Annotated in this window: 54 protein-coding genes and 1 pseudogene (1 of these 55 only partly in view); 36 read left to right on the forward strand and 19 right to left on the reverse strand. The window is 63.4% G+C overall.

What is annotated here, in order from left to right; all coding sequences use genetic code 11:
• Both RAD15_RS21580 and RAD15_RS21585 read right to left on the reverse strand, forming a co-directional pair.
• Positions 1-817, reverse strand: an 817-nt coding sequence (locus tag RAD15_RS21580; RefSeq protein ID WP_458180186.1) for a thiolase domain-containing protein, incomplete at its 3' end; no start/stop codon positions are given.
• Positions 818-891: 74 nt separating this feature from the next.
• Entirely contained in the window at positions 892-2,082 is a 1,191-nt protein-coding gene (locus RAD15_RS21585) for an ABC transporter substrate-binding protein (protein WP_458180187.1), read from the reverse strand.
• Between the two features lie 277 nt (positions 2,083-2,359).
• Between RAD15_RS21585 and RAD15_RS21590 the strand changes: the two genes are divergently transcribed.
• Positions 2,360-3,532, forward strand: coding sequence for an aminoglycoside phosphotransferase family protein (locus RAD15_RS21590; RefSeq protein ID WP_458180188.1), 1,173 nt, complete (start codon positions 2,360-2,362; stop codon positions 3,530-3,532).
• Between the two features lie 298 nt (positions 3,533-3,830).
• Here RAD15_RS21590 and RAD15_RS21595 read toward each other — a convergent pair whose 3' ends face one another.
• Together RAD15_RS21595 and RAD15_RS21600 are read right to left on the reverse strand one after the other, a co-directional pair.
• Positions 3,831-4,718: an SMP-30/gluconolactonase/LRE family protein gene (locus tag RAD15_RS21595; RefSeq protein WP_458180189.1), complete on the reverse strand. Its 888-nt coding sequence runs from the start codon at positions 4,716-4,718 to the stop codon at positions 3,831-3,833.
• A 12-nt stretch (positions 4,719-4,730) separates the two neighbouring features.
• Positions 4,731-5,399 carry a GntR family transcriptional regulator gene (locus RAD15_RS21600; protein WP_458180190.1) on the reverse strand — a complete coding sequence of 223 codons (669 nt, stop codon included), beginning with the start codon at positions 5,397-5,399 and terminating at the stop codon, positions 4,731-4,733.
• 177 nt (positions 5,400-5,576) lie between these two features.
• Between RAD15_RS21600 and RAD15_RS21605 the strand changes: the two genes are divergently transcribed.
• The 14 genes from RAD15_RS21605 to RAD15_RS21670 all read left to right on the forward strand — a co-directional run bounded on the left by RAD15_RS21605 (position 5,577) and on the right by RAD15_RS21670 (position 20,369).
• On the forward strand, positions 5,577-6,593 hold the full coding sequence (locus RAD15_RS21605; RefSeq protein WP_458180191.1) for a TRAP transporter substrate-binding protein: 1,017 nt from the start codon (positions 5,577-5,579) through the stop codon (positions 6,591-6,593).
• Positions 6,594-6,612: 19 nt separating this feature from the next.
• Positions 6,613-7,128: a TRAP transporter small permease gene (locus RAD15_RS21610; protein ID WP_458180192.1), complete on the forward strand. Its 516-nt coding sequence runs from the start codon at positions 6,613-6,615 to the stop codon at positions 7,126-7,128.
• Between the two features lie 21 nt (positions 7,129-7,149).
• Positions 7,150-8,430: a TRAP transporter large permease subunit gene (locus RAD15_RS21615; RefSeq protein WP_458180193.1), complete on the forward strand. Its 1,281-nt coding sequence runs from the start codon at positions 7,150-7,152 to the stop codon at positions 8,428-8,430.
• Between the two features lie 25 nt (positions 8,431-8,455).
• Positions 8,456-8,938: a type II 3-dehydroquinate dehydratase gene (locus RAD15_RS21620; protein ID WP_458180194.1), complete on the forward strand. Its 483-nt coding sequence runs from the start codon at positions 8,456-8,458 to the stop codon at positions 8,936-8,938.
• 17 nt (positions 8,939-8,955) lie between these two features.
• Complete coding sequence (locus RAD15_RS21625; protein ID WP_458180195.1) at positions 8,956-9,612, forward strand: hypothetical protein; 657 nt, start codon at positions 8,956-8,958, stop codon at positions 9,610-9,612.
• Positions 9,613-9,671: 59 nt separating this feature from the next.
• The gene (locus tag RAD15_RS21630) at positions 9,672-11,417 is read left to right on the forward strand and encodes an FAD-dependent oxidoreductase (RefSeq protein WP_458180196.1); all 1,746 of its coding nucleotides are present in this window, start codon (positions 9,672-9,674) and stop codon (positions 11,415-11,417) included.
• Between the two features lie 80 nt (positions 11,418-11,497).
• On the forward strand, positions 11,498-13,327 hold the full coding sequence (locus RAD15_RS21635) for a tannase/feruloyl esterase family alpha/beta hydrolase (protein WP_458180197.1): 1,830 nt from the start codon (positions 11,498-11,500) through the stop codon (positions 13,325-13,327).
• A gap of 380 nt (positions 13,328-13,707) precedes the next feature.
• The gene (locus tag RAD15_RS21640; RefSeq protein ID WP_458180198.1) at positions 13,708-14,967 is read left to right on the forward strand and encodes an aromatic ring-hydroxylating oxygenase subunit alpha; all 1,260 of its coding nucleotides are present in this window, start codon (positions 13,708-13,710) and stop codon (positions 14,965-14,967) included.
• A complete protein-coding gene (locus tag RAD15_RS21645; protein ID WP_458180200.1) occupies positions 14,967-15,461 on the forward strand; it encodes an aromatic-ring-hydroxylating dioxygenase subunit beta in 495 nt (164 codons plus the stop codon). Before RAD15_RS21640 ends, RAD15_RS21645 begins: the two co-directional genes overlap by 1 nt.
• A gap of 15 nt (positions 15,462-15,476) precedes the next feature.
• On the forward strand, positions 15,477-16,271 hold the full coding sequence (locus RAD15_RS21650; RefSeq protein ID WP_458180201.1) for an enoyl-CoA hydratase/isomerase family protein: 795 nt from the start codon (positions 15,477-15,479) through the stop codon (positions 16,269-16,271).
• Positions 16,272-16,274: 3 nt separating this feature from the next.
• Positions 16,275-17,027, forward strand: coding sequence for an SDR family NAD(P)-dependent oxidoreductase (locus RAD15_RS21655; protein WP_458180202.1), 753 nt, complete (start codon positions 16,275-16,277; stop codon positions 17,025-17,027).
• A 1-nt stretch (position 17,028) separates the two neighbouring features.
• Positions 17,029-17,964 (forward strand): alpha/beta hydrolase, encoded by a 936-nt coding sequence (locus RAD15_RS21660; RefSeq protein WP_458180203.1) that lies wholly within the window; start codon positions 17,029-17,031, stop codon positions 17,962-17,964.
• Positions 17,961-19,154 (forward strand): acyl-CoA dehydrogenase family protein, encoded by a 1,194-nt coding sequence (locus tag RAD15_RS21665; RefSeq protein ID WP_458180204.1) that lies wholly within the window; start codon positions 17,961-17,963, stop codon positions 19,152-19,154. The genes RAD15_RS21660 and RAD15_RS21665 overlap by 4 nt, the downstream gene beginning before the upstream one ends.
• 30 nt (positions 19,155-19,184) lie before the next feature.
• Positions 19,185-20,369 (forward strand): enoyl-CoA hydratase-related protein, encoded by a 1,185-nt coding sequence (locus RAD15_RS21670; protein ID WP_458180205.1) that lies wholly within the window; start codon positions 19,185-19,187, stop codon positions 20,367-20,369.
• A gap of 33 nt (positions 20,370-20,402) precedes the next feature.
• Here the strand turns inward: RAD15_RS21670 and RAD15_RS21675 are convergent, their stop codons facing one another.
• From RAD15_RS21675 to RAD15_RS21705, 7 genes are read right to left on the reverse strand one after another with little or no spacing between them, the layout of a single operon-like run.
• On the reverse strand, positions 20,403-21,563 hold the full coding sequence (locus tag RAD15_RS21675) for an ABC transporter substrate-binding protein (protein WP_458180206.1): 1,161 nt from the start codon (positions 21,561-21,563) through the stop codon (positions 20,403-20,405).
• 34 nt (positions 21,564-21,597) lie between these two features.
• Positions 21,598-22,644, reverse strand: coding sequence for a branched-chain amino acid ABC transporter permease (locus tag RAD15_RS21680; RefSeq protein ID WP_458180207.1), 1,047 nt, complete (start codon positions 22,642-22,644; stop codon positions 21,598-21,600).
• A gap of 4 nt (positions 22,645-22,648) precedes the next feature.
• Positions 22,649-23,521: a branched-chain amino acid ABC transporter permease gene (locus RAD15_RS21685; protein WP_458180208.1), complete on the reverse strand. Its 873-nt coding sequence runs from the start codon at positions 23,519-23,521 to the stop codon at positions 22,649-22,651.
• A complete protein-coding gene (locus RAD15_RS21690) occupies positions 23,522-25,456 on the reverse strand; it encodes an AMP-dependent synthetase/ligase (protein WP_458180210.1) in 1,935 nt (644 codons plus the stop codon).
• The gene (locus RAD15_RS21695) at positions 25,456-26,250 is read right to left on the reverse strand and encodes an ABC transporter ATP-binding protein (RefSeq protein WP_458180211.1); all 795 of its coding nucleotides are present in this window, start codon (positions 26,248-26,250) and stop codon (positions 25,456-25,458) included. Before RAD15_RS21695 ends, RAD15_RS21690 begins: the two co-directional genes overlap by 1 nt.
• Complete coding sequence (locus RAD15_RS21700; protein WP_458180212.1) at positions 26,247-27,101, reverse strand: ABC transporter ATP-binding protein; 855 nt, start codon at positions 27,099-27,101, stop codon at positions 26,247-26,249. Before RAD15_RS21700 ends, RAD15_RS21695 begins: the two co-directional genes overlap by 4 nt.
• A gap of 3 nt (positions 27,102-27,104) precedes the next feature.
• On the reverse strand, positions 27,105-28,418 hold the full coding sequence (locus RAD15_RS21705) for a phytoene desaturase family protein (protein ID WP_458180213.1): 1,314 nt from the start codon (positions 28,416-28,418) through the stop codon (positions 27,105-27,107).
• 154 nt (positions 28,419-28,572) lie between these two features.
• Between RAD15_RS21705 and RAD15_RS21710 the strand changes: the two genes are divergently transcribed.
• From RAD15_RS21710 to RAD15_RS21730, 5 genes are all read left to right on the forward strand, one after another.
• Entirely contained in the window at positions 28,573-29,301 is a 729-nt protein-coding gene (locus RAD15_RS21710; RefSeq protein ID WP_458180214.1) for a TetR/AcrR family transcriptional regulator, read from the forward strand.
• 172 nt (positions 29,302-29,473) lie between these two features.
• Positions 29,474-30,682 carry an acetyl-CoA C-acetyltransferase gene (locus tag RAD15_RS21715; protein WP_458180423.1) on the forward strand — a complete coding sequence of 403 codons (1,209 nt, stop codon included), beginning with the start codon at positions 29,474-29,476 and terminating at the stop codon, positions 30,680-30,682.
• 13 nt (positions 30,683-30,695) lie between these two features.
• The gene (locus RAD15_RS21720) at positions 30,696-32,819 is read left to right on the forward strand and encodes a 3-hydroxyacyl-CoA dehydrogenase NAD-binding domain-containing protein (protein WP_458180215.1); all 2,124 of its coding nucleotides are present in this window, start codon (positions 30,696-30,698) and stop codon (positions 32,817-32,819) included.
• Between the two features lie 84 nt (positions 32,820-32,903).
• Positions 32,904-34,574 carry an AMP-binding protein gene (locus RAD15_RS21725; protein WP_458180216.1) on the forward strand — a complete coding sequence of 557 codons (1,671 nt, stop codon included), beginning with the start codon at positions 32,904-32,906 and terminating at the stop codon, positions 34,572-34,574.
• 14 nt (positions 34,575-34,588) lie between these two features.
• Positions 34,589-35,806: an acyl-CoA dehydrogenase family protein gene (locus tag RAD15_RS21730; RefSeq protein WP_458180217.1), complete on the forward strand. Its 1,218-nt coding sequence runs from the start codon at positions 34,589-34,591 to the stop codon at positions 35,804-35,806.
• Between the two features lie 318 nt (positions 35,807-36,124).
• Here the strand turns inward: RAD15_RS21730 and RAD15_RS21735 are convergent, their stop codons facing one another.
• The 3 genes from RAD15_RS21735 to RAD15_RS21745 all read right to left on the reverse strand — a co-directional run bounded on the left by RAD15_RS21735 (position 36,125) and on the right by RAD15_RS21745 (position 37,387).
• The gene (locus RAD15_RS21735; RefSeq protein ID WP_458180218.1) at positions 36,125-36,643 is read right to left on the reverse strand and encodes a hypothetical protein; all 519 of its coding nucleotides are present in this window, start codon (positions 36,641-36,643) and stop codon (positions 36,125-36,127) included.
• Positions 36,644-36,719: 76 nt separating this feature from the next.
• Positions 36,720-37,136: a PIN domain-containing protein gene (locus RAD15_RS21740; protein WP_458180219.1), complete on the reverse strand. Its 417-nt coding sequence runs from the start codon at positions 37,134-37,136 to the stop codon at positions 36,720-36,722.
• Complete coding sequence (locus RAD15_RS21745; RefSeq protein WP_458180220.1) at positions 37,133-37,387, reverse strand: FitA-like ribbon-helix-helix domain-containing protein; 255 nt, start codon at positions 37,385-37,387, stop codon at positions 37,133-37,135. Before RAD15_RS21745 ends, RAD15_RS21740 begins: the two co-directional genes overlap by 4 nt.
• A 639-nt stretch (positions 37,388-38,026) precedes the next feature.
• Between RAD15_RS21745 and RAD15_RS21750 the strand changes: the two genes are divergently transcribed.
• Positions 38,027-38,203: a helix-turn-helix transcriptional regulator gene (locus RAD15_RS21750; RefSeq protein ID WP_458180221.1), complete on the forward strand. Its 177-nt coding sequence runs from the start codon at positions 38,027-38,029 to the stop codon at positions 38,201-38,203.
• Positions 38,204-38,479: 276 nt separating this feature from the next.
• On the opposite strand, the gene RAD15_RS21755 is transcribed toward RAD15_RS21750, so the two are convergent.
• Positions 38,480-39,457 (reverse strand): LysR family transcriptional regulator, encoded by a 978-nt coding sequence (locus RAD15_RS21755; protein ID WP_458180222.1) that lies wholly within the window; start codon positions 39,455-39,457, stop codon positions 38,480-38,482.
• Between the two features lie 102 nt (positions 39,458-39,559).
• Between RAD15_RS21755 and RAD15_RS21760 the strand changes: the two genes are divergently transcribed.
• The 12 genes and pseudogenes from RAD15_RS21760 (at position 39,560) to RAD15_RS21815 (ending at position 48,872) form a co-directional block, all read left to right on the forward strand.
• Positions 39,560-40,504: a ketopantoate reductase family protein gene (locus RAD15_RS21760; RefSeq protein WP_458180223.1), complete on the forward strand. Its 945-nt coding sequence runs from the start codon at positions 39,560-39,562 to the stop codon at positions 40,502-40,504.
• 4 nt (positions 40,505-40,508) lie between these two features.
• A complete protein-coding gene (locus RAD15_RS21765) occupies positions 40,509-40,895 on the forward strand; it encodes a VOC family protein (RefSeq protein ID WP_458180224.1) in 387 nt (128 codons plus the stop codon).
• Positions 40,896-40,907: 12 nt separating this feature from the next.
• A complete protein-coding gene (locus RAD15_RS21770; protein ID WP_458180225.1) occupies positions 40,908-41,378 on the forward strand; it encodes a MaoC family dehydratase in 471 nt (156 codons plus the stop codon).
• Positions 41,375-42,601, forward strand: a complete 1,227-nt coding sequence (locus tag RAD15_RS21775; RefSeq protein ID WP_458180227.1) for a CaiB/BaiF CoA transferase family protein — start codon at positions 41,375-41,377, stop codon at positions 42,599-42,601. The genes RAD15_RS21770 and RAD15_RS21775 overlap by 4 nt, the downstream gene beginning before the upstream one ends.
• Positions 42,602-42,604: 3 nt before the next feature.
• Positions 42,605-43,432 carry a shikimate dehydrogenase gene (gene aroE, locus RAD15_RS21780; protein ID WP_458180228.1) on the forward strand — a complete coding sequence of 276 codons (828 nt, stop codon included), beginning with the start codon at positions 42,605-42,607 and terminating at the stop codon, positions 43,430-43,432.
• A 15-nt stretch (positions 43,433-43,447) separates the two neighbouring features.
• Complete coding sequence (locus RAD15_RS21785) at positions 43,448-44,302, forward strand: shikimate dehydrogenase (RefSeq protein ID WP_458180229.1); 855 nt, start codon at positions 43,448-43,450, stop codon at positions 44,300-44,302.
• Between the two features lie 51 nt (positions 44,303-44,353).
• The gene (locus tag RAD15_RS21790; RefSeq protein WP_458180230.1) at positions 44,354-45,022 is read left to right on the forward strand and encodes an amino acid ABC transporter permease; all 669 of its coding nucleotides are present in this window, start codon (positions 44,354-44,356) and stop codon (positions 45,020-45,022) included.
• A 10-nt stretch (positions 45,023-45,032) separates the two neighbouring features.
• Positions 45,033-45,689 carry an amino acid ABC transporter permease gene (locus RAD15_RS21795; protein ID WP_458180232.1) on the forward strand — a complete coding sequence of 219 codons (657 nt, stop codon included), beginning with the start codon at positions 45,033-45,035 and terminating at the stop codon, positions 45,687-45,689.
• A 51-nt stretch (positions 45,690-45,740) separates the two neighbouring features.
• The gene (locus RAD15_RS21800) at positions 45,741-46,568 is read left to right on the forward strand and encodes a transporter substrate-binding domain-containing protein (RefSeq protein WP_458180233.1); all 828 of its coding nucleotides are present in this window, start codon (positions 45,741-45,743) and stop codon (positions 46,566-46,568) included.
• Between the two features lie 57 nt (positions 46,569-46,625).
• On the forward strand, positions 46,626-47,372 hold the full coding sequence (locus RAD15_RS21805) for an amino acid ABC transporter ATP-binding protein (RefSeq protein WP_458180234.1): 747 nt from the start codon (positions 46,626-46,628) through the stop codon (positions 47,370-47,372).
• Between the two features lie 16 nt (positions 47,373-47,388).
• Positions 47,389-47,838 carry a type II 3-dehydroquinate dehydratase gene (gene aroQ / locus RAD15_RS21810; RefSeq protein ID WP_458180235.1) on the forward strand — a complete coding sequence of 150 codons (450 nt, stop codon included), beginning with the start codon at positions 47,389-47,391 and terminating at the stop codon, positions 47,836-47,838.
• 6 nt (positions 47,839-47,844) lie between these two features.
• Positions 47,845-48,872, forward strand: a pseudogene (locus tag RAD15_RS21815) (Gfo/Idh/MocA family protein).
• Between the two features lie 343 nt (positions 48,873-49,215).
• On the opposite strand, the gene RAD15_RS21820 reads toward RAD15_RS21815, so the two are convergent.
• Complete coding sequence (locus RAD15_RS21820; protein ID WP_458180236.1) at positions 49,216-50,076, reverse strand: alpha/beta fold hydrolase; 861 nt, start codon at positions 50,074-50,076, stop codon at positions 49,216-49,218.
• 31 nt (positions 50,077-50,107) lie between these two features.
• Positions 50,108-50,686 (reverse strand): TetR/AcrR family transcriptional regulator, encoded by a 579-nt coding sequence (locus RAD15_RS21825; protein WP_458180237.1) that lies wholly within the window; start codon positions 50,684-50,686, stop codon positions 50,108-50,110.
• Positions 50,687-50,904: 218 nt separating this feature from the next.
• Here RAD15_RS21825 and RAD15_RS21830 point away from each other — a divergent pair, with 218 nt between their 5' ends.
• The 3 genes from RAD15_RS21830 to RAD15_RS21840 all read left to right on the forward strand — a co-directional run bounded on the left by RAD15_RS21830 (position 50,905) and on the right by RAD15_RS21840 (position 55,887).
• A complete protein-coding gene (locus RAD15_RS21830; RefSeq protein WP_458180238.1) occupies positions 50,905-52,011 on the forward strand; it encodes an efflux RND transporter periplasmic adaptor subunit in 1,107 nt (368 codons plus the stop codon).
• The gene (locus RAD15_RS21835) at positions 52,011-55,121 is read left to right on the forward strand and encodes an efflux RND transporter permease subunit (RefSeq protein WP_458180239.1); all 3,111 of its coding nucleotides are present in this window, start codon (positions 52,011-52,013) and stop codon (positions 55,119-55,121) included. The genes RAD15_RS21830 and RAD15_RS21835 overlap by 1 nt, the downstream gene beginning before the upstream one ends.
• Positions 55,122-55,479: 358 nt before the next feature.
• A complete protein-coding gene (locus tag RAD15_RS21840) occupies positions 55,480-55,887 on the forward strand; it encodes a cupin domain-containing protein (RefSeq protein WP_458180240.1) in 408 nt (135 codons plus the stop codon).
• 51 nt (positions 55,888-55,938) lie between these two features.
• On the opposite strand, the gene RAD15_RS21845 is transcribed toward RAD15_RS21840, so the two are convergent.
• A complete protein-coding gene (locus RAD15_RS21845) occupies positions 55,939-56,166 on the reverse strand; it encodes a hypothetical protein (protein WP_458180241.1) in 228 nt (75 codons plus the stop codon).
• 138 nt (positions 56,167-56,304) lie between these two features.
• Positions 56,305-56,310 carry the 3' end of a DsrE family protein gene (locus tag RAD15_RS21850; protein WP_458180243.1) on the reverse strand. The gene runs 594 nt beyond the window's last position, so the window shows 6 of its 600 coding nt (coding positions 595-600); its start codon lies beyond the right edge, outside the window — the gene reads right to left on this strand; it ends in the stop codon at positions 56,305-56,307.

Consider the following 56,310-nt stretch of genomic DNA (forward strand, 5'->3'; position numbering starts at 1 on the left):
AGGCGTATTTGATGTCCTTCGGCGTGATGCCGGCCTCCTCGAACGCGCGCGGGCCCGACCAGACGCCGGCCGAGTACGTGAGGTCGAGATCCTTGCCGCCGCGCGGCCCCTTCATCGCCTCGCCATGGCCGATCAGCTTGACCAGCAGCTTCTTCAGGCTCTTGGCGATCTCCGGCGTCGTCACGATCAGCGCGCCGCCACCGTCTGTTACGACACAGCAGTCGAGCCTGTGCAGCGGATCGGAAATCATCGGCGAGTTCAGGACGTCCTCGACGGTGACGACGTCCTTGAGCATCGCATGTGGATTGTATTGCGCATGATGGGAGGCCGCGACCTTGATCCAGGCGAGCTGCTCGCTGGTGGTGCCATAGTCGTGCATATGACGCATGGCGCACATGCCATAGGCGTTGTGGGTGGTCGCGCCATAGGCGGACTCGAAATCGGCCTCGGCGCCCGGCGCTCGTGGCGGCGTCGGGCCGGTGCGCGGCTTGCCGGCGAGCGTGATCAAGGCGATCGAGCACTTGCCTGCCGCGATCGCCTCCGCGGCATGGCCGAGATGGATGATGTAGGAGCAGCCGCCGGTATCGGTGCTGTCGACATGCCGCACCTTCAGGCCGAGATAGTCGACCATCGGCCAAGCCCCGCCCGGCGCGTCGCCCGAAAGGAAATAGCCGTCAATGTCTGCCATCGTGAGCCCGGCATCCTCGATGGCGCCCTTGGCCACCTCGGCATGGAGCTGTGCGGTGGATTTGTCCGGTGCATGCCGGGTCGGGTGCTCGAAGATCCCGGCAATGTAGGCCTTGCCCTTGATGGTCAACTCAAGTCTCCGCTGGCACGCTTTGGGGAAGGCCTGCCGTAGTTATCCACGGCAGGCTCGAAACGAAATCCGCATCATTCGTCGAGGAGCTTCCAGGACGTTTTCTCGAACACCGCCATGCGCAAGCTGTGGTAGGGGGCGTAGTCGGCCTTGGAGTTGGTGAGCTCGATTCCCGGGAGCAGCATGCCGACGCGCTCCTTGCTGAAACTCGTCGCCTGGGCAAGCAGGTTCTCGCGCGTCAGGTTGTCGCCACATCGCTGCAGGCCCTTCGCTATGGCTTGCGCATTGATGTAGCCGGACAGCGCGATGAAGTCGTTCGCGCTGTCGTTCGGCGCCCACTTCTTCATGAAAGCGACGTAGTCTTTCACTTCCGCGTCTTCGACCCAGGCGGGATCGCTGGCCTGCTTGGCGAACTGGGTCGTGTAGGCGCCCTGGACGTTGTCGAGCCCGGCCGGCGTCAGCACGCCCTGGATCGAATTGACTGGGCTTGCCAGAATTTGTACCGGCTTCCAGTTGAGCTCGTTGGCCTTCTTGATCCCCTGGGCGGCAAATTTGGGGGTGGCGAAATAGACCAGCGTATCGGCGCCCGATGCCTTCAACTTGAGGATCTCGGAATCGATCGTCGGGTAGCTGAGCTCGTAGGGCGCCTCCGCGACGATCTTGGCTGTAGCCTCTGCCCCCAAGCCTGCCTTGAGGCCGGTCAGGTAATCCTTGCCGTAGTCGTCGTTCTGGTAGAGCACGGCGATCTTGGCCTTCGGCATCTTCCGGAGAATGAACTTGCCGAAGGTGGCGCCCTCCATCTCGAACGGTGGGTAGAAGGGGACGGTCCAGGGGAAGTTCTGCGGGTCGTTGAAGCGGCGGCCGCCGGCCGAGATGAAGACCTGGGGCACCTTGTTCTGGTTGAGATATTTTTGAACGGCGACATTGGGTACGGTGCCGACTGTCCCGACCTCGGCAAGAACGCCGTCATCGTCGACCAGCTTGCGGGTCTGTTCGATCGCTTTGGGCGGGCTGAACGCGTTGTCGAGGGAGATCAGGTTCACCTTCCTGCCATTGATGCCGCCTTTCTCGTTCAACATCTGGAAATAGCCGGTCATGACCCGGCCGTAGCTCGAGAAAGCGGACGCCGGCCCGCTGTAAGGGACGGTCTGGCCGATCTTGATTTCAGTGTCGGTCACGCCCGGGCCGTACTGCTTTTCGGCGGCGCTCGCAGCATGACTTCCCAACAACAGGGTCGAAGCCGCGATCAATGTCCTGACCTTCATAGTTTCCCCTCCGCTTGTTGTTTGTTTCCGTCCGTAAGCGGAGCCGTACCGGCGCCGCTCAAATTAATACGCAAGTGTATGATATACTATAAATCGAGATTGCGTCATGCTTTATTTGCCGCGTGGGCTACGGAGCAAAGCTCCTGCCCTTCGGGCGTTTTCGGCAAATTTCGAGAGCGAACGCTTCCGATCATGTTGCATACCGTAATAAAGCGTACTAAATTCTGGGCTTGGGAAGCCGCGACGGCCTTCCGATCCTAACCAGCCCGGAGCAGAGATGGGTGCCTCAAGCGCGACGGCCCTGGCCGCATTGAAGATCGGGGGGCGCGTCGCCTACGAGCGGCTCGTCCGTCCGAAAGCATGGCAGCTCGATGATGTGCCGTGTTCGCCCGATGCGATTACGACGCAGTGGTTGACGGCAGTGTTGTGCGACAAGATCCCGGGGGCGATGGTGACCGCGGTCGAGGTCAAGCCCGCCAGCGCCGGGACGCATGAACGGCATCGTTTGGTGGTCGCCTACAACGAACAAGGCAATCGCGCCGGCTTGCCGGGCTCGATGTTCACAAAGTCGCTGCCGAGCGTCGTCACGAGGATGATCGGCGGGTTCAACGGGACCGCCCGCGCCGAGGGGCGCTTCTACACGCGTCTGCAGCCGCAACTTCCCATCGAGGCGCCGGTTGGCTATCACGCCGCATTCGATCCGCGCAGCCTTGCCTCGATCCTTCTTCTCGAGGATTTGGTTGCGACCAAGTCAGCGACCTTCTGCAACCACAAGACATATGTCACGCGGGCCATGGCCGATGACATGATCAATCTGCTCGCCGCGCTGCATGCCCGCTTCTATGGCGATGCCGAGCTTGCGACTCGCTACCGCTGGGTTGCGCCTTATCCCCGCTGGTTCACCATCGGCGCCGAAAAAATGGATTTGGAGTATTACACGCGGAAGGCATTCGAAGCCGCCGCGCACGTCATTCCGCAGAGCGTGCTGGCGCGGCGCGACGCGGTGTGGCCGGCGGCGATGCAGGCACTCGCGCTGCACGACAGCGAGCCGCAAGGCCTGCTTCATTCCGACGTACATATTGGCAATTGGTACCGGACCGGCGCCGGGAAAATGGGCCTGTGTGACTGGCAATGTCTGGCGCGCGGCCATTGGTCGCGCGATTTCGCCTATGCCGTGACGGCGGCGTTGACGCCGGCCGATCGCCGTAAATGGGAGCGGGATCTGCTCGCGAGATATCTGGAGCGTTTTGCCGCGCTGACCGGCGTCAAGCCGGACTTTGACGCGAGTTTCCGCAATTATCGGCAACAGATCGTGCATGCACTCCTGATGTGGACGATCACGCTCTGTCACTCGCCGTTGCTGCCGAACATGCAGCCGGAGGAAACGACGTTGATGATGATCGAGAGAATCTCGACCGCCATGGCCGATCTGGAGTCCTTGGCAGGCTGAGCGCGCATTCGCAAATCGCGGCAGCTTGAAGCGGCGGCGGTGCTACTCGCCCGCAATGGGATCGCCGGACAAGGTCCAGCTCGACGTAGCTCAAATGGTAGGTTTCTGCTCCGGAATGATCTCGAGGGAGAGCGGCCCCCTCAAGGCACCAAAATAACCCGACGCCGCAGCAGTGACGCCTATCTGACGGCTGTCGAAAATTGCGCGGCAGATCGCGAAAGAACGCGCATCTGCGGAATCATCATCCGCAGCGAATCTTGCCTGAAGACGCCTCGAGCTTGCCGGACATGAAGGCGGGTTACATAAACCGGTGTTCCGGAAGCCCTTGCGCGAGGCCCTGGATCGCGAGCACGTGACCCGCTTCGGGCTCACTGCTCAACTGCCTAGCGTCGAGGAACTTTCGCGCGCTCGTGATGAACATGGTCTTGTAGTCGCTGCCGCCAAAACAGACGCAGGTCGGATTGGTCACAGGCAGTGGAATGATCGTGTCGATCCGGCCGTCCGGCCGATAGCGGACCACGCGCCTTCCCGAGAAGAACGCCGTCCAGAGCCCGCCATCGACATCGACGCAGGCGCCATCCGGGCGTTCTCCGGATGCCGCGTAATCCGCGAACACCTTTCTGTTGCCTATCGTGCCGTCGTCGAGATCGAAATCGAAGCACCAGGTGCGATAGCGCCGGGTGTCCGTGAAATAGAGCGTGCGGTTGTCGGGCGAAAACGCAATGCCGTTGGTGACGATGACATCGCCGAACATACGCGTGACCGCACCGCCTTCGACGCGGTAGAGCGCGCCGTTCGGCCGATGCAGCTCGTTGTCCATCGTTCCGATCCAGAGACGTCCCCGCGCATCGACCCGTCCGTCGTTGAGACGGTTGTCCAGGCCCGTTTCGACCTCGCAGAAGCGGCTCGCCATTCCACTCGCGGCATCGCGACGAAACAGGCTCAGATCCCGCGCAAGGATATGCGAGCCGTCCGAGGCCAGCGCCTGGCTGCCGAGAAACCGGCAGTCGTAGCGCACCGTCTCGTGGATGCCCGTCGCGGGATCGAAGGATTGATGCAACTGTCGGTCGATATCGACCCACCATAGCTTGCCCGAGCGGCCGCACCACAACGGAGTCTCGCCCAGCAGGTCGCCGGCCGGCACCGCGATGTCGATCCTGTCGGCCGCGATGATGCTCGCCGTCACCGCAGCGCTCTCTCAGCGCAGTGAGCTGTTGGCAAGCGCATCTGCGACGCAGTTGTTGACATGGGCCGACAGCACCTTGTTCGCCGTCTCGGCGTCGCGCTTCAGCGCACAATCGAGCAGCGCTCTGTGCTGCTGGGCCGGCTCGGCGCCGCGGTAATGGAAGGCCACCATCTGGTAGCGGAAGTATTTGTCGAAGGCGAGGTTGTGCGTCTCCATCAGCAGGTGCGATCCGCAATTCGAGATCAGCGCCTGGTGGAATTCGCCGTCATAGCGCTTCCATTGCTCCGGCTCGCCGATGCCGGAATCCATCAGCCGCTCGGTCGAGGCCAGCTTGTGATGGGCAGAGACGACACGGCCCTCCCACTCGACGTCGGCATTGGCAAAGGAGATTGCCATCGCGTGTTGCTCGAGCAGCAGCCGCAGGCCGGCGAGCTCGCGCAGATTGTCGGCGGAGACTGCGGCGACCTCGAAACCTCGCTTGCCTTCGGCCGTCACGAAACCTTCGGCTGCGAGTCGGGTCAGGATTTCGCGCAGCGTGCTGACGCTCACGCCATAGCTCTCGCGCAGCGCTTCGAGCCTCAGCCGCTGGGCCGGCGGCAGCCGGCCGAAAATGATGTCGGTCCGGATCCGGCGATAGCAGTCCGCGCTGACTGCGGATTCTTCCTTGTCAATCAAAGGCATGGTCTGGACCTTGGGCAGCTCCCGGGCCTTGCAGCCCGCAAATCGATATCTCAGACGATAGTAGAATCATCAGATGAAATCTATTTCGTATTTTGACTTGGCTATTCTCATGTGTCTATCTTTGCGAACCAAAGCCGCGGCGCCAGATCGCGGCCAAGCATTGCAGGGGAGGTCGGTATGCGGACGAAGATGCTGGGCTTGGCGGTCGTTGTGGCGAGTGCGGTGCTCACCGGATGGCCTGCCGCAGCCGAGGTGCAGGAGCGGACGATCCGCTGGGGGCATCTCAACAATACCGATCATCCCGTCAGTCTCGGCGTGCAGAAATTCGCCGAAGTGCTGGGCGCCAAGAGCGGCGGCAAGCTCAAGATCCGCGAGTTTCCCGCGTCGCAACTCGGCAATGAGCTGCAGCAGCAATCGGCCGTCCGCGGCGGTACCCAGGAGGTCTTCTCGGCGTCGACGACGTCGCTCGCCGGTGTCGTCAAGGACCTCGGCCTGTTCGATTTCCCCTTCATCGTCGCGACGTTCGATCAGGCGACGGCGCTTGCAGACGGCCCGTTCGGCAAGGCGATGATGGATCTCCTGCCTGAAAAGGACCTCATCCCGCTCGGCTATTGGGGGCTCGGATTCCGCAACGTCACCAACAGCAGGGGGCCGGTGGCGAAGGTCGAGGATCTCGCGGGCCTGAAGCTGCGGGTGATCCCGAACCCGGTCTATCTGGAGACGTTCAAGGCGTTCAAGGCCAATCCGGTGCCGATGGCATTCGGCGAGCTCTATACCGCGCTCGAGAACAAGACAGTCGACGGCCAGGAGAACCCCTACAGCGTCATCCTGTCGAACAAGTTTTACGAGGTACAGAAATACGTCTCGGCGACCAACCACACCTTCACCCAGAACATCATCATCGTGAGCAAGAAATTCTGGGACAAGCTCTCGCCCGAGGAGCAGAAGATGTTCCGCGACACCTATGCGGAGACGGTCCAGTACCAGCGCGAGCAGACCAAACGCGCCGCTGATCAGGCACTCGGCGAGCTGAAGGCCAAGGGCATGCAGTTCAACGAGATCGCGCCGGCGGAATATGCGCGGATGCAGGACGCGGTGAAGCCCGTGATCGAAAAGTTTTCCGCCGAGTACGATCCGGACAAGGTCAAGCTCTTCAACGCCGAACTCGCGCGCATTCGCAGCACGGTCAAGTGAGCGGAGGGCAGGGCCGATCATGGCAAGGGTCCTCGACGCATACTGCGAGATCCTCAAGGCGGCGATAGCACTGTGTCTCGCCGCCATGGTGGTACTGGTCTTCAGCAACGTCGTGTTGCGCTATGCCTTCAACTCGGGCATCGCGGTGTCGGAGGAGCTGTCGCGCTGGTTGCTGGTGTGGTTGACCTTCCTCGGCGCGATCGTCGCATTGCGCCAGCACGCCCATCTCGGCGTCGACACGCTGGTGCGCGCGCTGCCGCCCCGCGGCCGGTTCCTTTGTTTCGTCATCAGCTATCTCCTGATGCTGTACGCCGACGGGCTCTTGACGCTCGGGAGCTGGAAGCAGGCGGTTCTGACCTTCGGCGACACCGCGCCCGCCTCTGGAATCTCGGTCGGCCTGTTCTTCTATTCCTCGGGCCTGGTGTTCGGCGTCTCGGCGGCAATCATCCTCATCTACGATCTCTACCGCGTCATGACCGGCGCTGCGAGCGGAGATGATCTTATCGCGGTCAAGGAAAGCGACGAGCGGACCTGAACTCCGCAGGCGGACAGGATCATGACGATTGCGGTCTTCACATTCTCGCTGCTCGCCGCCATGGCGCTGGGCATGCCGATTGCCTTTGCGCTGATCGTCTGCGGCGTCGCTTTGATGCACTATCTCGACATCTTCGATTCGCAGATCGTCGCGCAGAACATCATCAACGGCGCGGATAGCTTTCCGCTGATGGCGGTGCCGTTCTTCATGCTCGCCGGCGAGATCATGAACAAGGGCGGGCTCGCCAAGCGCATTGTGGACATCGCGCTCGCGGTGGTCGGACACGTGAAGGGTGGGCTTGGCTATGTCGCGATCCTGGCCTCGTGCGCGCTCGCGTCGCTGTCGGGCTCGGCCGCTGCGGATGCCGCGGCGCTCGCCGCGCTGATCGTGCCGATGATGGTCGCCGCCGGCCACAGAAAGATGTACGCGGCCGGGCTCGTCGCGGCCGGCGGCATCATTGCCCCCATCATCCCTCCGAGCATCGGTTTCGTGCTATTCGGCGTCGCCGCCGGCGTCTCGATCTCAAAACTGTTTCTCGCCGGCATCGTGCCCGGACTGCTGCTCGGCGTCGGCCTCTGCTTCGCCTGGTGGTGGGTTGCCCGCAACGAAGACATCGAAAGTCCGCCGCGCAAGTCCCTGCGCGAGGTTGCCGCGGCGGTGATCGACGGCTTCTGGGCCTTGATGCTCCCGGTCATCATCGTGGTCGGCTTGCGCTTCGGCATCTTCACGCCGACCGAGGCCGCGGTGGTGGTGGCGGTCTATGCGCTGTTCGTGGCGACCTGCATCTATCGCGAGCTGAAGCTCTCGCAGCTCTACGAGGTCATGGTCTCGGCGGCGCTCAGCACCAGCGTTGTGATGTTCCTGGTGGCCGCGGCGCTGGTGTCGTCCTGGCTCATCACGGTGGCCGAGATCGCAACCCAGGTCGTGGACCTCGTGCACCCATTCATGGGCAGCCCGACGCTCCTGATGCTCGCGATCATGGTCCTTGTCGTCATCGTCGGCACTGCGCTCGATATGGCGCCGACCATTCTGATCCTGACGCCGATCCTGATGCCGGTCGTGAAGCAGGCCGGCATCGATCCCGTCTATTTCGGCGTCCTGTTCATCATCAACAACGCCATTGGCTTGATCACGCCGCCGGTCGGCGTCGTCCTGAACGTGGTATGCGGCGTCTCGCGGATCAGCATGGAGGAGATCATCAAGGGCGTCTGGCCGTTCATGATCGCGCAGCTCGTCGTGCTGCTTCTGATGGTCCTGTTCCCGCAATTGGTCACGGGACCGGCTAAATGGTTTACCGGCTAGTCACGTCTTGCGAAGGAGCGGCCCGATGGCGACGAGGATCATGATCCTGAACGGCCCCAATCTGAATTTTCTCGGCATCCGGGAGCCGCACATCTACGGCAAGACGACGCTCTCCGAGATCGAGGCGAGCTGTCAGCAGACCGCAAAACTCCTGGATGCCTCGCTGTCGTTCCATCAGACCAACATCGAGGGCGAGCTCGTCGGCCTGATCCAGCAGGCTCACGGCAGCGCGGATGCGATCATCATGAATCCAGCGGCGTTGTCCTTCACCTCGGTTGCCCTGATCGATGCCTTGAAGATCTTCGACGGTCCCAAGTTCGAGGTCCACATCTCCAACATTCACGCCCGCGACGAGTTGCATCGGCATTCGATCACCTCGACCGCGTCGACGGCCGTGATCTGCGGGCTTGGCCCCTACGGCTACATCGCCGCGATGCTCGCGGCCGTGCAACGGCTCGGACGCACGCCCGCCGCCATCCCTGCCGCGCTGCACGGACTTGAGGCGTGACAAAACGGGAGGGGCGAATGCGTGGCTCGGGATTTCTGGCGATCTGGAGTGATATCGAGCCGGCCGATCTCGTCGACTACCGGCACTGGCTGACGCGCGAGCACACGACGGAACGGGTGACGACAAAAGGCTTCCTGGCCTGCCGGGTCTTTCGCGCGGTGCGAGCTGACATCGAGCGCTTCTTCATTCTCTATGAGCTGGAAACGCCGGAAGTCCTCGATGGCGAAGCCTATCTCGCCCGCCTCAACGCGCCGACCCCGTGGTCGCAGCGCATCATGCCGAAGCTCGGCAATTTCATCCGGGGCGGGGGCAGCATGGTCGCGCGTGCGGGGCGAGGCGAGGGAGCCACGGTCATGGCGCTCCGGATCGAGGCATTGCCGACAGATCCGCAAGAGCTGGCTCAGGCGCTCGTTGCGTGCGACGGGATCGCCGCCGTGCAGATCGGCGCGACCGACGAGGCGCGCACGTCGGTGCGGACGGCCGAAAAAGGCATGAGGAAGAACGAGGGCTTCTTTGGAGCTCTTTTGCTGATCGAGGCGCTCGATGTCGCGCCATTGCAGGCGGTCTTGAGTCAGGTACGCCAGCTTGCGCCCCACGTGCTCGCCCAGGCAAGCGAGCCCGAGGTCTATCAGAGCATGTTTGCGCTGGATGCCCGCATCGCGGATTTCGGCTGATCGCAACGCGCTCGCACGCCGTGTTCACCGTGCGTCGAGGGCCGGAAGGGTAGCTCGGGATGTCGCAGGCCGATCGCTCCTGGGACGTTGAGACCGACCTCCTCGTCGTCGGGGCGGGCGCCGGCGGCATGACGGCCGCGCTCGTGGCTGCGCTAGAAGGCCTCGACGTGATCCTGTGCGAGAAATCAGACACCGTTGGCGGCACCACCGCGACCTCCGCCGGCACGGTCTGGATTCCCGGCAACAAACAAGGACAGTGTACAGGGACACCGGACCCGATCGGCGCGGCGCAGGTCTATCTTCGCGCATTGATTGGCGAACACGCAGCAGACGCGCGTGTGGACGCATTCCTCCAGGCAGGCCCCATGATGCTCGATTATCTCGCGCGCAGGACGAGCGTATTGTTTGCGGCGCCGCCGGTGCATCCCGACTACAAGGATATTCCCGGCGCAGCGATCGGCGGTCGCGCGCTCGGCGCCCTGCCGTTCGACGGCCGCACGCTCGGCAAGGACTTCGATCGCATCCGGCCGCCGCGGCGAGAGTTCATGGTTCTTGGCGGCATGATGGTGGCCAAGGCCGATATCGCGCCGCTTCTGGCGCCGTTCCGCAGCTGGAGCAATTTCAGGGATGTCATCGCCCTCCTCGGCCGGTACCTGCTCGACCGGCTTTCCCACAGGCGCGGAACGCGCCTGGTCATGGGCAATGCTCTCGTCGCACGACTGCTCGACAGCCTCCTGCGCGCCGGCGTCCATCTGCGATACGAGACGGGACTGAGTGAGCTCGTCCGCGACGGCGATGCGGTGGTGGGCGCCGTCTTCTCGTCATCCGCCGGAGCGTTGGCGGTACGAGCGCACAAAGGCGTCGTGCTGGCGACGGGAGGCATTGGCTGGAGCCGCGAGCTTCGCGAGAGATTCTTTCCGGAGGCCGCGCGTCAGTTTTCGCTCACGCCGTCGTCCTGTACCGGGGACGGCTTGCTTGCGGCCGAACGCGTCGATGCCGTCATCGAGCGCGACCTCGATAGCCCGGCCTTGTGGATGCCGAGCTCGGTCATGACACAGGCCGATGGTCACGTTTCCGTTTTCCCGCACATCATGCTGGATCGTGCCAAGCCGGGACTGCTTGCGGTGAACAAGTCGGGGCGCCGTTTCGTGAATGAAGCCGATTCGTATCACGATTTCGCAGCGGCGATGCTGCGGTCGAACGCATCTTCCGCCCCGACTGTGCCCGCTTTCCTGATCTGCGATCACGCCTTTATCCGCACCTACGGCATCGGTCTGGTTCGTCCTGGAACGAAGAACTTGAAGGAATTTCTGGGGGCCAGGTATCTGACGGCTGCCGCGACCATTGAGGCTCTGGCCGAGAAAATCGGCGCCGATAGCGGCGCTCTCGCTCAAACGGTCGAGCGGTATAATCGCTTTGCCGAAGGCGGTGTGGACCAGGATTTCGGTCGCGGTTCGAGCGAGTTGAACCGGTTCAATGGTGATCCGCTGATCAAGCCGAACCCGTGCCTGCGGCGGATCGGTCCCGGGCCATACTATGCCGTCGCAGTGTGGCCGACGGATCTCGCCAGCAGCGCAGGCCTATGCACGGATTCGACGGCTCGGGTGTTGTCTCGCCGAGGAACGGCGATCCCCGGACTCTACGCCGTCGGCGCCGATTCCGCGTCGATCTTTCGAGGTACCTATCCCGGACCGGGGACCATGATCGGACCCGCAATGACATTCGGATGGTGCGCGGCGATGCATGCATCGAGAGCTTCACCGGCTCCGCGTCCGGCGGCCGGCGACGAGATAACATCATGTTAGGTTCGCGTAACAAACCGATGATTGTCTGCGGCCGGTGACGCGCTATCGTTGCATGCCCGCAAATTCAGAGGGATAGGTCGATGTCGGCGACGCCACGGAAAATCATCTGGTCCCTTCTCCCGCTGGCCGTCTCGAGCCAGCTCACCGCTGCACTGGCCGAGCCGCTGGCGTGCGACGACGGTGTCAAGCAGGCTTTTCGCCCTGATGAGAGCACCAGGGTCGTTGCCGTTCGCCTGGTGAAGAAGGGCGAGGAATTGCTGGCGCCGGACGCGCCGACGCCGATCACGGCGGCCGCCGACCTCTGCCTGGTCAAATTGCTGGTCGGCCCCGGCGTCACTGCGGAGAAGGACAAGTCAGCGCGGTCGTATTCCGAAGGCATCGGCATCGAAGTCTGGCTGCCCACCCCCGCCAATTGGAATGAGCGCATTCGGAACTATGGCGGCGGCGGCTGGGTCGGTGGCGGACATCGTTACGCCGACAAGATTGGAAGCAAGGTGCCCGCCATCGTCAATGCCAACGTCGGCTATGCGTCCGGCACCACCGATGCCGGCCAGCCCTGGTACCAGGACGGCTCCTTCACGTTCCTGTCGGACGGCAAGGTGAATACCGAGGCGCTCCGCAGCTTTTCAGTCGGTGCGATGGTCGAGCAGGCGGTCAAGACCAGGGCGCTGGTCAATCTGTATTACGGCAAGTCCCCCAAGTTCGCCTATTACGACGGCCATTCCCAAGGCGGCCGTCAGGGCATGAAGATCGCTCAGGACTTTCCGGAGCTCTATGACGGCTATCTGATCGCCCAGCCCGCGCTCAACATTGCCAGATTCGGCACAGCCTCGATCTATCCGCAGATCGTGATGAAGACCGAGCTCGGCATCACCGCGCTCAACAAGGATCAAGCGGCTGCGTTCGCGTCCAAGGTGGATGCGGTCAACAAGCGCGCGGTGGCGACTTGCGACAAGGCGGGGCTCGGCTTCCTGCTCGATCCCTTTGCCTGCGACTACGATCCGGCACGCGACGCGGCAGCACTTTGCACGGGGGAGGTGGGGACCGGCGTCGCCGGCAGCAGCAATGATGCCGCGACCTGCATGAGCGCCAGCGAGGCGAGAGCGCTTGGCAAGATCTGGTATGGCGCGACGCGTGACGGCAGCGTCGATACAGCGCAGACCCGCGCCGCTCGGAGCGGCAAGTCGCTCGGCAATGCTCAGCTCTGGTGGACATTCACGCGCGGCACCGCGATCACCAGCCTGATCAAGAGCGCATCCACGGACAGTCTGGCGCTGGCCTTGCAGGACGTGCGCTATGCTGCCGATGCCGGTGCGACGTCGTCGATCCCGATCGCGAACGGCTCCACGAGCGTCCGGAACAAATGGCTCGAGCTCGACTATGCCGGAGTTGCCGATGCGGTCGACAAGAACGTCGCGCTGCAGCCGACGCTGTTCGCGGGTCTGTCCACCGACAAGGTCGATCTTGCCAAGCTGCGCGACCTCGGCCGCAAGGTGATCGTCTGGAGCGGGCTCGCCGACGACGCCATTCCGCCGGCCGGCAACGTCAATTATCACGAGCGCGTGGTCGCGGCGATGGGCGGCGATGCCGAGGTGCAGAAATTCATGCGCATGTACCTGTTGCCCGGCGTCGCGCATTCCTCTCAGGGGCGCGCTTATGCGGCGGGGGGCCGCAACGATGCGGTTCCGTTGCCGAAACTGCCCGGCAATGCAAACCAGAAACCCGCGCGCGAGCAGGACCAGTTCTTCTCCGCGCTGACGGACTGGGTCGAGAGAGGCGTAGTCCCTGAGGAGATCGTGCTGGTGTCGCGCGACAACAGCGTGAGCTATCCGGCCTGTGTCTATCCGCTGATGACGACATGGAACGGCAGCGGGCCGGCAACGCAGCCTTCAAGCTTCGGCTGCCGCTAGTCCTGGCAGGGCGCTGACACGGCAACAACGGCGCTGATCCAGCGCCGGGCAGCCTGCCGCCGCCGTTGCCCCCGCGCGGAATGGCTGCCGATCGGCATCCCGAGATTGCCGTCACTTCAAGTGACGCACCGCAATGGTCGATCAGGGCCCTCCAGCTAACTGCTGTTCAGTCTTCCATGTCATCGGCTCTCCGCGGGCGGCTTCTGCTCCGGCTGGCCGGCCGCGGCCCTTGATCAGCCGGCTGGGGTCGATCGGCCCCGGGAACCGGAGACCGCAGCCGGGGCAACGGCGCCAGAACACGCATTCGGGCTTGCCGCGCGACGGCAGCTTTGCTAATAGTTAAACGGTCAGTCGGATTATTATTCGAACGAGGCCAGACGATGAACGTCATGCGACGGATGGCGCAATGGAACGAGCTGATCCACCCCGATCGTGTCCATGGCTCGCTCTACACCGACCGTTCCATCTTCGAGGCGGAGCTGCAGAACATCTGGTACCGGACCTGGGTCTATGTCGGCCACGAGAGCGAGGTCCCGAACGCAAACGACTACGTCGTCAAGTCGATCGGTCCGCAATCCGTGATCATGACGCGCGACGAGCACGGCAAGGTGAACCTGCTGCTCAACCGCTGTTCCCATCGCGGCAATCAGGTCTGCTCCTATGAGCGCGGCAATGCGCGGTCCTTCACCTGTCCGTTCCACTCATGGACGTTTGCCAATGACGGCCGCCTGGTCGGCTATGCCTTCCCCGACGGCTACGAGGGACGGGATAGGGCGGAGCTCGCGCTCGGCCGGGTGACGCGCGTCGAATCCTACCGCGGGTTCGTGTTCGGCTCCTTCGCCGCCGATGGGCCAACCCTGAACGAGCATCTCGGAGGCGCCGCCGAGACCATCGACCGGCTGGTGCGCACCTCGCCGGAGGGCGAGGTCGAGATCACGGCGGGCTTCCTCAAGCATCGCGTGAAGGCGAACTGGAAGTTCATCCTGGAGAACGAGTGCGACGGCTACCATCCGGCCTTCGTTCACACCTCGATCTTCGGTGTCGCCGACAGCATGATCGGCAAACTCTATGGCGGTGCCTCGACTGCACTGACCCGCGACTACGGCAATGGCCACACGGAGATCGACCTGCGGGCCGAATTCCGCAAGCGCGACCTGCCCATGAGCTGGTTCGGCACCAGTGAAGAGCGCTTGCCCGACTACGCGGCGCGCATGAAGGCGGCTTATGGCGATACGGCCGCGCGCGAGATCATGATCGACGGCACGCCGCATGTGATGATCTTCCCGAACCTGTTCATTGCCGAAATCCAGATGTTCGTGATTCAGCCGCTCGGCGTCGATGACAGCGTGCAGCACGTCACTGCGCTCCAGTTCAAGGGGGCGCCCGACCTCAACCGCCGCCTGCGCCAGCAGACCATGGGCTCCGTCGGCCCGGCCGGCTTCCTGCTCGCCGACGATTCCGAGATGTACGAGCGCTGCCATCGCGGTGTGCTGGCGCGCAATCCGGAATGGATCTTTCTCGGCCGTGGCGAAAAGCGCGAGCGCCGGGACGAGCTCGGCTTCAGGATCGGACACGTCACGGACGAGGTGCCGTCGCGCGGTATCTGGGCCCACTATCGCAAGCTGATGGAGACCGCCTGATGCTGTCGCGCGAGAGCAGCGCCACGCTGATGAGCGCGGTGACCGCCTTCCTGAATCGCGAGGCGCGCTTGCAGGACGAGCATCAGTACGCAGCCTGGGAAAGGCTCTGGACCGATGACGGCGTCTACTGGGTGCCGGCCAACGGCGCCAATATCGATCCGGAGCGTGAGATGTCCATCATCTACGACAACCGCTCGCGGATAGCCCTGCGCGTGCGCCAGCTCATGACAGGCAAGCATTTCACACAGACGCCGCAATCGAATTTGCGCCGGCTCGTCTCCAACATCGAGCTGATGGACGAGCAGCCGGGCGGCGACATTGCCGTGGCCAGCAACAGCCTGATCTTCGAATCGAGCTTGCGCGACGACACACTGTGGGCCGCTCGCAACGAGTACCGGCTGCGCCATGTCGATGGCGATCTGCGCATGGCTTACAAGAAGGTGGTGCTCGTCAACAACGACAAGGCGATCTACACGCTGTCATTCCTGGTCTAGGAAAGGTCTCGCGCCATGATCGACAAGGGACCCGTTCTGCTCGACATCGACGACGGCATCGCGCGCCTGCGTCTCAACCGGCCCGATGCCGCGAACGGAATGAGCGTCGAGCTTCTCGGCGCGCTCTGCGATGCCATCATGGCGTGTCACGGCCACCCCGATCTGCGCGTGGTGCTGCTGAGCGGCGAGGGCGCGAACTTCTGCGCCGGTGGCGACGTGCGCGCCTTCGCATCCAGGGGCGAGAAGTTGCCGGACTATATCCGCCAGGCGACGGCCTATCTGCAGAACGCGGTGACCGGCTTGCTGCGGCTCGAAGCGCCCGTTATCGCCTCGGTGCACGGCTTTGCAGCGGGCGGCGGCGGGTTCGGCCTCGTCTGCGCCTCCGACATCGTCATCGCGGCCGAGTCGGCCAAGTTTCTTGCGGGCGCGACGCGGGTGGCGATGGCGCCGGATGCGGGCGTCTCCGTCACGCTGTCCCGCTTGGTGGGCCTGCGGCGCGCGATGTCGATCCTTCTCACCAATCCGGTGATCCCCGCGGCCGAGGCGCTACACATGGGAATCGTCACCAAGGTCGTTCCTGACGGCGAACTCACTGAGGCCTCGCTGGCGCTGGCGCGCGAGCTCGCAGCCGGCGCGCCGAAGGCGCTTGCCGCGACCAAGCGCCTGGTCTGGGCCGGAACCGGGACGAGTATCGAGCAATGCCTGTCCGAAGAGGCGCGCACGGTCTCGGAGCTGTCGGGCATGGCCGACGCGCGCGAGGGCCTTGCCGCCGTCATCGAGCGGCGCAAGCCCGTCTTCACGGGACGCTGAGGCGTGGCCGATACGCTTCCATTCGGACGTCTGGACGGCCGGCGCGCCTTCGTGTCGGGCGGCGCGCGCGGCATTGGCGCTGCGATTGCAAAGAGCTTCGTCGGGGCGGGCGCCAATGTCGTGATTGCCGATCTCGACATGGCTCAGGCTTCCGAAACAGCGCGCCAGATCGGCGCCGTGGCGGTTCGTCTCGACGTCAGCGATGCGGGCGCGGTGCAGGCGGCGATGGCCCAGCACGGGCCGTTCGACATTCTCGTCAACAATGCCGGGATCGACCAGCACGCCTTCTTCACCGAGACCACGCCGCAGGACTGGGCGAAGCTGATCGCGGTCAATCTCACGTCCGTTCTGGCCTGCACCCAGGCGGTCCTCCCGGCGATGCAGGCCGCAGGGTACGGCCGCATCATCAACATCACGTCCGAAGCCGCCCGGCTCGGCTCCAGGGGTGGGGCCGTTTACTCAGCCGCCAAGGGCGGGGTCATCGCCTTCACCAGGAGCATGGCGCGGGAGAACGCGCGTTATGCTATCACGGCGAACGCGATCGCGCCCGGCCCGATCCGCACGCCAATGCTGGAGCAGGCGGTCGCCCGCGGTGGCGACAAGATCCTTCGCGCGATGACCGATGCAACCTTGCTGGGCCGGCTCGGCGAGCCGGATGAGGTTGCAGCAGCCGCGCTGTTCCTCGCCTCCGACCAGGCCGCTTACATCACGGGTGAGACGCTCGGCGTGTCCGGCGGCATGGGGATCGGCGGCTGAGATGAAGGATGCGGCCAGCGATATTGCGGTGACCCCCGTGGATCGTGCGGTCGAGCGGTTGCAGTCGATCTACCGCAAATGGACGCGCGATACGGGCGTCGAGCAGATGCGCCACCATTGGGATGAAGCGTTCGCGGGTTGCTCCGTGCCGGTGACCTGGCGTCAGGTCTCCGCCGGCGGTGTCGAGGGCGAGTGGATCCTGCCTCCCGCCGCGCCGCAGGAGAAAGCCATTCTCTATCTCCATGGCGGCGGCTTCCGTATCGGCTCGATTGCCTCGTACCGCGATCTGATCGCGCGCATCGGTCATGCCTGTGGCTGCCGCGTCCTGGCGATCAACTACCGCCTGGCGCCCGAGCATCGCTTTCCAGCCGCGCTGGACGATGCGCTGGCCGCCTATCGATACCTGCTCGACCAGGGGTTGCAGCCGGCTGACATCGCGCTCGCGGGAGACTCGGCCGGCGGCAATCTCGTGCTGGGCGCCATGCTGGCGTTGCGAGATCGCGGCGAGACCCTGCCGGCTGCCGCCCTGCTGATGTCGCCCTGGACCGACCTCGCCGCGACAGGTGCGAGCTACGAAAGCCGCGCGAAGGCCGACCCGATCCATCAGCGTGCGATGATCCTCGCGCTTGCGAAGAACTATCTGGGCCGGGATGGCGATCCGCGTCATCCGTTGGCCTCGCCGCTCTACGCCGATCTGTCCGGCTTGCCGCCGCTTCTGATCCAGGTCGGCGACCGCGAGACGGTGCGCGACGATTCGACCGAGCTCGCCGCCAGGGCCATGGCCGCCGCCGTCAACGTCGAGTTGCAGGTCTTCGATGGCATGATCCACGTATTCCAGATGTTCCCGGAAATCCCGCAGGCCGGCGAAGCGATCGCAGCGCTCGCAAAATTCCTGCGCGGACATCTTCACATCGACGATGGGAGGGCGGCACAATGAACGTCATGACTTCAGGTTCCCGCCAGCCTGTCGAAGCCGAATTCCAATTCTCGGAGCAGCCCAATCTGCCCGAGGAGCTTCGCATGCTGCGCGAGCAGGTGCGCCGCTTCGTCGAGAGGGAGGTGGTGCCGCATGGCGAAGTCTGGGAGCGCGACGGCAAGATCCCGCGCGAGATCTTTCGCCGCATGGGCGCGCTCGGATTCCTCGGCATGCGCCATGCGCCGGAGTATGGCGGCACCGACATGGGACCGCTGGCCTCGATGGTGTTCGCCGAGGAGCTGGGGCGCTCGAGTTTCGGCGGGTTTACGTCGTCGACCTTGGTGCACACCGACATGTCGGCGGTGCACATCTCGCTGCGCGGCACGCCGGAGCAGAAGCAGAAATATTTGCCGGCGATCATCCGCGGCGAGACCATCTGCTCGATTGCAGTGACCGAGCCGGATGCCGGCTCCGACGTCGCGGGCCTGAAGACCCGGGCAACCCGCGATGGCGACGGCTGGGTGATCAACGGCTCGAAGATGTTCATCACCAACGCGGTCTACGGCGACATCCTGATCGTCGCGGCCCGTACTGATCCGAACGCCAAGGGCAGCCGGGGTCTTTCGCTGTTCATCGTCGAGCGCAATTTGCCCGGCATCGCCGTGACCAAGCTCGACAAGCACGGCTGGCTCTGCTCGGACACCGCCGAAATCGCCTTCCATGACGTCCGTGTGCCGGCCAATGCCCTGCTCGGAGAGGAGAACAAGGGCTTCTACGGCATCATGGAGACGTTCCAGAACGAGCGCATCTGCATCGGCGGCATCTGCGCCGGGGAATCCGCCAAGGCGATCGAGCTGACCGCAAACTACGTGAAGACACGGCAGGCGTTCGGCGGACCGCTCTGGAACCAGCAGGCCGTGCGGCTGAAGCTCGCCCAGCTCGCGGCCAAGGCCGCCGCCGCGCGCCAGCTTGCCTATCACGCCGCCGAGCTCGCCGCGGCCGGGCAGCCCTGTTTGCGCGAGGTCTCGATGGTCAAGGCGCTGTCGCCCGAAGTGCTGCACGAAGTCGTGCACGGCTGTCTGCAGTTGCACGGCGGCAGCGGCTTCATGCGCGGCACGCCGATCGAGCGCATGGTTCGGGACGCGCGGGTCCTGACCATCGGTGGCGGCGCCACCGAGGTGATGCTGGAAGAAGTCGCGAAGCGGATGTAGCCGGACCCTTGCCGGATGGGGAGCACGAGAATGCAGAACACGCGTTCGGACACCGCGCGGGCGCTCTACGCCGCACTGGCGGCCGGAAACAGGGAGCGGCTCGAGATGCTGCTCCATCCGGATTTCGTCGGCGAGATCGCCGAGGGAATGCCCTTCGGCATTGGCGGCCGGCACGAGGGCTCCTCCGCGATGCGCCGCAACGGATGGGGCGCGATCGCCCGGCATTTTGCCGCACGTGCGGAGCCGGAGCGCTTTCTCGAGATCGGAGAGGCGTGCCTGCTCGTGACGGGCCGGTATCGTGGCGAGGGCAAAGATGGAGGAGCCTCTCTCGACGCCTCCTTCGCGCACCTCATCACGTTCGAGGGTGAGCGCATCGCGCGCCTCGAGCAATATACCGATACGGCCCGCTGGCATGATGCCGCGAGCCCCTTCAAGACCGTCCTCCTCGATATCGCAGATGGCGTCGCGACGCTTCGGCTAAATCGCCCCGACAAGGGCAATGCCATCAACGAGGAGATGGCCGCGGATCTCGAAGAAGCTTCGGTGCGAATTGCCGAAGCCCCGGCCTTGCGCGCCGTCCTGGTTGCAGGGAACGGGCCGAACTTTACCATGGGAGGGGACGTCAATTTCTTCGCCGGCACGCCGTCGGCCGAACTGCCGGGCAAGCTTCGTCGCATGATCGAGGGTTATCATCGCGCCATCGATCGCTTGACCAGCATCGATGCGCCGGTCGTTGCGGCGGTGCGCGGCGCGGCGGCCGGAGGCGGATTGGGCTTCCTTTACATCGCGGACATCGTGGTCGCATCCGCCGACGCGCGCTTTGCTCTCGGATATGGTGCGCTAGGCCTGACGTCCGACGGCGGCAACACCTGGTTCCTGCCGCGCATGGTCGGAATGCGGCGGGCGCAGGAACTGTTCCTGCTCAATCGCCGCCTGTCGGCGCAAGAAGCCCTGGAATTCGGCCTGGTCTCCCGCCTCGTGCCGGACGATGCGGTGGAAGCGGAAGCGATTGCCGTCGTCCGCGAACTGGCGGCGGGGCCGACGCGGGCCTTCGGAGCCATGCGGCGCATGCTTCGGCAGTCCTTTGAAGCGAGCCTCGGCACTCAACTCGAAGCCGAAATGCGATCCATCGTCGGCGCGAGCCAGTCCGACGATGCGCGCGAGGGCATCGCCGCCTTCGCGGCCAGGCGTCGGCCCGTCTTTAAAGGCGGATGACCGGACGCGGCCCTGGCCATCCGCCTGACGTCGTCACTTCACGGGCTTGAAGCTGACCGTCGCCGTGTTGGCCTGCATGATCTGCAGCTTCTGGTTCGAGAAGTGGACGCCGGGTCCGAAGCTGATCGGAGCCATCACGCCGGTCTCGACATTCTTGGTCTTCTCCAGCTCGCTGATCGTACAGGCCCAGGTCGGCTGCTTGCCGCAACGCTCGATCGCCGCGATCAGGACCTTGGCCGCGGCATAGCCGCTCATCGTGTAGCGATTGATCCCCTTGAACTCGGCTTCCGACACGAGCGGCTTTGCCTTCTCGAGGAACGCCTTGCCGGCTTCGCCGGCAAAAGGCTCGACATAATCCACCGCGAAGATGCCATCGCCGGCCGGCCCCATCAGCTTGAGCACCGGCTCGACGCGGCCGGGCCAGAAGATGCCGGTCACCGGCTTGACGTTGAGCTTCTCGAGCTCCTTCATCATCGCGATATTCTCCGCGATGATGCCGCCGGCCAAGAATACTTCGGCGCCGGAATCCTTCAGTTGGAGCATGTCGGACGAAAAATCCTGCTGGCCCTTCTTGTAATTGCCGCTGTAGACGACGTTCAGCTTCTTCGACTTGACCACGGAATCGAAGCCATCGCGCACCGTGATGCCGTAGTCGTCGTCCTGCGTGATGAGGCCCCATTTCTTGCCGGGGTTCTTCTCCGCGAGGTAGTTGACGAGATGGATGATTCCTTCCTCGTAGGACTGACCGACCACGAACACGTTCTTGCGCGGCGGCTCCCACAGCAGCTTGACCGGCGCGACGTCGATCACCGTCGGGATGCCTGCCTTCTCCAGCACGGGCATCACGGCGATCGACTGGCCGGAACCGGACATGCCGAGCATGGCAAAGACCTTGTCGACCTCGATCACCTTCTTGGCGCCCTGGATGGTGCGCGCTGTGACGTAGCCGTCATCCTCCAGCACGTACTTGATCTTGCGGCCGTTGATGCCACCGGCATTGTTGGCTTCCGCGATCGCGATCTTGTGGCCGATCGAGGCGGCGACGCCGAGGAGCGCCGGTGGACCGGTGAGCGGTTCGACGTCGCCGATCAGGATCTCCGTGTCGGTGATGCCGGGATCGGCGGCCAGCGCGCTGCCGCCGGCGAGCAGCGTTGCCGCGAGCAACAGGGATCCAGTCCTTGGATGATTTCTCATGTCTCTGTCCTCCCTCCAATATTGGTCTTTATGTTCAGTACCGCAGCGGCCAGTTCACCCAGGCGCGGCGGATGTCGTGCCAGGCACCGACCAGGCCGCGCGGCTGAAACCGAAGGAACAGGATGATGACGAGGCCATAGAGCATGCTCTTCAGCTCCTGCGCACCGGTCGTAAACACCGCGTCGAGCTGCGCGCTGAAGACGCTGAAGACGAGGCGCGTCGCCTCGGGAAGCAGCACGATCAGAACGGTCCCGAGCACGGCGCCGAGCGCCGAGCCGAGGCCGCCGACGATCAGGATCGCGAGCGCCTCGATCGATAGCAGGAACGGAAAGCCTTCGACGCTGACGAAGGAGAGATAGATGCCGTAAAGGGCGCCGGCGAGGCCGGTGATGAATGCCGACGTGACGAAGGCGAGCAGCTTGTAGGCATGCAGGTTGATGCCCATGACGCGGGCCGCGGTGTCGTTGTCGCGGATCGCGACAAAAGCCCGGCCGACCCGGGTACGGCGAATGTTGAGGGTGGCAAACAGGGTCAGCGTGGCGACCCCAAGGCAAAGGTAGGTGAAGGCCGCGTCGCTGTCGAAGCTGATGCCGAGAATCTCCGGCCGCTGCACGGAGATGCCGCGGGCGCCGTTGGTGAGCCAGCGCATCTCCAGGATCACCGTGTTGATGATGAACGAAAAGGCGAGCGTCGTGATCGCGAGGTAGAGGCCCTTCAGGCGCAGCGACGGCGCACCGACGATCAGGCTCGCCAGCGCCGGCACGAGCCCCGCGCCGAGGAAGCCGACCAGCGGCGGCAGGTGATATTTCGCCACCAGGATGGCATAGGCATAGGCGCCGGTGACGAGGAAGCCGACGTGGCCAAGCGAGATCAGGCCGGTGTAGCCGGTCAGGATGTTGAGGCCGAGCGCGCCGGTTACGGTGATCAGGATGATCATCAGGAACGACAGCGCGTAGGCGTTCAGCACGTGGGGCGCAGCGATCAGCGCCAGCATCAGCACCGCCGACCACAGCCAGACCGGGGGTGAATCGATCAGGGCGACGAGTTCGCCATAGGTCTGCTTGTAGTCGCCGGTGCGCATCGTCCTAGACCCTCTCGATGTCGCGTTCGCCGAACATGCCGAACGGGCGGATCATCAGTACGACGATGATCATCGCGAAGCCCGCAATCTCCTTCATGCCGGAGCCGATGTAGCCGCCGGCGAGATTTTCGGTGATGCCGATGAGAAGGCCGCCGAGGCCGGAGCCGAGCACGGCATCGAGCCCGCCCAGGATGGTGGCTGGAAACGCCTTGAGCCCGAGCTGGAACATCGCCGGCGACAGATCGTAGGAAAGTGCGAAGAACACCCCGCCGATTCCGGCGATGACCGAAGAGGCCGCCCAGGCCTGCGCATGGACGCGGGTGGCGCTGATGCCCATCAGCAACGCGGTCCGGTCATCGGCCGCAACCGCGCGCATCGCGACCCCCATCTTGCTGTAGCGGAAGAACGCCCAGATCGCCGCGAGCAGCGACAGCAGCGTCGCGATGACGGCAATCTGGCCGGTGCGGACGCCAATTCCACCCAGGCGGACGATGTCGCGACCCATTCCGACGTCGAGGCCGTGCGGATAGGCGTCCCAGACGAAGTTGATCGCCGAGCGCAGGATCACCGCCAGCCCGATGGTCACCATCACGGTCGCGAACACCGGCTCGCCCAGCATCGGCCGCATCACGACGCGCTCGATGATCAGGCCGAGCAGGATCGCGGCGACAATGGCGCCGAACGCGACCACGACGACGTTTCCGCTGACGGTGGTCGAGATGGTCCAGGCGATATAGGCCGTGATCATGGTCATCTCGCCCTGCGCGAAATTGACCAGCCCGGTCGATTTGTAGATGACCGCAAAGCCCATCGCGATCAGGCCGTAGATTGCGCCGATCGCAAGGCCGGAGATCAGGAGCTGCAGGAGATACTGCATTCAGTCCTCCGCCGGATAGATGATGGCGAGCTCGCGCGCGAACTTCTTCTCGATCATGGCGCGTCGCACCTTCTGCGTGGCGGTCAGCTCGCCGTCGTCGTGGTCGAGCTCCTTTTCCAGGATGGCAAACCGTCTGACGTTCTCGACCCGGGCAAAGCGCTTGTTGGTCTCGTTGACGATGCGCTCGACCAGCTCGTGCACTTCGGTAAGCTGCGACAGCGACTTGTAGTTGGTGTAGGCCAGCGCCCGGTCGCGTGCCCAGCGGCCGACATTGTCGTAGTCGACCTGGATGATGGCGCCGAGATACTTCCTGGCCTCGCCGACCACGATCGCTTCCTTGACGAATTCGGAATCCTTCAGCGCGTTCTCGATCTCGGAGGGCGCGATGTTCTTGCCGCCGGCGGTGATGATGATGGCCTTCTTGCGGTCGACCACCGTGATCTCGCCATCGTCGAGCACCTCGACGATGTCGCCGGTGCGCAGCCAGCCGCCGGCCTCGAGCGAGGCCGTCGAGGCCTTTTCGTCGAGGAAGTAGCCCTTGAAGACACCGGGACTGCGCAGCAGGATCTCGCCGTCGTCGCCGAGCTTCCATTCGGTCCTGGGAAGCGGCAGGCCGCAGCCGCCGATCCGGTGGTGGCTTGCCGACTGGACGAAGGCGACGCCGCCGCTTTCGGTGAGCCCGTAGCCCTGCGAGACCGGGCGGCCGATGATGTCGAAGAAGCGCAGGGTCTCGGGCGAGATCGACGCGCCCGCGCAGAGCCGATGGCGGCTATGGGCGAAGCCGAGGTGACGCTGCAGATTGCGGAACATCAGGACATAGAGCAGGCCGTAAGCCGCCCGGTCGGCGAGGCTTTCCTTGCCAGCCTGCCGACGGTCGGAAAGCGTGCGGCCCCAGGCGAGGCAAGCCCTGGTCAGGCGCTGCCGCAGCCTGCCGCTTTCGCCGAGCCGGAACAGAAAGCCCTGTTGCAGTTTCTCATAGATGCGCGGTACGCCGACGAAGAAGGTCGGCGCGATCTCGCGGATATTGGTGGCGACGGTGTCGATCGATTCGGCAAAGCTCACCGTGCCGCCGAGCACCAGATGCGTCACCATGCCGTAGCAGCGCTCCGCGACGTGGCACAGCGGCAGGTAGCTGACGGCCTCGAACGACTTGTCCGCGATGCCGACGGCTTCTGCGTAGGTGAAGGCGGCGTAGACGAGATTGCGATGCGTCAGCATCGCGCCCTTGGGCGGGCCGGTCGTGCCGGAGGTGTATACCAGGATGCAGACGTCGTCGGGCGCGCCTTGCGAGATCAGGCGGTCGAGTGTTGCGTTCGCGTCCGGAGTCTCGCGCCCATGGGCAAGGCCGCGCTGGCACAGCGCGTCGAACGACATCAGCCCGGACTGGCGGTAGTGCCGCAGGCCCTTCATGTCGATGCAGATGATGGCCTCGACACTGGGCAGTCCGCCATTGTTGGCCATGGCGTCCAGCACCTTGTCGGTCTGCTCCTGGTCGCCGGTGACGACGACACGGGCGCCGGAATGCTTGACGATGTATTGCAGCTCGACCCAGGGATTGGTTGGGTAGATGCCGACGGTCACCGCCCCGATCATCTGCGCGCCGAGATCGGCGTAGAACCATTCCGGCGTATTCTCGCCGGCGATGGCGATGCGGTCTCCCGCCTTGATGCCGAGCGACAGCAGGCCGAACGCCACCGCGCGCGCCCTCTCGTGATAGTGGCGCCAGGAGTAAGGGTTCCAGATGCCGTAATCCTTTTCGCGCAAGGCCCGCGCCTCGCCATGCATGGCGGCACGCTGTCGCAGGATTTGCGGAATGGTGATGGCGCCGTCCCGGAGCGAGGCACGGAAGGTCGCTGCGTCGCTTGCGGGCGCACAGCGGGGGGCGGCGGCCTGGAGCGGCGGAAGCGTGGCACGGAGGCTGTCGAGCGTCGACATCACGATCCCGCCTTTGCAATGGCGCCGGAGCGTTTGCCGCCGAGATAGGCTTCGGCAACGGCCGGGTGGTGCCTGATCTCGTCGGGCGTGCCTTCGGCAATCTTGCGGCCAAAATTGAGCACATGGACGCGATCGGAGATGTCCATGACGATCCGCATCTCATGCTCGATCATCAAGACGGTGATGCCGAGCTCGTCCCTGATGTCGAGGACGAAACGGGCGATGTCCTCTGTCTCCTCCTGGTTCATGCCCGAGACCATCTCGTCGAGCAGCAGGATCTTGGGCTCCGAGGCGAGCGCGCGCGCAAGCTCGACGCGTTTCTGCTGGCCATAGGGCAGCGTCCCGACGACCGCGTCCCTGACATGCTCGATCTCGAGGAACTCGATGATGTGCTCGACCCGTTGCCGCGCCGCGATCTCCTCGCGGCGGGTGCGGCCGAAGAAGACGACGGCATCGATCACGTTGGAACGCAGATGGGTGTGGCGGCCGGTCAGGATGTTCTCGACCACCGTGCCGTGCTTGAACAGAGCGAGGTTCTGGAAGGTGCGGCCGATCCCGGCGGCGGCAAACCGCCAGGGCGAGATGGTCGAAACATCGATGCCGTCGAATGCGATCCGGCCGCCGCTCGGCCGCAGCACGCCGGAGATCATGTTGAACAGGGTGGTCTTGCCGGCACCGTTCGGGCCGATCACGCTGCAGATCTCGCCGGGTGCGACCGTGAGGCTGACGTCGGCAATGGCCTGAAGGCCGCCGAAACGCTTGCTGAGGTTTTCGACGGTGAGGAGCGCGGTCACGACAGCCACCGCTTGCGCCGCTTGTAGTGCTTGACCTCGCGCAGGCTCTTGTGGCCGGCCGAGGAGACGCCGAGGTAGAATTCCTGGACGTCCTCGTTGGCCGTGAGCTCTCTGGCGGTCCCGTCGAGCACGACGCGCCCGGTTTCGAGGATGTAACCGTAATCGGCGATGTCGAGCGCGCGCTGCGCGTTCTGCTCGACCAGCAGCACCGTCATCTTCAATTCGTCGCGCAGGCGGGCGATCACCTCGTAGATGCGGTCGATGATCAGAGGCGCGAGCCCCAGCGACGGCTCGTCGAGCGCGAGCAGAACCGGATCGGTCATGAGGGCGCGGCCGATCGCCAGCATCTGCTGTTCCCCACCGGACATGTAGCCGGCGATCTGGTCGCGCCGTTCGTGGAGTCGTGGGAACAGCGAGAATACCTTGTCGCGACGCTCGCGCGCCTCCGCGGCGGTCCTCGTGTAGCCTCCCATCTGGAGATTTTCGTCGATCGTCAGCGCAGCGAAGACGCGACGGCCCTCGGGTACCTGCACGATTCCGAGGCGTACGAGCCCGTCGGGGGCGAGCTGATGCACGTCCTCGCCACGGAAGCGGATGCTGCCGTTCTCGATCACGCCTTCCTCGGTGTAGAGGATGCCGGACATCGCTTTCAGCAGCGTCGATTTGCCGGCGCCGTTGGAGCCGAGCAGGGCGACGATGCCGCCTTCGGGCACCGCAATCGAGACGTCGCGAATGGCCTCGATCGCGTTGTCGTAGACGATGCGAATGTTGCGGAATTCGAGCAGGCAATCCGGCGCTGGCGTGGCCTGCGGTGCGGTGGAAGATGTCGGGATCGGTAGAGTGGTCGGCATCGCTTAGACCCGGCTCGCTTGGGTGACGGGCGACCGCGTGGCCAGGATGGCGTCGGTCACGATCTTCGCCGTCTCGGCACAGGCCTGGGTGCCGCCATTGCCATATTGCTTGACCGCGTCGCCGACGCACCAAAGGCCCTCGATGCCGGTCTCGCGCGGCAGGTCGTAGCCGGCGCAGCTCCGTTGCGCCGGCCAGTCGTCGCGCATCACGCGGATCGAGAGGATCTTGGCCTGATCGAAATTGCCGAACTGCTCGCGCAGGTCGGAGAGCGCAAGCGCAATCTCGGATTCAGAGTCGAAATCGCCGAGCGCGGGGACCGGCACGGCATAGGCGACGTAGAGATGCCAGCCGGGCGGCGCGAGTTCGGGGCAGGTGGCGGAGAGGTTGGCCATGTTGCAGAGCCGCCGCGTCCTGCCGAAGGTGACAATGCCGGGATGATCCACCAGGGGCTCGCGGCTGGCGATGTTGATGACGATATTGGCCGCCGGGCGAAGGCCGTTCCTGACTTGCGTTACGTAGTCGGCGGGGAATGCGGCTTCACCGGTGAGCGCGACCGTTGCTTTTGGTCCGGCATTGCTGATGACGAGGTCGGTATCGATCCGCACGAGCGCACCGTCCCGGCGGACCGTGACGCCGGTGATGCGGCCATTGGCGGCGTGGATTTCGGTGGCTGGGGTGCCGAGCCATACGTCGCCGTTGCGTCTCACCGCCGTCGCAAGGCTGTTCCAGACGCCGATCGTTCCTTCCGGGCAGAAGCCGAACTTCTTGAAGGCGCCCTTGCTGGTGAAATAGGTCAGGAACGCGCGGGCCGGCAGCTCGGCTGCATTGCAGGCAAAGATCGCCGCACACAGATTGCGGAAGAGGGCATGCACGGTTGCGTTGCTGGTGTAGCCCTTCAGCCAGTCTTCGGTGGATTGTCGGCCGTCGGGCAGGTTGCCCGAGCGTGCGTCTGCGAATTTTTCAAGGATGCGCGAAGCCTGTTTGGTCAACTGTCCGAGCAGGAGCGACCAGCCGCCGCGGCCGACGTCGATCAGCCGTCCGTCGATGAAGAAGGAACTCGCGGGCTCCGGCGCACGGATGTTGAGGGGGACGCCGACAGTTCGGAATGTCTCTTCGAAGACGCCGCCGAACTCGATCGCGATCGCGCCGATATTGACCTTGAATCCCTCGATCTCCTCGGTCGAGGCTCGGCCGCCGAGGCGATCGTGGTCGTCGACAAGCACTGTATAGAGCCCGGCGTGAGCCAACCGCGCCGCAGCGCACAACCCGCCGGCGCCGGCTCCAATCACGACAGCATCGATCTTTCGACTGCTCACGAACAACCTCCCTCGATGCCGCTGGGTTGCTCCCGCGTGCGTGAACTGCTTGCCCGTGAGGACAGAGGATATTATAATCCGACCGGCCGTTCAAATTATTTTTTGATCTAGATCAAATTTGGGCGGTCAAGTCGAAGAGTTCTGGTGAAATGGCGTGGGGCGAGCCCAGCGCGTTGCGCGCACCAGTAGTATAGAGGGACGCGAGTCGTCGGATCCGGCGGCGCCGATACTTGACGAGAGAGACGATATGGCGCGGACACGCTCGGAGAATTACGACGATATCCAGCGGGGAATTCTTGTCGCGGCGCGCGGCCTCTTCGCAAATCAAGGCTACATGCGCGCCTCGATTGCCGACCTGGCCGAGGCGTGCAAGCTCTCGCGCGGCGCGCTGTACCACTACTTCGACTCCAAGGAAGCGATATTGTTCGCGATCCTGGACGAGCACGTGCATCAGATGATCGTGGATGTGGAGACCGCAATTGCGAACCACTCCTCGACTCCCGATCAATTCCGCGCCGCTATTCGCGCCATTGTCGATCTCAATGCGCGCTCGCCGCAGGAGCAGCGCCTGATCCTCAACGACCTGACGTTCCTCGGCGAGGATGACCAGCAAACGATCAAGTCGCTCGAACGGCAGATCGTCGATCTGATAACCGGTCTTATTGTCCAACTCGACAACAAGGGCAAAATCGTCAAGCGGACCAAGAAGATCTACGCGATGATGCTGTTTGGCACTCTCAACTTCAGCCACACCTGGTACGATCCCAAGGGTGGGATCGGTCCTGCCGAGTTTGCCGACATGGTCGTTGACCAGTTTCTGCACGGCATCGCAAGCTCTGGATCTCTCAAGGCCCTTCGCGCAGCGGATGCGCAGCGTTCGTGAGCGGCCGCCGCGTGCCAGCCCGGAGCGCGCCCGTCATTTGGCCGCACTGATCAAGTGTCGCCTCTCCTGGATTGATCACATGGCGCGGGGCGTCGTGTCGCTGCAATTAATTGACCGGCTATCCGGATTATATTATAGCGGATCCGGGAGCGAACTTTGCCAGGGTGAGAATATGGGTCACGCGTACGTCTTCGACGCCGTCCGAACGCCTCGTGGCCGGGGACGCGCATCCGGCTCGCTCAACGAAGTGTCGCCACTTCGCCTCGCGGCCGGCGTTCTGAGAAGCCTTCGCGATCGGTCCGAGCTGGATACGGCCCGGGTCGACGATGTGATCCTCGGCGTCGCTGACCCCGTCAACGAGCAGGGTGCCGACATTGCCCGCACGGCTGTCCTCGTCGCGGGCTACGATCAGCTTACGCCGGGCGTTCAGATCAACCGCTTCTGCGCTTCGGGCCTCGAAGCCTGCAACATGGCGGCGGCACAAGTCATGGCCGGACAATCCGACATCGCGATCGGTGGCGGCGTGGAAAGCATGTCGCGGATCGAGATGTTTTCATCCGGCGGCGCACTGGTGTCTGATCCGCACTTCACAATCCCGAACTACTTCGTCCCACAGGGGATTTCCGCTGACTTGATCGCGACCATCCACGGCTACTCGCGCAACGACGTGGATAGTTACGCCGTCGAGAGCCAGAAGCGGGCCGCCAGGGCATGGTCCGCAGGTTACTTTGCGAACTCGGTGGTGCCGGTTCGTGACGACAACGGCATTGTCATCCTCGACCGAGACGAGCACCCGCGTCCCGAGACCACGATGCAGACGCTCGGCGCGCTGGAGCCGTCCTTCGCGATCCAGGGAGAGAAGTTCGGCTTCGATGCCGTCGCTCTTCAGCGTTATGCGGAGGTCGAACGCATCGACCATGTGCATCACGCCGGAAACTCCTCCGGCATCGTCGACGGCGCCGCAGCGGTCCTGATCGGAGGTGAGGAGGCGATTTCGATCCTCGGCCGGAAACCGCGCGCCCGCATCCGCGCATTTGCCTCCATCGGCTCGGAGCCGACCATCATGCTGACCGGCCCGTCATACTCGACCGACAAGGCGTTGAAGCGCGCGGGCATGAAGGCGAGCGACATCGATCTTTTCGAGTGCAATGAGGCGTTCGCCGCGGTGGTGCTGCGCTTCATGGAGGCGCTCGACATCGGACACGACAAGGTCAACGTCAATGGCGGCGCTATTGCGCTCGGTCATCCCTTGGGCGCATCCGGTGCGATGCTCCTGGGCACGTTGATCGACGAATTGGAAAGGCGCGACCTCTCGACCGGCGCAGTGACGCTGTGCGTGGGCGCCGGAATGGGGACGAGCATGATCGTCGAGCGCGTGTGATCAGGAGGCTGAATTGATTGATCTTCGTTTCGACGACAGCATTGCCACGCTGACCTTCGACGTCGCCGACCGTCCCATGAACGTGCTCAACGACAGTTCGATTGCGGCCTTCGAGACGGCGGCCCGCAAGGTTATCGCCGACCCCGCGATCGCGGGGGCCATTGTCACCTCATCCCGGCCCGAATTCGTCGTTGGCGCGGATCTCGATACGTTGCGCGGCATGACCGATGCAGCCAAGGCCATGGCGGTGCCGTGGCGGCTGTCGCGCCTGTTCCGGGAGATCGAAACCAGCGGCAAGCCGTTTGTCGCGGCGATCAATGGCTCCGCGCTCGGCGGCGGCTATGAGCTCTGTCTCGCCTGCCATTACCGGATCGCCGCCGACAATCCCAGGACGCAGATCGGATTGCCCGAGGTGACGCTCGGTTTGCTGCCGGGCGCGGGAGGAACGCAGCGGCTGCCGCGGATGATCGGCCTGAAGAACGCGCTGCCGATGCTGATGGAAGGTCGCAAGGTCGCCGTCGCCAAGGCGAAGGAGCTGGGATTGGTCGACGAGGTCGTGCCCAAGGACCAGATGATGTCACGCGCCCTGCAATGGCTCCGCACGGAAGGTGCCGCCAATGTGACGAAGCCCTGGGACAGGAAGGGCTTTCGTCTTCCCGGCGGCAACGTCCAGAGCCAGCCGTCCTGGCATTTGTTCATGGGAGCGGCGGCGGCGTTGCGCGGCAAGACGGCGGGTCTCTATCCGGCGCCGGCCGCGATCATGGAAAGCGTCTATGACGGCTGCCATGTCGGTATCGATACCGGCTTGAGGATCGAGAACCGGCAATTTGCGCGGCTGGCGATCTCGCCTGAAGCGCAGAACATGATCCGCACCCTGTTCTTCGCGATCGGCGATGCCAACAAGCTGGTTGGTCGGCCCATTGGCGTGCCGGCGCAAACCTACCGCAAGGTCGGCGTGCTTGGCGCCGGCATGATGGGCGCGGGCATCGCTCATGTCGCCGCCGAGGCCGGGCTCGAGGTCGTGCTGATCGACCAGACGACGGCCGCCGCCGAGAAGGGCAAGAGCTATTCGGCGAAGCTTCTGGACAAGCAGGTCCAGCAGGGACGCCTGCCGTCCGACAAACGCGATGCCATCCTCGCGAGGATCAAGCCGACGCAGAGCTATGATCTGCTCGCCGATGCCGACATCGTCATCGAGGCCGTATTCGAGGACCGCCACGTCAAGGAACAGGTGACGCGCGCGGCGGAACAGGTGCTTTCGGCGACCGCGCTATTCGCCAGCAACACCTCGACATTGCCGATTACGGGCCTGGCCGAGGCCTCGCAAAGGCCGGCCAATTTTGTCGGGCTCCACTTCTTCTCGCCCGTCGACCGGATGCCGCTCGTCGAGGTCATTCGCGGCCGCGGGACGTCGGAAGACACCATCGCTCGCGCGATGGACTTCGTGAAGGCGATCCGCAAGACGCCCATCGTGGTCAATGACGGCCGCGCGTTCTACACCAGCCGCGTCTTCGGCACCTACGTTTACGAAGGCATGGCTTTGCTGAACGATGGCGTCAATCCATCGCTGATCGAGCGCGCCGGAACCAATGGCGGCATGCCCGTCGGCCCGCTCGCGCTGATGGACGAAGTGTCGTTGGAGCTCATGCACAAGGTGATGCGGCAGACCGAGGCAGATCTCGGTTCGGCCTACCGGTCGCAGCCGCAGGACCCGGTCTTGATCAGGATGGTGGAGGGGCTCGGCCGTCTCGGCCGCAAGAGCGGCTGCGGCTTCTACGACTACGCGGCCGACGGCAGCAAGCGGCTCTGGCCGGACCTGGCCGCGCATTTCCCGCGTCTGCGCGAGCAGCCGACGCTCGACGAGGTGAAGAAGCGGCTGATGTACATCCAGTCGATCGAGGCGTCGCGCTGCCTCGAGGAGAAGATCGTGACCGCGCGCGACGCCGACGTCGGCTCGATCCTCGGCTGGGGTTTTCCGGCAGCGCTTGGCGGTGTCGTGAGTCAGGTCGACACTGTCGGCATCGCGCGTTTCGTTGCCGAGTGCGATCGGCTTGCGCAGCTCTACGGCCCCCGCTTCATGCCGCCGCAGACCCTGCGTGATCGCGCCGCCCGCGGCGAGACGTTGCGCGCGGCCTGACGTTTTCGGCCTTCGAAGCCGGCGACGCGAAAAGAGTGCCGTCAGGGCACCTGCGTTGCAGACATGATCGGAGAGGATCGTCCTATGCTCGACAAATCCGTTGCAGGCGCGCGCTTTCCGTGGATCGCGCAGTATCCCGAGGGGGTGCCGCCCGCCCTCGAACCCGGCGGGCCGGTCTCCATGCCCGACCTTCTGACACGGGCCGCTGCGAAATTCCCCGATAGTACCGCACTCTCGCTCGGCGATAAAGCGTGGACCTATGCTGAGATGCGGGCACTGGTGGCGCGGACCGCGCGCGGGCTGCAGGACGCCGGCGTCCGCAGCGGCGATCGCGTCGCGGTGATGATGCCCAACCATCCGGCTGTACCGATCTGGTTCTTCGCGGCGCTGTCGATCGGTGCAACGCTCGTCAGCATCAACGCGCTGTTCGCACCAGGCACGGTCCAGCACATGCTGGACGACAGCGGCGCGAAGATCCTGCTCACGCTCGACAGTCCCGACATGGTCGGCCGGTTGATGCCGCTTCTGGAGTCGGGAACGCTTGATCGGGTCGTGACGGCATCGGCCGACGCAGGCGAACTTGCGCCGGCCGGCCCGGATGCGTCCCGGCCCGCGCATGCCGCGAAGCTCATTCCGCTGCAGGCTCTGCTTGCCAATGATGGTCGCTTCGCGGCGCCGCCCCTCGATCCGCGCGAAGCGCTCGCGGTCCTGCAATATACCGGCGGCACCACGGGTACGCCGAAAGGCGCCATGCTCACCCACGCCAACCTGACCATCAATGCCGGCCAGATACGGGCGTGGTTTCCGTCTCTTCAGGATGGCAAGGAGCGTCTTCTGATTCCGCTGCCGTTCTCGCACATCACCGGAATCTCGGTCTGCATGACCCTCGCGGTTCTGCTTGGCGCCGAACTGATGGTGGTTCCGCGGTTTGCGCCGGATGAGGCGCTCGCGATGCTGCGTCAGCGGCGGCCGACGTTCTTCGGCGGCGTGCCGACCATTTTCATCGCTCTCCTGATGACCGGCGCGATGCGATCCGACGACTGGACGTCGGTGAAGGCAATCCTGTGCGGTGGTGCGCCGCTGCCGCCGGATGTCTTGAAGCAGTTCGAAGGCGTCAGCGGCCTGAAAGTGCGGCAGATCTACGGCTCGACCGAGCTGTCGCCGGCCGCGACCATCATGCCGGCCAATCCGGACGAGCCGCGTACCTCTGTAGGCTTGCCGATCCCGGGTACGGTCGTCGAAATTCGCGACACGGCAGATCCCGGCAAGCGGATGGAAGCAGGGCAATCCGGCGAGATCGTCGTTTCCGGCCCCCAGGTGATGAAGGGTTACTGGAAGCGGGAGGAAGAGACCGTGCGGGCCATGATTGACGGCTTCTTTCGGACCGGCGACATCGGGCAGTTCGACGAGCGTGGCTACCTCTTCATCGTCGATCGCCTCAAGGACATGATTATTGCCGGTGGCTTCAATGTCTATCCCGCTAATGTGGAGGCTGCCGTCTACTCGCACCCCGCGGTGGCCGAGACGATCGTGATTGGCGTGCCCGACGCCTATCGCGGCGAGACGGTCAAGGCGTTTGTCGTGCTGCGCGGCGGCGCCTCGCTCACGCTGGAGCAACTGCAGGCGCATCTGAAGGACCGGCTGTCGCCGATCGAGATGCCGCGCCAGCTTGAAATCCGCAAGGAATTGCCCAAGACCGCGGTGGGCAAGCTGTCCCGTCTCGAGCTGCGCCGAGAGACCGGCGGCGTAACCTGACATCGGATGCTGCAATGATCCCTCGGACGCTCTTCTCGGAAGAACACGAAATCTTCCGCGCGCAATGCCGCTCGTTGTTCGAGCGCGAATTCGTCCCCAATCATGCCCAATGGGAGCGGGACGGCATCGTGCCGCGCGACGTCTGGAAGCTGATGGGCGACGAGGGATTGCTCTGTACGTCGGTGCCGGAGCATCTCGGCGGCATCGGCGCTGACCGGCTGATGGCCGTGATCATGCTGGAGGAGCTCAGCGATCTTGGCCTTACCGGCATGGCCTTGAGTTTTGCGATGCATTCCGAGATCGTCACCTCGTATATCGAAAAGTACGGATCGGCAGGACAGAAGGAGCGCTGGCTGCCCGCCCTGATCGCGGGCGAGCGGATCGGGGCCCTTGCCATGACGGAGCCGAGCGGCGGATCCGACCTGCAGCGCATCAGAACGCTGGCATCCTCCGATGGTGGCGGCTACCGCCTCAACGGGCAGAAGACCTTCATCAGCAACGGGCAGCACACCAACCTCACCATCGTCGCGGCCAAGACCGACCAGGCGGAAGGATCCCGCGGCATCTCGCTGTTCCTTGTGGAGGGTGAACGCGCCGGATTCAGCAAGGGACGCAATCTCGAGAAAATCGGCCTGCATTCGGCCGATACGTCGGAGCTCTTCTTCGACGACGTTTGGATACCAGCCGAAAACCGGATTGGGGAGGATGGGAAAGGTTTCCGCTACATGATGCAGGAACTCCCATGGGAGCGGCTGCAACTCGCCGTGGTCGCCGTGGCTGCTTGCGAGGCGGCGCTGAGATGGACGGCCGAGTATTGTCGCGGGCGTCAAGCCTTCGGACGTCCGGTCGCGGAGTTCCAGAATACGCAATTCAGCCTGGCCGAGCTGCGGACCGAAACGCAGATCGCCCGCGTATTTGTCGATCGCTGCATCGGCCTGTCGCTCGAGGGCAAGCTGGATGTCGAAGCGGCTGCGATGGCAAAATACTGGACCACGGATCTTCAATGCAAAGTCGTGGACCGGTGCCTGCAGATGCACGGCGGATACGGTTATATGCGTGACTACGCGATTGCCCGCGCCTTTGTCGACTCAAGAGCACAACGCATCTATGGTGGGACTAACGAAATAATGAAGGAGATCATCAGCCGCACCAATCTGGTGAGCTGCGATGATCCGCACGGTTCTTCGCCGCGAGCAGAACCTCTCTCATCTGCCGGATCACCTCCGGCTTGAGCGCCTCGATCGTCGCTGCGGTTGCGGATCAAGGATGCCTCTGCGGCCATAACATCCACGAACGTCGCTGGCGTGTCTGCGAGTGCGATCACACGTGCGTTAGGCGATTGCTTCATTGTCCAGGCAGTCGGCATCAAACGCCGCGCGGACAGAGGGGAAGATCCGCGCGATCGAGCTTCGGTCTTGTCTTCGCGTATTGCCAAGCCTTGCTGAGCGGCTGCGACCATCGGATCGTGCCGTCTTTGCGGTTAAGCAGTCGATGACCGCTAAGCGAACGGTCGTTTTTGGATCCGCGTCTCAAAGGCGCTGGAATCAATCTCAATCTGGATAGATGCCACCAGCCGCATAGTACGCCTTCAGAAGAGCGTCGCACCACTCCGCCATGGCGGCGGTCTTCTCCGGGATACGCTGCGCCTGGAAGTACCAGCGCTTGCCTGTCTGTCCCACGCGATCGAGCTCGTTCCTGCGGTCGCCGGCGGTCTCGTGGCCGATCATCAGAGATGCGGTGCCGGGCGGTAGGTCGGTCTCGTCCAGGATGTAGTCACCCATGGTAGAGCGGATGATGTGCATGGAGAAGGGCGGGATGCCGCGCAGCACGTCGCGATGGTTGCCCTGGCGCAGGCCGCGCATGTTGCGCAGATGGTTGGCCATGGCGGATCCGGAGACGGCGATGTCTCCGGCCTCGGACTGCATCCCGCGCGAGGCGAACACCCACTTGCTGCTCCGGTTCCAGATGCCGGCCCGCTCGGCCGCCCGCGTCCAATCCCGCTTGCAGCAGTCGGCGATGTGCAGTCCGATCTGCGGAATGGGCAGCGTAAACGGGTTCTGGGTCTTCATAACCTCGGCTATTCGGAATACGGTGTGGAGCAGGTCCAATTCGTCGTTTAATCCGTAGCCGAAGCCCGGATGCTAGTTAGGCGGTCCAGGGATCGATTATCGTCAGACCGGCAGCCTTGAACGCACTCGTGTCGCGCGATGCCACGGCGAACCCGTGCGCGGCGGCGATTGCGGCGATGTAGCCGTCCGGCGTGGGGAAGCCTTTTCCGGTCGCGCGCGCCTTGACGGCGAGATCGGCATAACGCCGCGCCGCGGCGATATCGAAGGGCAGGATGCGGGCCGAGAATAGATCCAGCACGCCGTCGAGCGTAGCTGTCAGCCTGTCCTTGCGCCTGCCGCGCGGCAGCGCGCCGATGCCGAACAACAGTTCGGCGACGGTGACGCTGGAGAGAAACACCGTCTCGGCCGCCTGGGCGTCGAGCCAATCGCGTACCGATGGATGCGGTTCGGGCTTCATCGCCTCGGAGACCACATTGGTATCGAGCAGGATCATTCGAAGCGCATCGGCTCGGCGGGACGCGCGCCGCGGCCGTGTTTGAGTGCCTCGACATCGGCGTTGGTGAGGCCGACCTTCCGGCTCATCTCCGAAAGGGCGGTGCCGAGCCGCAGCCGGCCCTCGGGACGCACGGCGGCCTCCAGAATGGCGCGCATTTCCGCTTCCGCGCTGCGATTGTGCTGCGCCGCACGGACTTTCAGCGCGCGATGCGCCTCCTCGGAGAGGTTGCGTATGGTGACAGCGGCCATGATAGCGTCCTCCGGGACTGATCGCGATGATATCAAAGTAGAGTTATTGATAGCATTTTTCAAGGGTGACCGCGGTGGTCACGCGCCGGGCCCGGCAAGCCTAGCGATGAGCGCGGCCGCCCCGACGGCTCCATACCATCCCAGCACGTCCGCAGCGTCGAGGCGGGCTCTTGCCCTCGACAGCGCGTCGAGCCAGATGCGCGGGACCTCGGTCGATGACGGCGGGCCAGCATCTTGTCGAGGTCGGGGGCGGTGGAATGCCGGCCAGGACGATGTCGTCATTGCATCATGGTCCGGATCTAAGATTGGGAGTTGACCGGCTCGAAAGCGTATCCGATCGGTCGCTGCCTTGCGCGAGGCAGGGGGCGGTGCCCAGGGCTTGGCCACTTGGCGGGTCCACTCGACCAGCCGGGCCGTAGCGCCTGCGCCCCCGAGACTCGGCCGCGGGCCCTTCGAGGGCTAAGCCCGGCTCCCGTGCCACCGTCCGCCAATCGAGACCAGGAGGAAAATCGGTGCACAGGACACGCCAAAGCGTATTTCCTACGGTAGAGCGTGTTTTGCCCGGCCGCGCGAAATGCATCATCCTGCCGGATGAGGCGTCGGACTCCGGCATATACCAGACAGTTGCTTGCGCACAACGTGCAGGAATTTCGGCTGCGCAAATCGTGGTCGCAATACGACCTTGCCGACGAATCGCAGCTGCGCCAGGCGCTGGTCAGCGAGATCGAGGCCGAAAAGGCCAATCCGACCCTGCTGTCGCTGCACAAGATCGCCTCGGCCCTCGGCGTCCAGGTCGCAGAGCACGCTGACTCTTAATCAGCGGGTCCCAGGTTCGAGCCCTGGTGCGCTCACCATCGCGAAAGCGTTCTGCTTCAATAGCTTACGGAAGCGTCGCCGCGCATCAAGCTGCCCTCACGCGACGTTTTGTGGTCGGCCGGACTGCTGCGCGATTTCTTGCACTCTCTATATCCTCCTTCCATTCGATATGGTGCTTTGGATCCGATGGTACAGGTCGATGATGTGCTCATCGCAGAATCGGATAGTTGAGCAAGCAAAACGGACGTTTAGCTTCCGCCCTTAATAGACGTTCGACTACGACGATCCGCGTGGCCTTCGTTTCTTTGGCCGACCGGAACGATGTAGACCCCGCACGTCCTGCTGTTGAAAGAGCTCCCCGCAGACGTCACGCAGCCATTGGCTTGCCGGGTCGTGATGGAAGCGGGCATGCCAATATTGCTTCACCGTAAAGCCGGCGATCGCCAGCGGGCACTCGAGCACGCGCAGTCCGTAATAATGAGCCAGCGTCTCGCCGATGTGCCTTGGAAGGGTGGCGATCAGGTCGGTCGTCCCGACGATTGCGGGTAACCCCAAAAAGCCCGGCAGCTCGAGCGCAACGTCAAGGACTATCCGCTGCTCCCGTAACGCGTCCGCGAGCAACTGATGTCCGGTGCCGGAGCGAATGAGAACGTGCGCCTCCCGCCTGAAATCCTTTGCGGTTATACGGTCGCGGATCCGAGCATGCTTGGCGTTCGCCAAGCAGACCCAATCCTGCGGAAAGAGCGCTTGCTGGAAGTGTCCGGCGTCGAGGTCCGAGATGTAGCCGAGCGCCAGATCGGCCTCGCCGGACTGCAGCATTCGTGGGGTGTCGGCACCGATCTGTGTGGCCTCGATACGCACGCCAGTGGCTACTCGGCGGACGTGAGCGAGAATGGACGGAAGCAGCGTGACGTGGCTTCCATCCGTCATGCAGATGGAAAAACGGCGCTTTGCAGTCGTCGGATCAAAGTCGGTGCGAAGGTCCGCCAGACGACGCAACATTTCTAACGCCTGCCTCGCCGTGCCGATGAGAGCCTCGGCGCGCGGCGTCGGCAACATTCCCTCCGCTGACCGGATGAAGAGCGGATCGTCGAGTTCCTGTCGCAGGCGTGCCAGCCAGATCGAAACGGTCGGCTGACTTTGACCGAGCTTCTCGGCTGCCTTCGTGACGCTGCCCGTGGTGAACAACGCGTCGAACAGCCTCAGCAGGCGCGGGTCCAGCAGGTGGGTCTCGGCGTGATCCTGATGCTTCATTGCGATTCACAATAATGGATATAGAGATCATAGCATATCCAAATATCGGCCGGCCTGCTATCTCGCTTCCAACGCCGAGAAAGGCGCGGGAGAAGCGTTCGGATGAGGATCTGCTTTATCGGAGCGGGGGCCTTGGGCTCGACCATCGGCGGCACGCTGGCGCGCGGCGGAGCCGAGGTCTGGCTGATTGATCCGTTTCAGGCTCACGTCGAGGCGATCAATGCTGGTGGTCTCCGGATGCTCGAAGGTGGTGCCGAGACCACCGTAAAGCTCTCTGCCTGCACTTCCGCGATCCAGGTCGGCGTAGTGGCGGACCTCGTCATCGTCCTCGTCAAATCCTACCACACGCGGGATGCCATCCGCGCGGCCGCGCCGATCATCGGGCCGCAGACGGTTGTGATGTCGCTTCAGAACGGTCTTGGTCACGAGGACATCCTGTCGGAGGAAGTTGGTCGTGACCGGGTCGTGGCAGGCAAGACCTACGTTGGTGGCGTGCTGCTTGGCCCTGGTCATGTTCGCTCTGGGGTCATCGGCAAGGAAACCATCATCGGCGAACTTGACGGACGCTTGACGGAACGCGCACACCGGATTTCCGAGACTTTCAATCGCGCCGGCGTTCTCACGCTGCTCAGCGACAACATCTTGGGCACGATGTGGGACAAGCTCTTTATCAACGTTGCCGGCGGCGGGGTTACCGCGATTACCGGGCTGACCTATGGCGGCCTCTATTCGCTACCGATCCTGGAAGATTGCGCGCTGGCCGCAATCTCGGAGGGCATCGCGGTCGCGCAAGCTGCCGGCGTCAAGATCTCGATTACCGACCCGCGGCGCGCCTGGACCATGGCATCGGCAGGCCTACCGCCCGAGTTCAAGACGTCGATGCTGCAGAGCTTGCAGTCCGGCAATCTGACCGAGGTCGACTACATTCACGGCTCCGTCGTGCGTTGGGGCGCGAAGCTCAACGTGCCGACCCCCGTCAACTCGACCCTCGTCGCGCTGGTCAAAGGGCTTGAGTACGCCCGCAGCGATTATCCGGGAAAGGCCTGAGACGATGTCGTTGCCCCGCTCTTACGTCGAACACGTCGCGATCCGCGTGCCGGATGTCGATCGTCACGTCGGCTTCTTTCGTGAGGTGCTTGGTCTCACTATTCGCGACGAGCAGCCCGCCGAAGGCGTGCGTCCGCGTCAGGTGTGGGTGCTCGGAAGCGTGCAACTCATCGAGGATCCGCATTTTGCCGGACCGGAGGGGCGCCTCGCCCATCTCGGCATCATGGTCGACGATTATGAAGGTGTGCTCGCCCGTGCTGCCGCGTGGGGTGCCAAAGCACTCCCAGCTGGGCCGAACTGGCTCGAGCTGCCGGGCGGCCTGAACGTCGAAATCTTGCAAGCCAGTGCGGGTGCCGTGGAAGCGGCGCTGGCGATCAATCCACGGGCCTAAGGAACATGCGACATGACGGATGAGCGCTACTGGGACGATGCCAAGGTCGGCGACGAATGCGTCACTCCCTCAGTGACGGTTACCGAAACGATGGTGAATGCCTACGCCGAGCTAACGGGCGATTTCACGCCGGTCCATGTCGACGAGGAATACGCCAAGACCACACCATTCGGTACGCGCGTCGCGCACGGGCTGTTTGGTCTGTCTTTGGCCGATGGTCTGAAGACCCGTGCCGCCTACCGCTTCCTTCCTGGAATGTCGCTGGGCTGGACATGGGATTTCAAGCTGCCGATCAAGCTCGGCGACACCGTGCATGTGAAGTTCCGCGTTGGTTCAATGCGCGCCACGAAGCGGGAAGGGTGGGGCATCGTGGTGCTCCCCTCCGAGCTGATCAATCAGCGCGGCGAGGTGGTGCAGCTAGGCGAGCATCGGCTGATGATCCCGATGCGCCCGAAGACCAGCGCCGCAGGAGAGCAGGCATGACCGCGCAAGATCTGCCGCTCAAAGGCATTCGCGTCATCGACTACAGCCATTTCCTGGCAGGCCCGTTCATGGGCCGTTGCCTCGCCGCGATGGGCGCTGAGGTCATCAAGGTGGAGCGTCCGAAGGCGGGCGATGCGGGCCGCGCCCATGGCTATTTCAAGGACGGACAATCCGGCTACTTCCTGCAGCAGAACATGGGCAAGCAGGGATTGTGCATCGACCTGCGCGATACGCGCGGTCTCCACATGATGATGAAGCTCATCGACACGGCCGATGTCTTCATCGAGAACTATCGCCCCGGCGCACTCGAGCGCCTCGGGCTCGGTTACAAGGCGCTGTCGGCGCGGAATCCCAGACTGATCTACTGCTCGGTCTCCGCCTATGGTCACACCGGTCCCTATGCCGACCGTCCGGGCTTCGGCCTGATCGCAGAGGCGATGTCGGGTGCCCTGGCGCAACTGGGCACTCCCGGTGAAGCTCCGCCGTTGCTGCGGATGCCGCTGGCCGACATGTATACCGGCATTCACGGCGTGGCCGCCATCAATGCCGCGCTGGTCGGCCGCGCGTCGTCCGGCCGCGGCCAGCATATCGATCTGGCGCTGTATGACTGCATGGTGTCGATGCACGACTATGCGGTCCAGCGTTACTTCCTCTCCGGCGGTACCGACCTGCCGAAGCAGACCGGCAGCGGGCAGCCGGACTCGACCGTTTACGGGGTCTTTCCGGCCAAGGACGGTAATCTTGTCATCGCCGCGCAAGTCGATGATGCGTGGCGGCGATTGGCGACGCTGATCGGGGGGAACGCGTTGGCATCCGACCCGCGCTTCGCCAAACCTGCTGCGCGCAACGCCCATTATGCCGAAGCCATGGAGATTGTGCGCAACTGGACGCTTTCGCAGCCGTCTCGGAATGCGTGTCTGGCAGCACTCGAGCAAGCAGGTGTGCCGTCCGCTCCCGTGCAGACCATCGGAGAAGTCGTAGAAGACCCGCAGATCCACGCGCGTGGCATGCTGGTCGAGCAGGAGCATCCAGTGCTCGGCAAGGTGACGTTGCCGAACCTGCCCTTCCGCTTCTCCGGCTGCGACACCACGATACGCACGCCGGCACCGCTGCTCGGCCAGGACAACCGCCGCATTGCCGCGTCGCTGGGACTGTCCGCCGAAGCCGTCGACGCGATGGTGCGCGACGGTGTGCTGTACAACGAAGTCGCAGTGCAGGAGTGAGCGATGAGCGATCGTTATGCGGTGATTGGCAATCCGATCGGCTTCAGCAAGTCACCTTTCATCCATGGCACTTTCGCAAAGATGACGGGGCAAGACCTCGTCTATGAGGCGATCGAGGGCCCCCTCAATGGCTTCAACGGACGCGTTGATCAATTCCGGACGGAGGGAGCCAAGGGGTTGAACATCACAGCCCCCTTCAAGCTCGATGCCTTCGCTTACGCAAACGAGCTTTCGGAGAGCGCCAAACGGGCAGGTGCAGCGAATTGCCTGAAATTCGATGGCGACCGGATCATTGCCGAGAATTTCGACGGGATCGGCCTGGTGCGTGACATCACTGTCAACCTCGGTGTCAAATTGGCCGGCCGGCGCGTCCTGATGCTCGGCGCCGGAGGAGCGGCGCGTGGTGCGCTGCTGCCCTTCCTGCGCCAGGAGCCATCCGAGCTGGTTCTCGTCAACCGGACGCTGGCGAAAGCTGTGGCATTGGCCGAAGAGTTTGCCGGCTGTGGTCCCTTGATGGTCAGCGGCTACGCCGAACTGGCCGATCTCGCCGAGGGTTACGACGTCGTGGTCAATGCGACATCGGCCAGCCTGCGCGGTGAAATGCCGCCGCTTCCAGGCAATGTCTTCCGCGGTGGAGCACTGGCGTACGAACTCGCCTACGGCAAAGGGCTCACTCCCTTTCTGCACACGGCCCGCGCCGAGGGCGTAGCCAAGCTCGCCGACGGCGTCGGCATGCTGGTCGAGCAGGCGGCGGAAGCTTTTGCCTGGTGGCGCGGCGTTCGACCGAGCACGGCTCAGGTCATCGCCGAACTGACCGTCCCATTGCGCTGACGGGCGATGCCGAACATGCAACCCAAGCCCAGCTTTCTCGTCGGCCTGATCGGCAGCGGCATTGCTGCGTCCCGCACCCCGCCCATGCACGAAGCGGCCGCCGACGTCGCCGGCATCCGCTATCTCTACAAGAAGATCGATCTGTTCGAGTTGAAGCTCGGTGCGGAGGCGTTGCCGGAATTGCTCACGGCCGCGAGGCGGATGGGCTTTGACGGGCTGAACGTGACCCATCCCTGCAAGCAGGCGATTATTCCACTCCTGGACGAGCTGTCGCCTGACGCGGAGGCGCTTGGTGCCGTGAACACCGTGGTCATCAGGAGCGGTCGAATGACCGGCCACAACACCGACTGGTTCGGCTTTGCCGAGAACTTCCGCCGCAACATGCAAGGTGTATCACTCGGTCGCGTCGTCCAATTCGGCGCGGGCGGCGCAGGATCGGCGGTTGCTTTCGCCCTCATGAAACTCGGCGTGCAGGAACTAACCATCATCGACGTCGACGTGGCCAAGGCGCGGAGTTTGGTGGACAGCTTGTCGCCCCGATTTGCAGAAGGGCGCTTGAGGGCCGGTCAGGATGTCGCAGCGGCCGCCGCTGCCGCCGACGGAATTGTCAACGCAACGCCGATCGGGATGGACAAGTATCCAGGGACGCCGCTCCCGACCGGCCTGCTGCGTCCCGATCTGTGGGTCGCGGAGATCGTCTACTTCCCGCTGGAAACCGCTCTGCTGCGCGCGGCGCGTACGCTCGGCTGCCGCACCGTCGATGGCGGCGGCATGGCGATCTTCCAGGGGACCGAAGCATTTCGCCTGTTCACGGGCATCTCACCTGATCCGGACGTTTTCTTCGCCACTTTTGCATCCCTGGGAGGGTGACGTCAGGCCGATGGGCGAGCGGCATGCACAACGCCCGAGAGGAAACGCAAGATGGGCTATACGCTCGATTTCTCGGTGGTTTGGCATGCGATGCCCGCGCTGCTGTGGGGCTGCGTGGGGACGTTGGGTCTGGCGCTTGCCGGCATGACTCTCGCGATGGTGATCGGTGTCGCCGGGGTTGCGGCACGCGATTCGAGGGCGGCCTGGTTGCGGGCCATCGTCATCGGCTTCGTCGAGATCGTGCGCAATACGCCCTTCCTGGTGCAGATCTTCTTTCTGTTCTTCGCTCTGCCGCTCGTCGGATTGAAGCTCAATCCGACCGCCACCGCCATCATCGCGCTCGGTGTCAACGGCGGCGCCTACGCCATCGAGATCATCCGCGGCGGGGTGCAGTCCATTCATAAAGGACAGGTGGAAGCCGGCTACGCGCTCGGACTGCACAAGGGGCAGGTGTTCCGCTTCATTGTGCTCAAGCCCGCGCTTCGTGCGATCTACCCCTCGCTGACGGGACAGTTCATCATGCTGACGCTGACCTCGTCGATCTGTTCGGCGGTATCGGCCTACGAATTGACATCGGTTGCGCAGCGCATCGAAAGCGACACGTTCCGCAGCTTCGAGGTCTACTTCTTCGTCACCTTCCTCTACCTCGCGATCTCCTGGCTGCTGATGCTGGGCTTCGCGGTGGTCTCTCACCGCTTCTTCTCATATCCGACACGCTGAGGGAGCGATCATGACACCGCATTTCGGTCTTCCTGAGTTCGGTTTCCTGCTGCGTGGTCTGCAGTGGACGATGCTGCTGACGCTGGTCGCGTTTGTGGGCGGCTGCACGGCGGGGCTGGCTGTAGCGTTGCTGCGCACCTGTGGTCATAAGGGCGTGGAATGGATCACCCGCATCTACATCGGGATGTTCCAGGGCACTCCGCTGCTGCTGCAGCTTTTCGTCGTGTATTACGGATTGGCGCTCACCGGGCTGAAACTCGACGCCTTCGTGGCGGTGGCGATCGGCTTCACCGTGAATGCCTCGGCCTTCCTTGGTGAGATCTGGCGCGGAGCGATACAGGCCGTGCCGCGTGGCCAGACCGAAGCCGCGATGGCGCTTGGACTGCACTATTCGTCTCGCATGCGCGACATCGTGCTGCCGCAGGCAATCCGCATCTCGCTGCCCGCGACCATCGGCTATCTCGTGCAGCTCATCAAGGGCACGTCGCTCGCCGCCATCGTTGGTTTCATCGAACTCGCCCGCGCCGGTCAGATCGTATCGAACCAGACCTTCCAGCCCTTGCTCGTCTTCGGCGTGGTCGGCGCGATGTACTTCGTCCTCTGCTGGCCACTGTCGTGGTGGGGCAGCCGGATGGAGGCCAGGCTCGCCCTGGCCAGTCAACGGTAGGAACGGCGCACCTGCTCAATCACAAACAGCCATCACCAGGAGGAGATACTCATGTTGTTTTCACCCAACCGTCGCCAGCTCGGCATCGCGCTGCTGGCATTGGCGGCTATCGCCATCGCAGGCAAATCGCAGGCCGGCACTCTGGAAGACGTGAAGAAGAAGGGCGTCGTCGTCATCGGCATTCAGGGCGACAATCCTCCCTGGGGCTATGTCGATAGCTCGGGAAAGCAGGATGGCATCGATGCCGACATGGGACGGGCCTTCGCTGAATATCTCGGCGTGAAGGCCGAGTTTGTTCCGCTGGCGGTGGCCAATCGTATTCCGGCGCTGACCACAGGCCGGGTCGACATTCTGTTCGCAACCATGGCCATGCTGCCCGAGCGTGCGAAGGCGGTGCAGTATTCCAAACCCTACGTCGCCAACGAGATTACACTGGTCGCAGCCCAGGCAACGCCGATCAATAGCAATGCCGACATGAGCAAATTCGTCATCGGCGTTCCCAGGTCCTCCACGCAGGATACTCAGGTGACCAACAACGCCCCGTCCGGGACCGAGATCCGCAGATTCGACGATGACGCCGCCACCATCCAGGCGCTGCTCTCTGGCCAAGTCCAGGCAGTCGGCGCGAATCTATTTTATCCGCAGCGCCTCAACGCCGCAAAGCCGGAACTGGGGTTCGAGCCCAAGCTTCACTTTACCGCTCTGTACAACGGCGCCTGCATGCGCCTCGGAGAGAAGGAGTGGAACGAGATGGCCAACAAGTTCATCGACCAGATCAAGTCGAACGGCAAGTTGGCCAGTTTCTACGCCAAATGGATGAAGGTCCCGGTCCCTGTCTTCCCGGACTCCGTCCCCGGCGTTCCCTTCACCGTCCAGTAGCCACCGCGAGCGGCCGACGCGATCCGCGTTGGCCGCCGCCCAACGGCGGAGACCAGCATGCAGGACCAGATCCTGATCGAAATGAATGGCGTGCAGAAGTGGTACGGCGGGTACCAAGCTCTCCGCGACGTCGATCTCATCGTGCGAAAAGGCGAGAAGATCGTACTCTGCGGTCCGTCCGGCTCAGGCAAGTCGACGCTGATCCGCTGCATCAACCGCCTCGAGGCGATCCAGCAGGGCAGTATCGCGGTGAACGGTCATCGGCTTGACGACAGCATCAAGGCTATTGATGTCGTACGTCAGGACGTCGGCATGGTCTTTCAAAGCTTCAATCTCTTTCCGCATATGACGGTCTTGCAGAACTGTATGCTCGCACCTATTCGCGCGCGCCGCATCAGCAAGTCCGAGGCGGAGGCGACAGCGCGAAAATACCTCGAGCGCGTGCGCATCGGTGATCAGGCCGAGAAGTATCCGGCCCAGCTTTCGGGCGGTCAGCAACAGCGCGTCGCGATCGCGCGCGCGCTCTGCATGCAGCCCAAGGTGATGCTGTTTGACGAACCGACCTCTGCTCTCGACCCTGAGATGGTCAAGGAAGTGCTCGATACGATGATCGGCCTCGCCAACGACGGCATGACCATGATTTGCGTCACCCATGAGATGGGCTTTGCCCGCCAGGTTGCCGACCGGGTCATCTTCATGGCTGAAGGGCAGATCATCGAAGAAGGCACGCCCGACGCTTTCTTCCGCAATCCACGGCATGCCCGCACCAGGCAGTTCCTCGGCGAAATCCTCGCCCATCACTGAACGGAGTTCTTCTCTCATGAGTCGCCTTGTCTATGTCCTCAACGGGCCAAATCTAAACCTGCTCGGCAAGCGCCAGCCCCACATCTACGGTCACGAGACGCTTGCGGATGTGGAGCGCGATTGCCGGACGCTGGCCGGGGAGCTCGCACTGGAGCTACGCTTTCACCAATCGAACAGGGAATACGAGCTGATCGACTGGATCCACGAGGCACGCGAGACGGCTGCCGGGATCGTGATGAATCCCGCCGCTTTCACCCATACGTCGGTCGCCATTCTCGACGCTTTGAATACATTCGAGGGGGCAGTGATCGAGGTGCACATCTCCAACGTTCACAAGCGCGAGGAATTCCGCCACCACTCGTTTGTCTCCAAACGCGCTGACGGGGTCATCGCAGGCTTCGGCACCCAGGGCTATCTGCTCGGATTGCGTCGCGTGGCCCGGCTGCTTGATGAGAAGAAGGGATAGCATTGCATGAGTTCACCGGTCCGCCTGTCGGTGATGGGAGTGGGTCTCATCGGCAAGCGACATATCGAGCACATTCTCGCGCGGCCGGAGGCGGTGCTGTCGTCGATCGTCGATCCGATGCCGGCGGCCCGAGAGTTGGCGGCTTCGCTGAAGGTGGACTGGTTTCCGTCCTTTCAGGACATGCTCTCCGGAAATCGGCCGGAGGGGGTGGTTGTCGCCACCCCCAACCAGATGCACGTGGCCAACGGCATGGATTGTATCGCAGCTCGCATCCCAGCGCTCATCGAGAAGCCGTTAGCGGATGACGTCGTCGCTGCACAGGTCGAAGCCTCCGAACGAGCGGGCGTGCCGCTGCTCACCGGCCATCATCGCCGCCACACCCCGATGATCCAGCGCGCCAAGGCGGAGATCGACAGCGGCCGGCTCGGGCAGATCGTGTCGGTGCATGGCATGTTCTGGCTGATCAAGCCGGACGATTATTTCGATGTGGCCTGGCGCCGCGAAAAAGGCGCGGGGCCTGTTTTTCTGAATCTCATCCATGATGTCGATCTGTTGCGGTACCTGTGTGGGGACATCGTCGCGGTACAGGCCGCCCAATCCAATCGGCTGCGTGGAAACACGGTTGAAGAGACAGCGGTGATCATCCTGCGCTTCGTCTCCGGCGCGCTGGGAACGGTCAACGTGTCCGATACCATCCAGTCGCCTTGGAGCTGGGAATTCACTGCTGGTGAGAACCCGGCGTACAGTCATACGCAGGAGACTTGTTACCAGATCGGCGGTACGAGGGCATCGCTGTCTATTTCACAACTCGATCTTTGGCATCATCCGAGCAAGGCCAGCTGGTGGGCGCCGATCGAGCGCGAGCGGCTGAGCTACGAGAAGGAAGACCCGCTCGCCTGCAGATCGCCAATTTCTGTGGGGTTATCCGCGGTACGGCCGCGCCCGTGGTGAGCGGGCGCGAAGGGCTGAAAACCCTTGGAGTGATCGACGCAATCAAGCGCGCAGCGGAAACCGGAGGACGCGTGTCGTTTTGATAGCAGCACAGGCATCAACGCCGGGGTGTCGAGGTTATAGCGCCAGAAACGACGACATTTGGCGGACTATCAAGGCGCCGCTAATGGCAAGCGCAACGAGCCCACTATGATCGTGCGACGAATGCCCAAGTTCGGCCGGTTAAACCCAGTGGTGCGACCAGTAAGTCATTGATTATTCTCAACCCGTCGCTGACTCTTAATCAGCGGGTCCCAGGTTCGAGCCCTGGTGCGCCCACCATCCCAAAGCCCTGCTGATGCAGGGTTTTTCATTTAAAGCCGTAGCACCAAACGCGTCCCGTGCGGCTTTTTGTGGTCGGACGTGGCCCACCGGCCCTTGTGTTGATCATTGTGGTCGTTCTGTCTCCATTATCACGCGAGCCAGCTCCGACGGACTCTCAACAGCTGAGAAGTGGCCCGTATTCTTGAGCGTCACCAGCTGCGAGGCAGGAATCAGCGATCGTGTGCGTTCGCGTTCAGCGGGGCGAGACCAATCGCTGTCGCCATAAATAAGCGTCACAGGCGCCGAGATTTGCCGATAATAATCGCGTGCCTTGCTCCAGGATCGCCAGCCCGCCAGCACCTTGCGTGCGGCCCGCTTGTATCCTGGTCGGCGGGCGACTTCACCGAACTCAGCAAGCAAATCGGCCGGCAGCTTGCGCGGGTCGTGATATCCGCCGCCCATGATCTTGCCGAGGATCATCTTGTTTTCGAGCGATGCATTTACCGCGCCGAGCAGCGGGATCTGCAAACTGCCGATGATGAAATTCGCCAGCCAGTTGCCGCGTCGGATGCCGTCCCCGTAGCGGGTCTCGTAGTCGTAGGCGTTGATCGCGTACACGCGCTTGATGCGCTGTGGAAGCGCCGCCGCCACCGTCAGGGCCAAAGCCCCGCCAATGGACTCGCCGACGATCGTGAGGTCCGAGAGATCGAGCTCCTCGATGAAGCGAATGACGGCCCGCCTGAAGTAGGGTTCGTCGAAGCTCGCGCTTGGATCTATCGGTGAGTGTCCGTGGCCTGGCAGGTCAACGGTGTACACCGTGTGCGATCCGGCGAGGAGGGGCGCAAGACTGCGGAAATATTCGAGCTGCGTCCGGATCGTATGGATGAGGAGCAGCGGAGGCCCGCCGCCGATCTTTTGAAAGCGCACACTTAGCGTGTCCGATAATTTGAGCAAACTTGGTTTGACTTCACTCGTGCCAAGCATTCGATCTCTCTATTGTTCGAGGGGCGATCTCTCAGGCGGCAGCGGCGTCGCGAACCTGTTCGACCGCCGCATCGAGAAGGGCCTGAGCCAGATCGGGGTCGTTGACGACGCGCGATAGCGTCACCGCGCCGATCATCGTCGCCAGAATGGCCATGGCCTTGCCACGGGCCTCCTCGCCGCGGGTCTCGGCGAGGAAGCGGCCGAGGACTTCGAGATGCGCCTTGATCCCCGTTTCGAATGCCGCTTTCACGCCGGGCCCCTGTCTGGCGGCATCTGAGCCGAGCGCCACGATCGGGCAGCCGTCCATCCTTTCTCCGCGATGGTCGGCACTGAGGTAGAACGCGATCACCGCGCCAAGGGGATCATCAGGATTCTGCTCAGCCGCGTCCGACCATCGGAGGGAGGCGCTCTCCAACGCCCGGTTGGACGCCTCTACCGCCAAATCCTCTTTTGACGCGAACTGCTTGTAGAAGGCGCCTTGGGTTAGCCCGGCGGCCTCCATCAGATCCTTCAGACCGATGCCGTCAAAGCCCCGCTCCCGGAAAAGGCGACTTGCCACATTGATCACGTTTTGGCGGTTTTCCGCGGCCTGAACGCGACTGACGCGCATCGTGGATCTCCATCTTAGATTTCGTTTAACCTCTATATGCAAGATAGAGGCTGAACGCAATCTATCAAGAGGTCGCTTGTGTGGCGAAAGCTCCCACGCCGAAATGGCGGTTTCCCCTCTTTGATCACGGTCCCGTGATCCTCGTTTTTTAGATTGTGATCGAAATCTATTTGGATTATAGAGGTTGAAGGCAATCTAAATGAAGGCAGGAGTTGGACATGAGAAAGAAGAGATTTGCGGTCTTGACCGGTGTCCTGCTCGCGGCGTCCGGGGTGGCCGCCGTCGCTACCTTTGTCATTCCCACCCAAAGGGCCTCTGCCCTGAGCGATCCGAGACAAGAACTACCGATCGTCAACCTGGTGACGGCGGCGCGAGTGGCCGGATCCGAACGCGGCTTCACCGGCGTTGTAGGGGCGAGGGTGGAAAGCAACCTCGGCTTTCGCGTCGCCGGCAAGATCGTCGAGCGGCTGGTGAATGTCGGCGAGCAGGTCAAAGCCGGGCAGCCGCTGATGCGGATCGACGAAACCGATCTCCGCCTTGCACTTGCGGCGAAGCGCAATGCCGTCGCCGCAGCACGCGCAACGGTCGTTCAGACGGATGCAGATGAACGTCGATATGCCAACCTGGTCAGCGACGGTTGGACTTCCAAGCAGCGGTACGAGCAGGCGAAGGCCGCGTCTGATACCGCCAAAGCGCAGCTTGCCGCGGCAGAAGCCGACGCCAGTGTCGCCGAGAACCAGGCAACCTATTCCGTGCTCGTGGCGGACGCGGACGGAACGGTCACTCAAACGCTCGGGGAGCCCGGCCAAGTGGTATCCGCCGGTCAGCCCGTGGTCAGGCTTGCTCAGGCCGGTGCCCGCGAAGCTGTGGTCGCGCTTCCCGAAACAATGCGGCCGGCGATCGGCTCGCTGGCCGAGGCGAGCCTGTATGGGAGCGATGGGCGCTTTGCTGCGCATCTCCGGCAGTTGTCGGATTCCGCCGATATCCAGACCCGTACCTACGAGGCCCGCTATGTGCTCGACGGTGAGGCCGCGGCGGCGCCACTTGGCGCGACTGTCACCATTCGGCTTGCAAGCCAAGAGACTCTGCCGGAAGTCCAGGTGCCGCTGGGAGCCGTGCTCGATGACGGCAGAAAGACCGGCGTTTGGGTGTTCGACAGCGGCACCTCGGCCGTCCGCTTTCAGCCGATCAAGCTTGTGCGCGTGACCAGTGAAACTGCCGTCGTCTCCGGGCTGAACTCAAATGATCGGGTTGTGTCGCTGGGCGCTCACCTCCTGCACGAAGGCGCTCGCGTCAGAACCGCCTCTCAAGATAGGAGCAACTGATGAGCTTCAACCTTTCCGCGATCGCAGTCCGCGAACGGGCCGTAACGCTGTTCTTCGTCATCCTGCTGGCGGCCGCGGGCGCCTACGCTTTCCTCAAGCTCGGACGGGCGGAGGATCCCTCTTTCACCATCAAGACCTTGACGGTCACGACGGTGTGGCCGGGTGCGACCGCGCGCGAGATGCAGGACCAGGTCGCCGAACCCCTGGAGAAGCGGATTCAGGAGCTGACCTGGTACGACCGGGTGGAGACGACCACGCGGCCGGGTTATGCCTACATGACCGTGACGCTGAAGGACAGCACGCCGCCATCGGTCGTGCAGGAAGAGTTCTACCAGGCCCGCAAGAAGCTCGGAGATGAAGCGCGCAAGCTGCCGTCTGGCGTGCTCGGCCCCTTCGTCAACGACGAATATTCGGATGTGAGCTTCGCCCTTTATGCCCTCAAGGCCAAGGGCATGCCGATGCGGGAGCTCGCCAGGCAGGCCGAGACCATTCGCCAGGATCTCCTGCACGTGCCCGGCGTCAAGAAGATCAACATCCTCGGTGAACGTCCCGAGCAGATATTTGTCGAATTTTCCTATCCCAAGCTGGCAACCCTCGGCGTATCGGCTACGGATATCGTCGCCGCCTTGCAGCGGCAGAACACGGTGACGCCGGCCGGCTCGATCGACACCAAGGGGCCGCAGGTCTTCATCCGGGTCGATGGCGCCTATGACAGCGTCCAGGCGATCGCCGACACGCCGATCGTCGCTGCCGGGCGAACGCTGAAGCTTTCCGACATCGCCGAAGTCCGTCGCGGTTACGAGGATCCTCCCACCTACCTCATCCGGCACCAGGGTGAGCCCACCATCATGCTCGCGGCGGTCATGCAGGAGGGCTGGAATGGTCTTGCGCTCGGCAAGGCGCTGGAGGAGAGGTCTGCAGCTATCGCTCGGACGCTGCCGCTTGGGATGTCTCTGGCCAAGGTCAGCGATCAGGCGGTCAACATCACCTCGGCGGTCGACGAATTCATGATGAAGTTCGCGATGGCGCTCGGCGTGGTGCTGCTGGTGAGCCTGCTCAGCCTCGGCTGGCGCGTCGGCATCGTGGTCGCGGCTGCCGTTCCTCTGACGCTTGCCGTCGTGTTCCTCATCATGCTCGAGACCGGCCGGTTCTTCGACCGCATCACACTCGGCGCTCTCATTCTGGCGCTTGGCCTTCTCGTCGACGACGCCATCATCGCCATCGAGGTGATGGTGGTGAAAATGGAAGAGGGCATGGACCGCATATCAGCGGCGGCCTATGCGTGGAGCCACACTGCGGCGCCCATGCTGTCGGGAACACTCGTCACGATCGCAGGCTTCCTGCCGGTGGGCTTCGCCCGCTCGACGGCCGGCGAATACGCCGGCAACATCTTCTGGGTCGTGGGGTTCGCCCTCATCGTCTCCTGGATCGTCGCGGTGGTCTTCACGCCCTATCTGGGCGTCAAGATGCTGCCCGCGATCAAACCGATCGAAGGCGGTCACCACGCGATTTACGGTACGCCGAACTATCGGCGCCTGCGCGCGCTCATTACCTTCGCAGTGCGCCACAAGTTCGTAACCAGTGGCATCGTCGCCGTCGCTTTTGCGCTGTCGGTCGTCGGCATGGGTGGCGTCAAGCAACAGTTCTTCCCGACCTCCGACCGTCCCGAAGTTCTGGTGGAGGTTCGCCTGCCGGAAGGCACCAGCATTGAGACGACGACCGCCGCCGCCGAGAAGCTCGAGCGGTGGCTGCACGATCAGCCCGAGGCCAAGATCGTCACGAGCTATGTCGGTCAGGGCGCTCCCCGCTTCTTCTTCGCGATGGCGCCGGAACTGCCTGACCCGGCCTTCGCCAAGATCGTCGTGCTGACGCCGGATGCGGAAGCGCGCGAAGATCTGAAGCACCGGCTCCGACAGGCGGTGTCCCAGGGGCTCGCACCCGAGGCCAATGTGCGTGTCACGCAGCTTGTGTTCGGACCCTACACGCCGTTCCCGGTCGAGTTTCGGGTCATGGGGCCCGATCCGGCGGAATTGTACACCATCTCTGAAAAAGCACTCGGTATCATGCGTGGCGTTCCCGATGTGCGCCAGGCGAACCGCGATTGGGGTGATCGCACGCCCGTGCTCCGCTTCATCCCGGATCAGGATCGACTGAACCTCATCGGCCTTTCGCCATCGGAGGTGGGCCGGCAACTCCAGTTCCTTCTCACCGGCATCACCGTTACGCAGGTCCGCGAGGACATTCGCAATGTCCCCATCGTGGCGCGCAGCGCCGGTGGCGAGCGGCTGGATCCGTCGCGTCTGGCCGATTTCTCGTTGATGAGCAGGGACGGCCGCGCGGTTCCGCTGGACCAGGTCGGCCATTCGGAAGTCCAACTCGAAGAGCCGATTCTGAAACGTCGCGATCGCACCCCCGTCGTCACGGTCAGGTCGGATATCAATGAGGCGACCCAGCCTCCGGAGGTCTCCAAGGAGATCAAGACGGCTCTTCAACCGCTGATCGCGTCCCTGCCGGCCGGCTATCGTATCGAATTGGGCGGATCGATCGAGGAGGCAACCAAGGCCAACGATGCGTTGGCGACGATCTTTCCCGCCATGATTGCTGCGATGCTGATCGTCATCATGCTGCAGGTGCGATCCTTCTCGACGATGGCCATGGTGGTGTTGACGGGACCACTTGGCCTCGTCGGCGTCGTGCCGATGTTGCTGATCTTTCATCAACCGTTCGGGTTCAACGCCATTCTGGGCCTGATAGGATTGGCTGGCATCCTGATGCGCAACACGCTGATCCTGACCGAACAGATCAAGGAAAACCTTGCCGCCGGCCTTGATGACTATCACGCCGTCATCGAGGCCACGGTGCAACGCACGAGGCCCGTGATCCTGACCGCACTTGCTGCCGTGCTGGCCTTCATTCCCCTCACGCATTCGGTTTTCTGGGGATCGATGGCTTACACGCTGATCGGCGGCACGGCAGTCGGAACGGTGCTGATTCTATTGTTCCTTCCTGCGCTTTATGCCGCGTGGTTCCGGATCAAGCCGACTGCAGATGAGATCCATAAGGATTCTACTGACCAACCGGAATTGCGACCAGTAATGGCTGCCGAGTAGAGCGCGCTTGTACGAAGAGACGGCTCAAGCTCGTGCGATTCTCGTAACGGGTTGCGCCAGGCGCTGGTCGCAGCTCCGTCAAATCGCCCTTCATTGCGTTATCGGAACGTCGCGATGTGCTGCGAGCAAAAAAATCCCTGGGCTTTGCACATCGGGCTGAACCCGCGGACGAGGTACCTCCTAATGGTGTTCGCCGACCGGGGCACTGCGGCAAGACGACCTATTCCCGTGCTTTGTCGGCGGTCTCAAGGTGCAAGTCGCTGCGGAAGCGGGGCGTCAACGCCGAACGTCTTTGAAGTGATGCTATCAGCCATCGAGGCGTTGATGCGCGACCCTATTTGAGGCGGGATATGGTGTGATGGATGATCTCAAGCCTGCGCCGATCGAGCCGTCGTGGATCGTCGAAGGAAATCCAGAGGCTCGTTCGCGCCTTCTGTCGACGAGCGCATGTGGGACTGCCTGGACCATGATCTGGTCCTGCACCCAAGGTAAGTTCAACTGGCATTACGATTTCGACGAGACCGTCGTGATCCTCGAAGGATCAATCGTCCTGGAGATCGATGGTTTGCCGCCGAAGCGTTACGGAGCTAGTGACGTGATCTTGTTCCGCACCGGCACGCAGGCCAGGTGGCATGTCGAAGATCGTGTGAAAAAGGTCGCCTTCTGCCGACTGGATAATCCGGTCCCGCTCGGCTTCGCCATCCGTGCTGCCAACAAGCTCAGGTCACTGATCAAGGGCCAGCCTCGATCATCCCTACTTACTTGAGCGGTCGCAGAGTCGTTGTCGGCGATATCGAGGGAACGAAGTCGCTCACCATCAATCCGATTCCAGGGAGCCGAAATCCCTGTCAATCGGCGCCAAATAGTCTGCGTGCAGAGTGATCGGAACTTTTGACCCGTCCAAGACCACGCGGACGCTTTTCGGGTAGTATCCACCGCCGATCACCGTGCCGGTCTTTCCGGCCAAACGGGAACCGCCGGCAGGCGTGACTCGAATGCGCGAACCCGGCGGAAACCCGAGATTGGTCTGGGCTGATCCCGGCATGGCTCCCTCACCGTAAATTAAGGCCGTGCGCGACCCCGCAATTTCAAATGAAATGCTCGTTGACAGGTTCTCGCATCGCAGCTCTCACCGAAGATTGCTGTCCGATGCTTTCAGACGCCCCGCGGGGATGACGCCGGCTCACGG

Source organism: Bradyrhizobium sp. 14AA, assembly GCF_054185205.1.

What these genes read in the sequence shown, in the direction of transcription:
- RAD15_RS21585 (WP_458180187.1), bottom strand. Translation starts at nt 2,082, where the DNA reads ATGAAGGTCAGGACATTGATCGCGGCTTCGACCCTGTTGTTGGGAAGT.
- RAD15_RS21590 (WP_458180188.1), top strand. Translation starts at nt 2,360, where the DNA reads ATGGGTGCCTCAAGCGCGACGGCCCTGGCCGCATTGAAGATCGGGGGG.
- RAD15_RS21600 (WP_458180190.1), bottom strand. Translation starts at nt 5,399, where the DNA reads ATGCCTTTGATTGACAAGGAAGAATCCGCAGTCAGCGCGGACTGCTAT.
- RAD15_RS21605 (WP_458180191.1), top strand. Translation starts at nt 5,577, where the DNA reads ATGCGGACGAAGATGCTGGGCTTGGCGGTCGTTGTGGCGAGTGCGGTG.
- RAD15_RS21610 (WP_458180192.1), top strand. Translation starts at nt 6,613, where the DNA reads ATGGCAAGGGTCCTCGACGCATACTGCGAGATCCTCAAGGCGGCGATA.
- RAD15_RS21615 (WP_458180193.1), top strand. Translation starts at nt 7,150, where the DNA reads ATGACGATTGCGGTCTTCACATTCTCGCTGCTCGCCGCCATGGCGCTG.
- RAD15_RS21620 (WP_458180194.1), top strand. Translation starts at nt 8,456, where the DNA reads ATGGCGACGAGGATCATGATCCTGAACGGCCCCAATCTGAATTTTCTC.
- RAD15_RS21625 (WP_458180195.1), top strand. Translation starts at nt 8,956, where the DNA reads ATGCGTGGCTCGGGATTTCTGGCGATCTGGAGTGATATCGAGCCGGCC.
- RAD15_RS21630 (WP_458180196.1), top strand. Translation starts at nt 9,672, where the DNA reads ATGTCGCAGGCCGATCGCTCCTGGGACGTTGAGACCGACCTCCTCGTC.
- RAD15_RS21635 (WP_458180197.1), top strand. Translation starts at nt 11,498, where the DNA reads ATGTCGGCGACGCCACGGAAAATCATCTGGTCCCTTCTCCCGCTGGCC.
- RAD15_RS21640 (WP_458180198.1), top strand. Translation starts at nt 13,708, where the DNA reads ATGAACGTCATGCGACGGATGGCGCAATGGAACGAGCTGATCCACCCC.
- RAD15_RS21645 (WP_458180200.1), top strand. Translation starts at nt 14,967, where the DNA reads ATGCTGTCGCGCGAGAGCAGCGCCACGCTGATGAGCGCGGTGACCGCC.
- RAD15_RS21650 (WP_458180201.1), top strand. Translation starts at nt 15,477, where the DNA reads ATGATCGACAAGGGACCCGTTCTGCTCGACATCGACGACGGCATCGCG.
- RAD15_RS21660 (WP_458180203.1), top strand. Translation starts at nt 17,029, where the DNA reads ATGAAGGATGCGGCCAGCGATATTGCGGTGACCCCCGTGGATCGTGCG.
- RAD15_RS21665 (WP_458180204.1), top strand. Translation starts at nt 17,961, where the DNA reads ATGAACGTCATGACTTCAGGTTCCCGCCAGCCTGTCGAAGCCGAATTC.
- RAD15_RS21670 (WP_458180205.1), top strand. Translation starts at nt 19,185, where the DNA reads ATGCAGAACACGCGTTCGGACACCGCGCGGGCGCTCTACGCCGCACTG.
- RAD15_RS21675 (WP_458180206.1), bottom strand. Translation starts at nt 21,563, where the DNA reads ATGAGAAATCATCCAAGGACTGGATCCCTGTTGCTCGCGGCAACGCTG.
- RAD15_RS21680 (WP_458180207.1), bottom strand. Translation starts at nt 22,644, where the DNA reads ATGCGCACCGGCGACTACAAGCAGACCTATGGCGAACTCGTCGCCCTG.
- RAD15_RS21685 (WP_458180208.1), bottom strand. Translation starts at nt 23,521, where the DNA reads ATGCAGTATCTCCTGCAGCTCCTGATCTCCGGCCTTGCGATCGGCGCA.
- RAD15_RS21690 (WP_458180210.1), bottom strand. Translation starts at nt 25,456, where the DNA reads ATGTCGACGCTCGACAGCCTCCGTGCCACGCTTCCGCCGCTCCAGGCC.
- RAD15_RS21700 (WP_458180212.1), bottom strand. Translation starts at nt 27,101, where the DNA reads ATGCCGACCACTCTACCGATCCCGACATCTTCCACCGCACCGCAGGCC.
- RAD15_RS21715 (WP_458180423.1), top strand. Translation starts at nt 29,474, where the DNA reads ATGGGTCACGCGTACGTCTTCGACGCCGTCCGAACGCCTCGTGGCCGG.
- RAD15_RS21725 (WP_458180216.1), top strand. Translation starts at nt 32,904, where the DNA reads ATGCTCGACAAATCCGTTGCAGGCGCGCGCTTTCCGTGGATCGCGCAG.
- RAD15_RS21730 (WP_458180217.1), top strand. Translation starts at nt 34,589, where the DNA reads ATGATCCCTCGGACGCTCTTCTCGGAAGAACACGAAATCTTCCGCGCG.
- RAD15_RS21735 (WP_458180218.1), bottom strand. Translation starts at nt 36,643, where the DNA reads ATGAAGACCCAGAACCCGTTTACGCTGCCCATTCCGCAGATCGGACTG.
- RAD15_RS21740 (WP_458180219.1), bottom strand. Translation starts at nt 37,136, where the DNA reads ATGATCCTGCTCGATACCAATGTGGTCTCCGAGGCGATGAAGCCCGAA.
- RAD15_RS21745 (WP_458180220.1), bottom strand. Translation starts at nt 37,387, where the DNA reads ATGGCCGCTGTCACCATACGCAACCTCTCCGAGGAGGCGCATCGCGCG.
- RAD15_RS21755 (WP_458180222.1), bottom strand. Translation starts at nt 39,457, where the DNA reads ATGAAGCATCAGGATCACGCCGAGACCCACCTGCTGGACCCGCGCCTG.
- RAD15_RS21760 (WP_458180223.1), top strand. Translation starts at nt 39,560, where the DNA reads ATGAGGATCTGCTTTATCGGAGCGGGGGCCTTGGGCTCGACCATCGGC.
- RAD15_RS21765 (WP_458180224.1), top strand. Translation starts at nt 40,509, where the DNA reads ATGTCGTTGCCCCGCTCTTACGTCGAACACGTCGCGATCCGCGTGCCG.
- RAD15_RS21770 (WP_458180225.1), top strand. Translation starts at nt 40,908, where the DNA reads ATGACGGATGAGCGCTACTGGGACGATGCCAAGGTCGGCGACGAATGC.
- RAD15_RS21775 (WP_458180227.1), top strand. Translation starts at nt 41,375, where the DNA reads ATGACCGCGCAAGATCTGCCGCTCAAAGGCATTCGCGTCATCGACTAC.
- aroE (WP_458180228.1), top strand. Translation starts at nt 42,605, where the DNA reads ATGAGCGATCGTTATGCGGTGATTGGCAATCCGATCGGCTTCAGCAAG.
- RAD15_RS21785 (WP_458180229.1), top strand. Translation starts at nt 43,448, where the DNA reads ATGCAACCCAAGCCCAGCTTTCTCGTCGGCCTGATCGGCAGCGGCATT.
- RAD15_RS21790 (WP_458180230.1), top strand. Translation starts at nt 44,354, where the DNA reads ATGGGCTATACGCTCGATTTCTCGGTGGTTTGGCATGCGATGCCCGCG.
- RAD15_RS21795 (WP_458180232.1), top strand. Translation starts at nt 45,033, where the DNA reads ATGACACCGCATTTCGGTCTTCCTGAGTTCGGTTTCCTGCTGCGTGGT.
- RAD15_RS21800 (WP_458180233.1), top strand. Translation starts at nt 45,741, where the DNA reads ATGTTGTTTTCACCCAACCGTCGCCAGCTCGGCATCGCGCTGCTGGCA.
- RAD15_RS21805 (WP_458180234.1), top strand. Translation starts at nt 46,626, where the DNA reads ATGCAGGACCAGATCCTGATCGAAATGAATGGCGTGCAGAAGTGGTAC.
- aroQ (WP_458180235.1), top strand. Translation starts at nt 47,389, where the DNA reads ATGAGTCGCCTTGTCTATGTCCTCAACGGGCCAAATCTAAACCTGCTC.
- RAD15_RS21820 (WP_458180236.1), bottom strand. Translation starts at nt 50,076, where the DNA reads ATGCTTGGCACGAGTGAAGTCAAACCAAGTTTGCTCAAATTATCGGAC.
- RAD15_RS21825 (WP_458180237.1), bottom strand. Translation starts at nt 50,686, where the DNA reads ATGCGCGTCAGTCGCGTTCAGGCCGCGGAAAACCGCCAAAACGTGATC.
- RAD15_RS21830 (WP_458180238.1), top strand. Translation starts at nt 50,905, where the DNA reads ATGAGAAAGAAGAGATTTGCGGTCTTGACCGGTGTCCTGCTCGCGGCG.
- RAD15_RS21835 (WP_458180239.1), top strand. Translation starts at nt 52,011, where the DNA reads ATGAGCTTCAACCTTTCCGCGATCGCAGTCCGCGAACGGGCCGTAACG.
- RAD15_RS21840 (WP_458180240.1), top strand. Translation starts at nt 55,480, where the DNA reads ATGGATGATCTCAAGCCTGCGCCGATCGAGCCGTCGTGGATCGTCGAA.
- RAD15_RS21845 (WP_458180241.1), bottom strand. Translation starts at nt 56,166, where the DNA reads ATGCCGGGATCAGCCCAGACCAATCTCGGGTTTCCGCCGGGTTCGCGC.